The following is a 54,538-nucleotide window of genomic DNA, read 5'->3' on the forward strand; positions in this document are numbered from 1 at the left end:
TCGACATCCATGCCTCGGTCCGGCATCTTGACGTGCTCTATGACAAGCTCACGCTCACCGACAAGGCGATGCATGCCTATTCGTTGGGCAAGGAGCGGGTCGAGGACGTGATGGAGATGGTGCGCATCGCCGGTGGTCTGAGCGACGAGGAATTCGAATCGACCCCGCGCATGTATACCAACATCAACTCGACCTCGCCGCTCAAGCACGACCAGCCGATGATCGACGGCTGCCTGCGGCTGGCGCGGCGCGGGCAGGCCATCGTGGTCACGCCCTTCACCCTGGCCGGAGCGATGGCGCCGGTGACGATGGCCGGCGCGGTGGCACAGTCTATCGCCGAGGCGCTCAGCGCGATTGCCCTGTTCCAGTATGTGCGCCCCGGCATCCCCTGCGTGATCGGCACTTTCACCTCGAACGTGGACATGAAATCCGGCGCGCCCGCTTTCGGAACACCGGAATACATGCGCTCGACCCAGATGACCGGCCAGATGGCGCGGTTCTACGGCCTGCCGATGCGGTCCTCGGGCGTCTGCGCGGCCAACGTGCCGGACGGGCAGGCGGTCTGGGAGACGTCGAACTCGCTCTGGGCGGCGGTGCAGTCGGGAACCAACATCGTCTATCACGCCGCCGGCTGGCTGGAGGGCGGGCTGATCGCCAGCCCCGAGAAATTCATCATGGATTGCGAGATCCTGCAGCAGATACAGCGTTACATGCAGCCCGAAGTGACCTCGACCGCGCCCGACGCCATCGCGCTCGACGCCATCGCCGAGGTCGGGCACCAAGGGCATTTCTTCGGCATCCAGCACACGCAGGACCGCTATACCAGTGCCTTCTACCAGCCGTTCCTGAGCGACTGGAAGAACTACGAGGCGTGGGAGAGCGTCGGCGGCATCTGGACCGCAGAGCGCGCGCATCACCTGTTCAAGCAGATCATCGCATCCTTCGAGGCGCCGCCGATGGACCCGGCAATCCGCGAGGAACTGGCGGCCTTCGTCGTCCGCCGCAAGGAAGAGGGCGGCGCGCCGACCGACTTCTGATCCCGGGCGCTCTGGCCTTGGCCGCGGTGCGGCATTAGACTGGATCCGGGCAGAAACAGGATCCAAAACATGACCCGAACGGGACAGGACGCGCCGATCCGCCTGCGCCTGGCGCTTGGCGGGCTGGGCGCGCTGGCCGGCCTGGCGCTGTGGGCGCTGGGCGAGGCAAAGGGAAACCCGCAGCTGCCGCCGATGCTCTGGCTGCTGTCACTGGCCGGCCTGGGCAGTTTCGCCGCCGTGGCGCTGGCTCTGTCGGGGCCGCTTCGGTTTGCTGTGGCTCTGCTGGGCGGCGTGGCGGTCGCGGTGCCGGCGGCGTTGCTCCTGGGCTGGGCCGGGCTGCGATTCGACGCCGCCGACGAGGTGGCCGGGCGGCCGGAGTTGCTCACCGTCTGGATGCTGATGCTGTTTCTCGTCACGCCCTTCGTTCTGGTGCGCTTGCGGGGCAGGGAGCCCGTGACCGACCACGCCGCGCTGTTCGAGGCGGCATGGAACCTGACCGTCCGCTATGGCCTTGCCTGGCTGTTCATCGGGCTGTTCTGGCTGGTGCTGCTCCTGTCGGCGGGATTGCTGGAACTGGTCGGGGTCGACGCGATCGAGCGGATCCTGCGCAGCGACCGGCTGCGTTTCGTGCTCAGCGGCGGGGTGCTGGGCCTGGCGCTGGCCGTGATGCACGAGTTGCGAAAACGTATCTCTCCCGATCTTGCGCTGCGGCTGCTCAGGCTGTTGCTGCCCGTGCTGCTGACGGTTCTGCTGGTGTTCCTCGTGGCGCTTCCCTTCCGTGGCCTGACCGGTCTGTTCGGCGGCGTGTCGCCGGCGGCAACGCTGATGGGGACCGTGGCGGCGGCGATCACGCTGGTTTCGGCGGCGCTCGACCGGGACGAGGCCAATGCGGTCGCCACGAGCGGGTTGCGCGGCGCGACCCGGGTGCTGGCGGTGATCCTGCCTGTGCCGGCCGCTCTCGCGGTCTGGGCGATCGCGCTGCGCGTCCACGCCCATGGCTGGACGCCGGATCGCCTGCTGGCGGCCCTGGCGGCGGGGGTTCTGCTGGCCTATGCGCTCAGCTACGCGGCCTGCGCCTTGTCGGGGCGGCGCTGGACGGGTCGGATCCGGACCTGCAACGTGGCCCTGGCCGGGGTCTCGATCCTGCTGGCCGCGCTGTGGCTGACCCCGGCGCTGGACGCGTTCCGCATCTCGGCCGCCAGTCAACTGGCCCGCCACCAGACGGGTGGGACCGATGGCACGGATTTGCCGCTCTGGCACATGGCGCATGACTGGGGCCGCGCGGGCCGTGCCGGACTGGACCGGCTGGCGACCGGGGCCGACCTCGCATTGGCCAAGCGTATTGCCGAGGCCCGCAACACGCCCAGTCGCAGCAGCTATGAGTCCGCGGCCGAAGATGACAGCGTGCAACAGGATGCGGCGGAACTGGTCGAGGTGATGCCGGTGCGTCCGCAGGGCGCATCGTTTGCAGGGCGGGATCTCGACCAGGTGCCGCCCTTCTATGTCCGCCAATGGCTGGACGGTTGCCGCCGCCAATTGTCCGACGGGCGGCCAGGCTGCGTGCTTGTGCGGGGGAATTTCCGCCCTGGGATCCCGGCCGCGCAACAGGCGATGGTCCTGTTCCTCGATTCGGGGCAGAGGGTGCGGGCGACCTATCTGCGCCACCGACCGGACGGCGATCCCGACCTGCGTGCGGTCTTCGACCCGCAGGAAGGCTCGGTGCCCGACCTGCCGGCGGGGGCACTCGCGCAGGTTCTCGATGGCGAGTCCGATGTCGTGCCCTCGGGCGTGCGGGCGCTGGGTGTCGGTGGCGCCGTGCTGATGCCGGGGTTCTAACTACAATTCGACTGATCCCGGCCCCGGTTGGTGTTTTGTTAACGGATGCCGGAGAAGTCTTGGGCGACTGGAATACGGGTCCCGAAATGCACGGTTTGATCAACAAGGCGATTCAATCCTTTGTTTGCTCCAGCTATGGGCGCAACCGGTGGCACCGCGCGGCCGAGAAAGCGCAGCTCGGGTTTGTCGAGTTCGAGGCGATGCTGGTCTATGACGATACTGTGTCCGAGCGGATCCTGCGCGCCTTGTGCCACGAGCTTGGCCGCCCGCCCGAGGAGCTTCTGGAAGACCTGGGGACCTATCTTGTCTCGCACCCCGATACCGAGGCGTTGCGCCGCCTGCTGCGCTTCGGAGGGGTCAGCTATGTCGAATTCCTGCATTCCCTCGACGACCTGCCCGACCGGGCGCGGCTGGCGGTGTCCGACCTTGTACTTCCGGCGCTGGAGCTGCACGAACACAGCCAGACCCGGTTCACGCTGACCTGCGCGCCTGGCCTGGCGGGCTTCGGGTACGTGATGATGGGCATCCTGCGGGCGATGGCCGACGATTACGGTGCGCTGGTGATGCTCGAGCATTTGGAGGCGCCCGGAAAGTGCGAACGGATCACCGTCACCCTTGTCGAATCGGCCTTTGCCGAGGGGCGCCGGTTCGAACTGGGGGCGCGTGCGTCTTGATCGGCCGGGACGAGCTTGGCGACCTGCTGGCGCGATTGTGCCCGATGTACCTGCTGCTCGACCCCGAGGGCGCGATCCTGAGGCAGGGGCCGACCCTGCGCAAGCTGCGGCCGGGCCGCAGCCTGGCCGGCCAGCGCCTTTTCGCGGTCTTCGATCTGCAGCGTCCGCGCTCGGTGACGACGATGGCGTCCTTGATGCAGGCCGCCGAGGGCAAGCTGCGCCTGCGGTTTCGCGATCCGCCGCACACCGCGTTCAAGGGCGCCGTCGCGCCGTTGCCCGGTGGGGCCGGCGCGATCGTCAATCTGTCCTTCGGCATTTCGATCCTCGATGCGGTGCGGGATCACGACCTGACCAGCGCCGATTTCTCCGGCACCGATCTGGCCATCGAACTGCTCTACCTGGTCGAGGCGAAATCGGCTGCGATGGCGGCGTCGCGGTCGCTGAACCTGCGGCTGCAAGGGGCCCGGATCGCGGCCGAGGAACAGGCCTTCACCGACACGCTGACCGGCCTCAAGAACCGGCGCGCGATGGATCATGTGCTCGACCGGCTGCTGGCCGCCGAAGCGGGGTTCGCGGTGATGCAGCTCGACCTGGACTATTTCAAGACCGTGAATGACACGCTGGGTCACGCAGCCGGCGATCATGTCCTGCAGCACGTGGCGCGGATCATGATCGAGGAGACGCGCGAGAAGGACACGATCGTCCGGGCCGGCGGCGACGAATTCGTCCTGATCTTTCACGATGTCGAGGACCGGCGGCGCCTGGAACGGATTGCGCGCCGGCTGATCGCGCGGCTGGAAGAACCGATTACCTTCGGCGAAGAGACCTGCCGGATCTCGGCCAGTGCCGGGACCGTCCTGTCTTCGCAATTGCCCGCCCGGCAAGCGTCGCGCCTGTTGCAGGCGGCGGATCAGGCGCTGTATCAGGCCAAGCGGTCCGGTCGGGCCTGCCATCGGTTCTACGACCTCGCGATGGAGGATGGCGGGTGCGACGGCGGAACCGCATCCCGGGAGCCCGAGGGTTGAAGTTCCGACGGACCGAAGCCGTCCGGCCGGAACATGGCGTGAGGGCAGCGGCCGGACCCTTCGACCGTTGCACGCGCCCACACTTCGGACGGTCCTGTCCATGGCGAAATCATGCGGGGCGCGGCACCTCGCGGCCATGCGACTTGCAACCCGAGACGGGCGCGGCCTAACCTTCTGGCAGTGAACCAAAATGCGCAGGCCGCATCCGACGCCAACAGGCGGAGGGACGGCCGCACATCCCCGGGGGCCGGATGCGTCTGATCATAGCCTTGCTTGCGGTGGCGCTGATTGCGCTGACCGGCGCGTCGGCCGCCCTTGTGCTTCAGGCCTGCGGCGTCCGGTTGCCGTTCACCGGGCGGGTGATCTCGTTCTGCGAACCTCCGGGCAGGGCGGCCGAGCGCGCCGCGCTGACCGCCGCCGACCGCGAAGGCGCCGGACTGGTGGCGCGGGTGACGCAGTTGGAGAGCGATCTGGCGCTTCTGCAATGCAAGGCCGATCCGCCACCACCCCCGCCACCGCCCCCCCCGCCTAGACCCGCCACGCCAAGCGGGCTGGCGCCGGATGCGTTCGACAGCGGCGACATCTCGGTGATGGAGGGGTGCTGGCAATTGTCATCGAACTACGCCGTGCGCGAGATAAATACCGGCGAGATCACTCATTTCCGCAACTGGCGCATCTGTTTCGACGCGGATGGCAACGGCACGCAGGTCATGCGCTCGACCAACGGTGTCCGCTGCGAAGGCGGGATCTCGGGCCGGATGCCGGGCAACGGCCGGCTGAGCATGCGTGAGCCGGGCAACCTGCGCTGCGACAACGGCTCGTCGATCTTCCGGCGGGACATCACCTGCCGCATCGGCGATGACGGGCTGGCCCGCTGCGACACCTATCAACCCGAAACCAACGGCCGCAGCTCCGCCACGCTGCGCCGGGCGAGGAGGTAGCCCATGGCCGAGCAATTCCTGTCCAAGATTCGCGTGGACCAGCAGGATTTCGTCGAGGCCGGGGGCCGCGCGGTCCTGGAACGGCACGACGAGCTGCGGGCCATGCTGTCCGACCGGGCCGGACCCGAGACCGCCGCGCTGTTCGCCGAGCCGCTGATCAGCCGCGGCAACGACACCGCCCCGCCCAGCATCGCGTGGTATGCCGACGGCTCCGAGGCGCCGCGCCCGTTCTCGGCGCTGAGCGGGGCCGAACGGGACCGGGCCGAGGCCTGGCTGCGCGACCACCTGCGCCCGCTGCGCGCGCTGGCCGAGGATCCCGAGACCGCCGACCTGGCCTGGGGTCTGCTCAGCACCTATGGGCAGGACGACGTGATGATGCTGGGCGAGCGGCCGGTCGTGGTCAACTGGGGCCTTCTGCCCGGCGGACGCGGGGCCAGCGTCGCCAGCCGCCCGGCGCATTTCGAAGCCGGGCTGGGCCGCTTTCTTGAGCCGCCCGCACGTGTTCGCCCGCAGGCCGCGCCGCATGTGACGCCGGCCTCGGCGACGGCCGTCACCCCTTTAGCCGAGCCCCGGCGGCTGCGCCCGGTGGCCTGGGTACCGCTGATCCTGTTGCTGCTGTTGTGCGGTGGCGTTCTGCTGTGGTTGTTGCAGCCCGGCACCCGCCTGTTCCCGCCCGACGCGCCGAAGCTGAGCGAGGCCGACCTGCTTCAGGCCCAGATCGCCAGGAACGCCAGCCTGCGGGACCGGGCCGAGGCGCTCGAGGCGGATCTTGCCGGCGCGGTCTGCCGGGCAGACGGGGTGCTGATCCTGCCCGGCGGGCTGACGCCGGACGGGCTGACCCCGCCGCCCGAGGGCACCGGCTTTCCAGCCCGGGCCGCGGCGGCGCCGAACGCGGTGCTGCCGACGCAGGCGGGCCGGGTGCTGGTCCCCGATCCCGACGCGCCCGACAGTCCGCAGAGCCTGCTGGAGCATATCGCCGCGCGGACGGTGCTGATCCTCGCCGGGAACGGTTCTGGCGGGTTCGCCGGATCGGGTCTGGTGGTGGGGCCGGGCCTGGTCGTCACCAACCAGCATGTGGTGTCCGAGGCCCGAGATGGGCCTATCCTGGTGGCTGGCGGCGCCCTTGGCGCACCAGTGGAGGCAACCGTGCTCAAGGTGCAGGGGCCGCTGGCCGAAACCGGGGCGGATTTCGCGCTGCTCGAACTGCCGGTGACGGACCTGCCCGCATTTGCGCTGCATAGGGCCGGCGCGCCACTCACCCTGACCAACGTGATCGCGGCGGGCTATCCTGGCGACGTGTTGGAGGTCGATGGCGGGTTCGCGGCGCTGCAGGCGGGCGATGCGGGCGCGGTTCCGGCGCTGACCCTGACCGACGGGATCGTCAACACCGAGCAGCGCATGGGCGAGGGCACCGATCTGCTGATGCATTCGGCGCCGCTCAGCAGCGGCAATTCAGGCGGCCCGCTGGTGGATATGTGCGGCCGCGTCGTCGGTGTGAACAGCTTTGTCCGCAAGGGACCGATGCAGAATCGCGGGTTTGCGCTGGCGGTGTCGGACCTGCTGGCCTTCCTGGAAGGGACGCAGGCGGATCCCGTGATCACGCCGGATGCCTGCGCCCCGGTGGTGCGGCCTTACGGCGCCTCGGTGGAGCCGGGATGATGCGCGCATGAGCTCGGTGCTGGCCACGACCACGTCCGAAGGGCTGCAGCCGCTCGGCAGTGCGGCGCAGCGATCCTATGAGCTGGTGAGCGGCGCGCTGCGCGACCGTCTGGGCGAGGCGCATGCCCGGCTTCTGGCCGAACCGGTGGCGGCAGAGCATGGCGACCGCATCGACTGGCACGCGCCGGTCCCCGGCCGGGCGGTGCCGGTTGACGGCCTGTCGCCCCACGACCGCGCGGCGCTGGGCGCGCGGCTTTCGACGCTGACGGCGGAGATCCTGGCCGAGGCCGGGCGCCTGCGCGCCGATGGCTCGGCCGAGGCACGGCGGCTGGCCGAGGTGCTGGCCAACGCGGTCGAGGTTCCCTCGGACGCCTATATTCATGCGCTGCAGACAGACGCGGGCTGGCAGCCGGTTCTAGTGCATTGGGCGTGGCGCGGCGACGCCGGGCAGAGCGTGCGCGGGGCGTTGAGCGGCCGCATGCCGGCCCGCGGTGCGCAGGCGGCCTCCGGACCGGTGGTCACGGTCTGGGACAACCCGGCCTGGCTTTGGCTGATCTGGCTGGGCTGGTTCCTGCTGGCCGCACTACTTGCGCTGATCCTGTGGCTGATGCTGCATCCCTGCGGGCTGGCGCCGCTTGGCCCCGATTATTGCCGGGCCGAACCGCAGGCGATTGCCGCGGTCCATACCGAGCAGGATGTGTTGCAGGACCGGGTGTCGGCCCTGCAGCGCGAGATCGCGCTGGCCAACCGCAGCTGCCAACCGACCGTGCCGGTGGCCCCGGCTCGGGACACCGCTGATCCGCCTGCGATCCCTGTGCCCGAGCGCAAGGGCGCGCTGCCGCCTGTCGACCCGCCAACATTGCTGCGCTTGGCAGGGCTGGCGCAGGCACTCTACACTCGGGTAAGCCCTTGGACGTCATCAGATTAGGGAACGTGATGCAAAGCTCTGAACAACTGGCCCGGCTGGTCGATTGGCGGGACGAGGTGACGCTGGTGCCCTATTCCGGGGTGCAGATCCTCGATTTCGGGTTCAGGCTGGATACGCTCGAGATCCGCAATGCGCGGTTCGTCGAACGGTTGACCGGTGGGGACGACGCGCAGGAGGAATGGTCGCTGGTGCCGTTCACCGGCGATACCGAGACCGACGAGGCGATCGAACAAGGCGCGCGGGACGACGACGATGCCTATTCGGTGCGGCCCATCGCGGCGCTTGAGCCGTTCCTGTCGAAATGGGTGCCGGTGCCGGTCTTGCGGATCAAGACCGATCGCGGCCCGGGCGGGGACGAGCGGTTCGACGCCGGCCCCTCGACCTGGGCGCGGATGCGGGTGGTGGAGCTTGATGGCCCGGATCCCGACACCGGCGACAGCCATCGGGTGCAGCTGGCCATCGACACTGCGCTCATCGCCTCGCAGCCCGGCGCATACCTGGCGCCCGAGCCGGCGGATTCCGAGAAATCCCGCGAGTTTCGCCTGGTTTCCGACCCGGCCCGCATGGACTGGTTCCTGCGGCGCCCCGTGGCGGGCGAGGATGGAGAGACTTTGGATTTGCAGAAATGGGTGTCCGACTGGCTGGAAGAGATGTTCCTTGCCTACAAACGTGCAGGACGACCCGGCCGCCGGATCACCGCCGAGACCCTGCCGCACAAGTTCGAGCACTGGGCGCGCTACCTGGCCTTCCTGCGGGTGATCGACCAGGCGGTTTCGGTGCCGAAGCTGCGGCTGGCCAATACCGTCAGCGAACGCGACCGGCTGGCCCCGGTCGAGGCCGAGCTGGTGCTGGACGTGGGCAACTCGCGCACCTGCGGCATCCTGATCGAGCGCTTTCCCGGCGAGACGCGGCTGGATCTGGCGCGGTCCTTCCCGCTGGAGATCCGCGATCTTTCGCGGCCGGAACTGCTGCATTCCGGCCTGTTCGACAGCCGGGTTGAGTTCTCGGAGTTCCGTATGGGCGACGAACGCTTTGCCAGCCGGTCGGGGCGGCGCAATGCCTTCGTGTGGCCCAGCTTCGTGCGCACCGGCCCCGAGGCGCTGCGGCTGGTTGCGGGCGAGGAGGGGACCGAGACCGCCTCGGGCCTGTCCAGCCCCAAACGCTATCTCTGGGATGACCAGCCGTTGCAGCAGGACTGGCGTTTCCATCATCACTCCGATCCCAACACCTTGCCGAAATCCTTGCGTGCGGGCATGCGGTTCCTCAACGAGACGGGCGATGTTCTGGAACAGGTCGAGGCCGACGAGCGCGCCCGCCTGCGGCCGCGCGGCACCGCCTCGAAAACCCCGGCGATCCGGCCCCGTTTCGCGCGCGCGTCGCTGTTCGGGTTCATGCTGGCCGAGATCATCGCCCATGCCCTGATCCAGGTGAACGCACCGGCCAACCGCGCCCGCCGGCCGCAATCGGACCTGCCGCGCCGGCTGGACCGGATCATCCTGACGCTGCCCACCGCGACCACCGCGCAGGAACAGGCGATCATCCGGTCCAAGGCGCAGGGCGCGCTGAAACTGGTCTGGGCACTGACCGGGCTGGGCGGCGGCGACAGCGCCATCTCGCGCCCGCCCGAGTTGATCGTCGAGTGGGACGAGGCCAGCTGCACGCAGCTGGTCTGGCTCTATTCGGAGCTGACGCAGAAATTCGACGGCCGGATCGACCGCTTCCTCGACCTCAAGGGGCGCCCGCGACCGCGCAGCCCGGGCGCGGATGCGACATCCTCGCTGCGCCTGGCCACCATCGACATCGGTGGCGGCACCACCGACCTGATGATCACCACCTATTGGGGCGAGGCGGGCCGCGTCCTGCATCCCAAGCAGACCTTCCGCGAAGGCTTCCGGGTGGCCGGCGATGAGCTTTTGCAGCGTGTCATCGCCTCGGTGGTTCTGCCGGGGCTGGAGACCGCGATCGGGGCTGCCGGCGGGCGCTATGCCGCCGAGAAGATCCGCGAGCTCTTTACCGGCGATGTCGGCGGGCTGGATCAGCAGAGCGTGCAGAAACGCCGGCAATTCGCGCTGCGGGTGCTGATGCCGGTGGCGGTGCGGATCCTGGAGATCTGCGAGACCGCCGCCGACGACGCGCCGCTGAACGTGGCGCTGGCCGATGTGCTGCCGCTGTGCGAAGAGGACCGGGCCGCGCTTCCGCAGGCGCTTACCGCCTATCTGGAGGATCCCGCCCGCGCGTTGGGCGCCGAGGATTTCGCCCTGCGCGACGTGGTGCTGGAGTTCGGCCGCGAGGAGGTCGACGCCATTGCCCGCGAGGTCCTGCAGAAGGCGCTGGGCAACATGGCCGAGGTGATCGCGCATCTGGGCGTCGATGTCGTGCTGCTGACCGGGCGGCCCTCGCGCCTGCCGGCGGTGCGCGCGATCCTGCAGGAACTTCTGGTGGTTCCGCCGCACCGCATCGTGCCCATGCATGCCTACCGTACCGGGCGCTGGTATCCGTTCCGCGACCCGGTGACCCAGCGCATCGGTGATCCCAAGTCCACCGTCGCTGTGGGCGGCATGCTCATCGCGCTGAGCGACTCGCGCATTCCCAATTTCAAGGTGATGACCGGTGCTTTCCGGATGCAGTCCACCGCGCGCTTCATCGGAGAGATGGACAGTTCCGGCCAGATCCTGGCCGACCGGGTGCTGTTCACCGACGCTGCCGAGGATGGGGCCGCGATCCCCGATGACGAGGCCAGCGTGACCATGTACACGCCCATCCATCTCGGCGCGCGCCAGCTTCCGCTGGAGCGCTGGACCACGACGCCGCTCTACCGGCTGGATTTCGCAACCCGCTCGGCACAATCCCGCGCGCCGCTGCGGGTCACGTTCGAGCGGACCGGATTCGATGATGACGCCGACCTGGAAACGTCCGAGACGGTGCTGCGGCGCGAGGCCATGCGCGAGGCATTTTCGGTCTCGGAGGTCGAGGATGCCGAAGGCGACGGGTTGAAGCCGTCGGAAGTGCTGCTGCGCTTGCATACCCTCGGGTTTGACGATGAATATTGGATTGATACCGGGCTGTTCCGGCTCTGATAGGTGGTGACGCGTGCAGGCACAGGATAAACTGGCAAGCGATTGCGCAACGCTGGAGGCCCAGAGCGGCGAGGCGCTGGCCTGGGTCGAGGACCCCGAGAACGCCGACCTGGTGGGGGCCGAGACCCGGTCTTTGGTGCGGCTTCTGCGCCGGGTGCGCCGCCGGGCAAGGCGGCTGGGCCAGGCGGCCCGCACACGCATGTCGGTCAGCGTGTTCGGCCCCAGCCAGGCGGGCAAGTCCTTCCTCGTCTCGGTTCTGGCCCGACCCGAGTCCGGCCCGCTGGTGGCCGATTTCGATGCGCCCGAGGGGCAGCTGGACTATATCCGCCAGATCAATCCCGAAGGCGAGGGCGAAAGCACCGGCTTGGTGACGCGGTTCACGATGGTCAAGCAGGCGACGCCCGAGGGCTTCCCGGTGCGCCTGACCCTGCTGGGCGAGGCGGATATCGCGCGCACCCTGGTCAATTCCTTCTTCATGGATGGCGACCGGTCCGAACCGGTGCCCGAACCGGACGAGATCGCCGCCCATCTCGATACGTTCCGCGCCCGGGCCGGCGCGGCCCGTCCCGGTCTGGAACCCGACGACGTTCTGGAGATCGGCGAATATGTCGAGGCCGGGTTCGGGCGCGAGGCCTATGCCGCGGCACTCAGGCCGTTCTGGGACGAGGCGGCGCAGATCGCGCCCGGCTTGTCGGCCGAGGATCGGGCGGCGTTCTTCGCGCTTCTCTGGGGCGGGCATCGGCCGTTCTCGGAGCTCTACGCGCGGCTGGCCGCCGCGCTTGCCGAACTGGGCCACGCCGGCGAAGTGTTTGCCGGGCTCGACGCGTTGGTGCCGCGCGACAGCTCGATCATCGACGTCAAGACGCTGTCGGGCGGGGCCGATGGCACGCCGCTCACGGTCAGCACGCCGGATGGGCGGCAGGCCGCGTTGCCGCGCTCGGTGATTTGCGGGCTGGCCGCCGAGCTTGTGCTGCCGATGCGGGACCTGCCGTCGCAGATATTCACCGAGACCGATCTCCTGGACTTTCCCGGCGCCCGCAACCGGTTCGAACAGGACCTGGGCAAGGCGTTCGAGGCGGGCGGCGCGCTGCTGCCCGAATTGCTGCTGCGGGGCAAGGTCGCCTATCTCTTCGACCGCTATGTCGAAATGCAGGAAATCACCTCGATGCTGCTGTGCATTCCCGACAGCAACATGGAAACCGTCGATCTGCCGGGGCTGGTCCAGACCTGGATCGCGCGCACGCATGGTGCGACGGCCGAGCAGCGGGCGCAGGCCGACTGCGTGCTGTTCCTCGTGCTCACCAAGCTGGACAAGCACCTCTCGGACAGCGCCGCCGAAGGCGGCGACCAGACCCGGTTCGACCGCCGGATGCAGGCCTCGCTGCTGGAGAAGTTCGGCAAGGGCAGCGACGCTTGGGTCTCGGAGTGGCGCCCGGGGCAGCCGTTCGACAATTGCTATTGGCTGCGCAACCCGAATTTCTATGTCGAGGGGCTGATCGACTATGACGAGGCCCGGCGCGAAACGCGGATCCGGCCCGAAAAACAAGAGCGTCTGGCCGAGCTGCGCGAAGGTTGCCTGCACTCGGACGCGGTGCAGCGCCATTTCGCGGATCCGGCCGCAGCCTGGGACGCGGCGCTGACCCTGAATGACGGCGGGGTGAGCTATCTTCTGCAAAGCCTTGAAAAGAAGTGCAAACCGGATAGCAAGCTCAATCAGATCCAGGGGCAGCTGGATGGGTTGATTGCCAATGTCACGCAGGCAATGGCACCGTTTCATGTCTCGGACGATGTGGAACGACGCATCGCCGAGAAACAGGAGGCGGCGGCCCGGGTCATCGACGATCTGGAACAGGCCTTGGGCCGGCACAGGTTCGGCGCGCTGCTGGGCGCGCTGATGGTGGACCAGGACGAGATCGCCGCCCGTATCGGCCGGGTGCCCAGCTCGGTGCGGATCACCAACGCGGTCAGCGCCGCCGCGGATGGCGCACCGGCGGGCCTGCAGCGCCCGGATCGTCCGGCGCGGCCCCGTCCGGGCAATGACGAGGCCGGCACGCGCACGCGGACCCTGGAGCAGTTCCAGGCCGATACGGCGCTGGAGGCGTGGATCGAGGCGATCAAGACCTTCCGGGACGATACCGCGCGGCGGCGGGCCTGCGGGCTGGAGGAGTCCAGCGGTCTCGACCTGGTGGCCGAGTTGATCCACGCGGTGCGCCGCACGCGGCTCGGGCCGCGACTGGCCACGCAGCTGGCGGATGTGAATTTCGGCCTCACGGTCGAGCAGCAGGCGCAGCCGGCCGCGATCCTGGGGGCCGAGGCGATCAACAGTTTCGTCTGGACCCTTGGCATGGACGAGATGCCGGAAGGCGACCGCCCACAGGTGCGCACGGCCGATGGCGGGCACCGGCCGATCTTTGCGCGCAATGGCGCCCATGACACCGTGGCCGACCTGCCGGAACGTCCGCGGCCGGTGGCCGAAGAGGTCTGGACCGATTGGGTGTTCGCGCTGGACGCCCTGTTCGTGGCCAACGCCAAGGACGGGCTTGGGGGGCAGCTGAACCTCGAGCAGAACCTGCGGCTGGGCCGGATCCTGGATGCGCTGGGCGGATCGGACGGATGAGCCTGTCGGTCCATCCGGACCCCCGCACCGAAGGCGGCGGATACGGGTATCTGAAGATGCCCGGTGGATCCTGGCCCGATCAGGTCAAGGTGGCGGTGCAGGATGCCTATTCGGGTCGCTGGCTGGCGCCGACGGCGGACGGCGCGTCGGATTGGCGGCCCGAGCATCACGCCTTCGGTCCCTACAATGTGCATCGGCACCGTGACTCGGATTGGGTGAGGATCGGGCCGGAAATAATTGATTCGATAGAGGAATACACGCCGCTGTCGATTCAGGTGGAGGATGTTGCGCATGTGATGACCTGGCCCGACACGGTGCCGCCGCGCCTGCGTTCGGCTCGGTCCGGTGGGTTGCAGACGATCGTGAAACCGCGCCGGGATGCGACGGAAGACACCGTGGTCGCGCCGCCACCGCCGCCCGTCGCCGGGACCGAGGATACGGCGCAGCCTGACCCGGTGCCGGACCCCACGCCGGCGCGCAAGGCACGGATCTGGCCGATTCTCGTTTTGCTGCTGATCGGAGCCGGAGCCGCCGCGTGGTATCTGGCGGTCGAGCCACACGTCCGAACGGCGCCCAACGCTCCGGCGGTGGAACCGGTGGCCAGCAGCGGTGAGTGCGCGCTTGACGGGCTGCGCGGGCGTGGCGGGTTCGCCGAGCAGATGGCGGCGGTGCGGGCCTGCGGCTCGGCGGTTTCGCCTGACACCGCGCTGCGGCTGGTCGAGGACGCGGCGGCCACCGAGAACCCGCAGGCGCTGCTGCTGTTCGGAACGCTCTATGATGGCGACCGGCTGGATGCGGCGATCGAGACCGGCGTCGGGCTGAGCTTTGCCGACGATCCGGCCCGCGCGGTCGAGTACTACGCGCGCGCGGTCGAGGCGGGTTCGGCCGAGGCGGCGGAGCAGGTCGGCCGGATCTGTGCGCGTTTGCAGGACTCGGGCCTGACGCTCGAGAAAGGGGCATATGATGATTACTGCCGCTAGGGCCGCTCTGGTCGGGTTCGCCCTGGCCCTTGCGCTGCCGCCGGGCCAGGTTGCGGCGAATGACCGCCCCCTGCTGGTCGAGGACCGCAAGACGGTGTTTCAGCGCGTGCTGACCCGGCCCGGCGCTGTGCGGCACGCCGCACCAGAGGGGCAGGCCACGCGCCAGTTCCCGGCGTTCCAGCCGCTCTATGTCTATGCCGAGCGGGATGGATGGCTGCAGGTTGGTCCGTCTTCGAGTGCGGGGCCGGAGGGCTGGGTGCGGTCGGACCAGACGGTCGCCTGGAAGCAGAACATCGTCGGCGCGTTCACCAACGCGGCCGGTCGCGAGCGGCAGTTCCTGTTCCGCAGCGAAGACGACCTGCGCGCGCTGATGGAGCACGAGGCGCTGCAGGCGAAGCAGGCGCAACTGCTCGAACAGGCGCGGAACGGCACCTTGCCGGCCGAAAGCGGGATCGTCGCCGTGGAACCCGGGGAGTACGTCAACATCGTCGAGCGGCTTTACCTGATGCCGATCCTCGATTTTGCACAGGACCTGCACCCGCTGACCTATGAGGACAACCTGCTGATGGAAGTGGCCTCGGTGCCGCTGAACGAGGACGGGGCGCAGGCCGGGATGATCGCCGACAGTTTCGACGCCGGCATCGTCTTTGTCTTCGACACCACCATGTCGATGGATCCCTATATCGAGCGCACGCAGCGCGCGGTGCAGAAAATCGTCGAAGAGATCCGCGGCACCGAGATCGGCCGGCGCGTCGAATTCGGCGTGGTCGCCTTTCGCGACAATGCGGATGCCGCGCCGGGGCTGGAATACCGCACGAAAACGCTCCTGCCGCTGGAGCGTCGTGCCGATGCCGCGGCCGTGGTCGCGACAATCCGCGCCGCCACCGACGTGGCGCGCGCCAACTCGCCCGGCTTCAACGAGGACAGTCTGGCCGGGGTCGAGGACGCGGTGGAACTGACCGACTGGGAGGCCGGGGGCCGTGACCCGTTCGATGCGCGGATCGTGGTGCTGATCACCGATGCCGGCCCGAAGGATCCGCGCGACCCGAATGCGCGGTCGCAGATCGGGCCGGCCGAACTGCAACGCGCGGCGCAGGACAAGGGCGTGGCAATCATGACCCTGCACCTGCAGACCCCCGCCGGAGGTGCCGCGCAGCACGCTTGGGCCGAGCGCCAGTACCGCGCCCTCTCGCGCTTCAACGACCAGACCTATTACTATGGAATCCCTGACGGATCTCCGGCCGGGTTCGAGACCACCGTGACCCGGCTCGTGACCGCTCTGACCGACATTATCCGCGTCGCGCGGGACGAGCAGCCGGTGCTTGCGCCTGCCGAGATGGGCGGCGTTGCCGATCTGGGGCTGGCAATGCGGCTGGCCTATCTGGGCCGCCTGCGCGACACGCAGGCGCCGGACGTGATCCGCGGCTGGGTGTCGGAAAAGGCGGTCGAGGATCCCGCGCGCCTGGCCATCGAGCCGCGCCTGCTGGTGACGCGCAACGAGATGGCGACGATGGCCGATCTGCTGTCGGAACTGCTGGAACTGGGCGAGCGCAGCCGCAACGCCGAGGATGCCGCCGGGTTCTTCGGCCAGGTCCGGGCCGTGGTGTCGCGGATGGCGCAAAACCCCGATCGTCTTCTGAACCCCGACACCGACACGCTGGGCGGGGCGCTCGAATTCCTGCAGGATCTGCCCTATGAGAGCCAGCTGATGCTGACCACCGAGGCGCGCTGGCAGCAAAGCGCCATGATCCGCCGCCAGATCCTGGACGGGATGCGCCAGAAGCTGGTGCAATACCGCAAGTGGCTGCTGGATCCGGATGTCTGGACACCGCTCTACGACGCCGCGCCGGATGGCGAGCATGTCTTTGCCATGCCCTTCGACGTGTTGCCCTGAGCCGATGGGCGCGGGGCTGTGCATCCGGAACGGGCGGGTCTCGCTGGGCGTACGGGGGCGCGGGTTCGAGGTGCAGGTCGCGGAGTTGGAGATCGCGCCGGGGCATGCGGTGGCGCTGACCGGTGAGAGCGGTTCTGGCAAGACCCTGGTGCTGGAGCTTCTGGGCCTGTTGCGCGCGCCGGGGCCGGGCATGGCCTATACCTGCGCCGGTCAGGATCTGGCCGGGCTCTGGGCTGCGGGTCCGCGCAGCGCGGCGCTGGCCCGGTCCCGCGGCCGTGTGTTCGGCTTCGTGCCGCAGACCGGCGGGCTGGTGCCGTTCCTGACCGTCGCCGACAACATCGCCCTGCCGCAGCGCCTGACCGGGCGCGTCGACACCGGCTGGTGCGCCACCCTGATCGACCGGCTGGGGCTGGATGGCACGGCGGGGCTATACCCTGGTGACCTGTCCATCGGTCAGCGGCAGCGCACGGCGATTGCGCGGGCGCTGGCGCATCGCCCGCCCGTGGTGATCGCCGACGAGCCGACCGCTGCGCTGGACCCGGCGCGGGCCGACGCGGTGCTGGCGCTGTTGCTGGAGACCGCGCAGGAGGGCGGCAGCACGCTCATCCTGTCGAGCCATGACACGCCGCGGCTGGAGCGGCTGGGCATCGACCGGCTGAGCCTGCACGTCACGCCGGGCGAACCGCCCGTCAGCCGCCTGCAGGCCGGCCGATGCTGATCGTGTCGCTGGCCCTGCGTGACCTGATGCGCGAGCGGTTCTTCCTGCTGTGCAACATCGCCGTGATGGTCGGGATTCTCGTGCCGCTGCTGCTGCTGATCGGGGTCAAGAACGGAGTCTATTCGGCGCTGATCGGCGAGATGCTCAGCGACCCCGCAAGCCGGCAGATCGACACCGTGGGCAACGCCACGCTGGAGGCCGGCCAAATCGCGCCGCTTCGCGACTGGCCCGAGATCGCGTTTCTCACCCCCAAGGTGCGCGGACAGTTCGACTATATGAATGTCCGGGCCGAGGGCGGACGGCGCATGCGGCCTGCGGTGATGATCCCCTCGGGGGAAGGGGATCCGACGCTGCCGCCCGGCGTGGCGCTGGGCCAGACGCAGGTGGCGCTGAGCGCCCGGCTTGCGGAGCACCTCTCGGTCGGCGCGGGCGACGCCCTGCAGCTGGTCAGCCAGGCCGAGGACCGGCCGCGTCAGCTGGTCCTGCCGGTCACGGTGGCCGCGGTCCTGTCGGCAACGGCGATGGAGGGCCATGCCGTCCTGCTGCCCTTCGAACTCCTGGACCTGATCGAGGCGTTTTATGAATCCTATGCCATGCCGGAGCATGGCATCGCCGCGGGGCGGGATCTGGCGCTGCGCAGCCCGTCCTATGAGGGCATACGCGCCTATGTGCACCGTCTCGACCAGTTGGCGCCGGTGCAGGCCCGCATCGAAGAGGCGCTGGGGATTGCGACCAGCGCCCGCAGCCGGGAGGTCGAGGCGCTGCTTGGACTGGGGCGCAACCTGACGCTGGCGCTGGGCCTGACGGCCGGGCTGGCGGCCTTGGGGCTGGGGGCCGCGCTCGCACTGGGGTTCTGGTCGGACGTGGTGCGCAAGCGGGCGACGCTGGCCGGCATCGCGTTGCTGGGGTTGCCCGGTCGCCGCCTGGCCATTTTCCCGGTGGTGCAGGCACTGGTCACCGCGTTGGCCGGGCTGATCCTGAGCTTTGCGCTCTATGCGGTGGCCGCGCGGATCGCCGGTAGGCTGTTCGGTGACGGGTTGCCGGGGGATGCGGCGCTGACCATCATCCCGCCGGCGCAGGGTGCGGCGCTGGTCCTGGGCGTTGTGGTGCTGGCGGTTGGAGCCTCGGGCCTGGCGGCCTGGGTGGCGCTGCGGCTCGACCCCGCGACGGTGCTGAGGGAGGCCGGCTGATGCGCAATCTCGTGCTGCTGCTGATCGGATTGGCCGGCCCTGCTCTGGCGCAGGTGCCGGACTGGCCGGTGGAGCAGTATGACCCGGCCGGCGCGGAGGCGCCGGCGGACCTGGTTCTGCCGATGCCCTGCGGCGGCGGCATGGCCTTCCAAAAGGTGTCGGTTCCGATGGACGCCACGGACCCGCTGGCGGATCGGCGGATCCGGCTGGGACAGTCCGGTGAAGAAACCGGCTATTCCGACTATCTGCGCACGACCTTCCTGAGCGGCCCGTTCAGCGACGAGCCCGAGGCGCGGCACTACTATATCGCCCGCTACGAACTGACGCGCGGCCAATACCGGGCGCTGCAGGGCGATTGCGATCCGCCCGAGCGTGCTGACCGGATCGCCCGCGGCGGGCTGAGCTGGCACGATGCGGTGACGCTGGCGCGGAACTATACCGGCTGGCTTTACTCCAACGCGCCCGAGGCGCTGCCGCGCGCCGGCGAGACGCCGGGGTTTGTCCGTCTGCCCACCGGTGACGAATGGGAATATGCCGCGCGGGGTGGCGCGCGCGCCGATCCCGCCGGATTTGCCGCGCCGCGCTACTTCGTGGACGGAGAGTTGCGCGACCATGCGCTGTTTCACGGCGGCGGCGGGCGTGGGCGGCTGGGGCCGGTCGGTCTGCGCCTGCCCAATCCGCTGGGCCTGTTCGACGTCTATGGCAATGCCGAGGAACTGGTGCTGGACCCGTTCCGCATCAATGCGCTGGGCCGCCCGCACGGGCAGGCCGGCGGAGTGGTCACGCGGGGCGGCTCGGTGCTGTCATCCGCAGCAGAGATCGGCAGCGCGCGGCGCACGGAGTATCCGCCTTATGCGCCCGAGACCGGACGCCCGTTGCGCGGTGACACGTTCGGATTGCGTCTGGTGATCGGCGCGCATTTGGCCACGTCCGAGGCCCGGCTGGGCGCGATCCGCGACCGCTGGCAGGACCTGGCCCGCGCCGATCCCGTCGACGAGAGCGACCCCGAGGCCACGCTGGCCGCGCTGATCGAGGCCGAGCCGGATCCCCGGCGGCAGGCTGCGCTGGCCGCATTGCAGCTGGAATTGCGCCGCAATCGGGACCGCGTACAGACGGCCCTGCAGCAATCGGCGCGGGCCACATTGCTGGCCGGCGCGGCCTTCGTGCAGACGCTGTCGCGCAACGCCCGCGCGATCGAGGGCAAGGCGGCGAGCATCCGCCTGCTGGTCGAGCTGCAGCGCGCTGGCGACGACAGCCCGATGCTGCGCCGCCAGTTGGCCGCGCATGTCACCGAGATCGAGGCGATGCGGGATCAGCAGCGTGTGCAGCTGACCTCGTACAGGGCGGCGCTCGATGCGCTGGTCGGGGACGTGCCGCCCGAGGACCGCGTGCGGGCCGCGCGGGTGCTGGAGGAGGAGCTGTCCCTGTCGCGGCAGGTCGACCTGGGCGGCGCCTTGCGACGGTTTGTTGCAGATCTGGAAACCTATGCCGAGTCACCGGACATGCCGGCGGACATATTGCTGGAAACCGCGCTGGACTGAGCGGGAAATGGCCGGAAGGTCGGCAATGTTGAGCCGCAACGCGCGCGAAGGCCGCTTGCGCAGGGGCGCCGGAGGTGTTCACAATACGGCGCGCTGAGCGTCCTGAACGGCTGCGGCGCTTGACAAAAGACGGGCCGTTTGCTGGGCTGAAGCACCGATTGTGTTTAGTGTTCCGGTGAACTGCCGCCGCCGGGCCATGCTGGAATGCGGCGCCGGAATTCCGCGAGGTTATCGAAAATGAACAGCAAACATATTTGCGCCACCGTGGTGGCTGCCAGTCTTATCCTCATTCCCGCCGAACGGGCCAAGGCCAACGAGGGCGCCGCACTTCTGGGCGGGGCGATCCTGGGCGGGATCATCGTCAACGAAGTTCACAAGAACAAGCAGCGCCAGCGTACGACCACCGTCCGGCGCAGCACGCGCTCGTCGGGGATTTCCTCGGCGCAGCGTCAGCAGAACCGCGACGTTCAGACCGCGCTGAACTATTTCGGCTACAATGTCGGTGCCGTCGACGGTTCTCTGGGCCGCAAGAGCCGGGCGGGCATTTCGCGCTACCAGGCCGAGATGGGCTATACCATCGACGGGTATCTCGACGAGCATGAGCGGGCGTTCCTGATCAACTCGCATCAGCGCGCGCTAGCCAGCGCCCATGTGGCGCCCTACAACCAGATCCTGGCCTCGCAGGGGCAGGCGGGTCTGCTGCGGACCTACCGCAACGAACAGCTGGGCATCGCCACGCCGCAGCCGGCGCAGCCGCCGCAGGTGCAGCAGGCGACCGCGCCCGCGCCGCTTCCGGCGCCCGCACCGGCGCCGCAGGCCTCGGTTCCTGCGCGGGCCGAGACCGGCGCACTGCCCGATTTCACCTTCGGCCAGACCGCACGGTCGGCCAACGAGCATTGCAACCAGGTCAACGTGCTGACCGCGGCGAATGGCGGGCTGGCCACGGCCGGCAACATCTCGCAGCCCGATTTCGCGCTGAACGAGCAATTCTGCCTGGCGCGCATCCAGGCGATGGCCGAAAGCTCGCGCATCGAGGCGACGATCACCAACATGACCGCCGAGCAGATCCAGCAGCAATGCAAGGGCCTGGCCCAGGCCGTTGCGCCGCAGATGAAAGGCATCGAGGGCGCCAGCGCGGGGCAGGTGATCTCCAAGACCTCGGGCTTCTTGCAGAATTCCGGCCAGCCGATGGCGCAGCTGGTCTCCGGCGGCAAGGTCTGCCTGGGCGTGGGCTATCGCACCGATGACGCGCAGATGGCGTTGGCCTCGGGTGTGCTGCTGACCGCCGCCGGGCAGTTGGGCTATGGCGAGGTGGTTAGCCACCACCTGCGCGAGGGTTTCGGCGCGGCCAAGGCCACCGGCCAGCAGGCGACCGAATGGATGCGCCTGGCGCTGAACGCGGCGCAGAACGGCACGCCGGTTCTGGGCCAGACCGCGGACCGGCTGGCGGTGCTGTCGGCCGCCGTCGATGGCGCGGGCACGGGCACCGCCGCGTTGCCGGCCTTCCCGGCGCCGTCGGGCAACTGAGCCCCGGAAAAAGAAACCGCCCGTCCGGATGCCGGACGGGCGGAGTTCTGTCCCTCGGTCAGACTGTTTTTCTGAATTCTGTCTGCCTGCGCGTTAGAAGCGCTTTGGGCCGCAGTATTCCTCGTGCGGCCCGGAGGGTCAACGCGATCGCGGATCGCCCGGGCGGGGCTGTCACCTAATTGCCGCAGGCTGGGCCTGCGGACCGACAGCCTCGGTCAGCCGTTGTGCGATCAGCGACGGGATCTCGGGCAGTTCGCCCAGGACCGGCAGCCTGAGACCTGCAAACCCGGCCGCGTCCAGCGCCTGCGGCACGTCTTCGGAGGCATGTCCACCGGGACGGGCAAAGACCGGCAGGCAGATGGCCTGCGAACCCATCGGGCGGGCCATGTCCTCGATCGTGGGTGCCTCTTCGACAAATCCAACGCCAATGTCGCCGACACCCAGGATCGCCCGCACTTCTTCGGCGAAGTCCAGCGCCACCCGCGCGGGGTTGCGGCTGCGGCCGGAGCCGTGCGCGGCCAGCAGGTATTCGGTGTCCTCCACGCGCCAGCCTTTCGCGGTGCTGGCCGCTCGCAGCGCGTCCGCGGCGAGGGCGGGCAGGCCGGGATCGGTGCCCAGCGGGTCGAGCAAACGGGCCGCGTGGCCCGCCATGCGTCCGGGCAGGGCGTCGGTCACGAACCAGCCCTTGGCCATGAAGAGCGGGTAGACCACGCCATCCGTGCGCAGCCGGCCCAGCGCCGCCTCGAACGATCCCTTCGCGGCCAGCGTGGCGCTGCCGATGTCCAACCCATCGGCCTGCGCGCTGACCCGCGCGGCGAACGCCGCCAATGCCGCCTCGGCCGGTTCGGGGTCGGACGGTTGGCCGTGGGCCACGATCAGCGCGTCTGTCATCGGTCTCTCCACTGTCTTCAACGGCATAGATGAAGCCCCGTGCGGCGCTGTCAATGCCGGATCCGGGTCACCCCAACAGCGTCAGCCACAGCCAGACCGTCAGGATCGACCCGCCGGTGGCCAGCAGCACCGACGAGGCCGCGACCCGCTTGGCGCGTCCATACATGCTGGCGAAGATATAGGCGTTGAACCCCGGCGCCATCGCGGCGTTAAGCACGCCCGAGCGGAACAGGTCCTGCGGCAGCTTGCTGGCGGTGCCGAACAGCCAGACCAGCGACGGGTGCAGCAGGAGCGACACCGCGCAGACATAGCCGATGGTACGCAGATCGCCCTCGGGGCGGTATTGCACCAGAACCCCGCCCAGGGCGAAAAGCGCGCCGGGCAGCGCGGCCCGGGTGATCAGCGACAGAGCATCGTCCAGAACGCCGGGCAGGGCCAGGCCGGTGAAATTGAACACGAAGCCCAGCCCGATGCCCAGGATAAGTGCATTGCGGAACATCGCCGTCAGCACCGACCTGGCCAGCCGGAGCCCGCCATTGCCGCGGTTGCGGACGATTTCCATAACGGTGATGCCGATGCCGTAGCAGAACGGGGAATGGAAGGCGATGATCGCGTAATTGCCGGTCAGGTTGTCCGTCCCATAGGCGCGCTCGGTGATGGGCAAGCCCAGCAGCACCGAGTTCGAGAACAGGCAGCAGAAGCCGATGGCGACGCAATCCTCCCAGTCGCGGGCAAAGATCAGCCGCGCGCCGGCCATGCCGGCGACAAAGCTCAAGGCCGCGGCGCTGTAGAAGCTGGCCAACAGGCGGGGATCGAAACTGGCGCCCAGGTCCAGCGTCGCGATGGCGCGGAACAGCAGGCAGGGGATCGCGAAATTCTGCGTGAACCGCATCAGCCCGTCGATATGGCCGAAGGTGAAAAAGCCCGAGCGGGTGGCGGTAAAGCCCGCGCCGATCACCAGGAAGACCGGCAGGATGACGTCGATCAGGCTCTGCAGCATCGGACAGGGCGCCCCTGCGGGTCTATTTGCAGCAAAGGGACGTCGGCGGCCGGTCTCACAGCTTGGTCCGGATCACCATGCCGTCATGGGCGGGGGTTATGTGATTGGGCGTTTCGGCATCGACGGTGGCATAGTCGAGGTCGATATGCATGTTGGTCAGCACCGCGCGGCGAGGCCGGGCGCGGGCGATCCATTCCAGCGACCGGTCGAGATGGGCATGGGTCGGGTGCGGCTTGCGGCGCAGCGCGTCGAGGATCCAGCAGTCGAGATCCTGCAGGGCCTCCCAGGCGGTGTCGGGAATCTCGGCGACGTCGGGCAGATAGGCCAGGTCCGCCATGCGGAACCCCAGCGCGTCGATGTTGCCGTGGTTGACCTCGAACGGCTGGAACGGGATCGGTCCGCCCGGCCCGTCGATCCGGAACGGGCCGTCGATGGTCTTGAGGTCGAGGATCGGCGGATAGGCCGACCCTTCGGGCTGCACGAAGGCATAGCCGAAGCGTCCGAGCAGGGCGTTCTGGGTGTCGCCATCGGCCCAGACCGGCACGCGGTTGCGCATGTTGAAGACGATCATTCGCAGATCGTCGATGCCGTGCACGTGATCGGCGTGAAAATGCGTGTAGATCACCGCATCGAGACGCCCGGTGCCGGTGTCCAGCAACTGGTCGCGCATGTCGGGCGAGGTGTCCACCAGCACCGAGGTCGTGCCATCGGGGCCGTCGCGCTCCACCAGGATCGAACAGCGCCGGCGCCGGTTGCGGGGGTTTTCGGGGTCGCAGTCGCCCCAGATCCCGCCAAGTCGCGGCACCCCTCCGGATGACCCGCATCCGAGGATCGTGACACGCAGTTCGTCACTCATGCAGCGGCCCGATAGGCGGCGGCCTTGGCGAAGAGCCGGTCGAAGTTCGCCTGCGTCCGCGCCGCGAAATCGGCATAGTCCAGGCCGAACAGCTCGGCCCCGACGCGGGCGGTGTGGGCGGTATAGGCGGGCTCGTTGCGTTTGCCGCGATGCGGCGGCGGGGCGAGGTAGGGGGCGTCGGTTTCGACCAGGATCCGCTCGACGGGGGCGGCGGCGAAGATGTCGCGCAACTCCCGGCTTTTGGGAAAGGCGGCGATCCCGGACATCGACAGGTAGAACCCCAGCTCGAGCGCCACCCGGGCCAGTTCCGCGCCCGACGAGAAGCAGTGCATCACGCAGGCATAGGGCGCGTTGGCGTGCTCCTCGGCCAGGATGCGTGCCATGTCCTCGTCCGCGGCGCGGGCATGGATGATCAGTGGCAGGCCGCTGCGCTGCGCCGCTTCGATATGGATGCGCAGCGACTGCTGTTGCCGCTCGGCGCTGTCGGAGGTGTAGTGGTAGTCCAGCCCGGTTTCGCCGATGCCCACGAATTTGGGGTGATCCGCCAGGGCCAGCAGGTCGTCGACCTGCGCCATCGGTTCCTCGGCGGCGCTCATCGGGTGGGTGCCGGCGGCATAGAAAACCGGTTCGTGCGCCTCGGCAATGGCGCGCACCGCGGGCTCGTTGCGCAGGCGGGTGCAGATGGTGACCATGCGGGTCACGCCGGCCTCAGTCGCGCGGGTGATGATCCCGTCCAGCTGCCCCTCGAAATCGGGAAAGTCGAGATGGCAATGGCTGTCGGTGATCTGCGGGGGGGTCTTGTCGTCGCTCATCTGCTCTTGCCGGCGGTGTCCTGTATCTTGAAGACCGTATCTAGGACAAGGGCGGCGGGGTCAAGGTTGACCGCCTGGCCGTGACGGGCACGGGCGGTGATGGTGGCAGCGGTTTCCGCCCAGGCCCGGCCACGTCGCGGATCGGGCGACAGCCGCGCGAGGATCTCGGCCTCGCCCGGTGCGGCCTCGGGAGCAGGAGGCTGCCCGGCGGCGCCGGTGCGTGCCAGGCGTGCAAGCGCGGTGTCGATCAGCATGAGCAGCAGGTCGAACCGCTCGCCGGCATTGCGCTGGGCTGCGGCCTCGGCCAGCGCCAGCGCGCGTTGGCGGTCGAGACGGGGCAGCGAGGCGAGGATGGCGATGAGTTCGGCATAGAGGCGCGTGCCGTCAAGCGCCAGCAACCGCAGGGCGGCCCCGACCGAGCCCGCGGCCAGAGCGGTCAGATGCGCGGTATCCGCCGGCAGGTCGGCCCCGGCCTGATCCAGCGCGGCCTGCATATCGTGCGGGCCCAACGGGTTCAGCCGCAGGATGCGGCAGCGCGAGCGGATCGTCGGCAACAGGCGCGACGGCTGGTGCGAGACCAGCAGCAGCGTGGTGCGGGCCGGCGGTTCCTCGAGCATCTTGAGCAGCGCATTGGCGGCGCTGGTGTTCATCTGGTCGGCGCTGTCGACGATCACCACCCGGCGGCCGCCGTCGGCGGCGGAGAGGCCGAAGAACTTGCCCAGGCGGCGGATGTCCTCGACGACGATCTCGTCGGGCATCCGTCCGGTCTTGTCGTTCACCGTGCGTGTGACCGAGGTCAGCCCCGGCTCGGCCCCGGCCAGGATGCGCCGGGACACCGGGTGTTCGGGGTCGATGTCCAGCGTTGCGGGCGGCTCGGGGGCGCCGAACAGCCCGTCCTCCTCGGCAGGTGGCGTGGCCAGAAGGAACCGGGCAATGCGCCAGGCCAGCGTGGCCTTGCCGACACCTTCGGGGCCGGTCAGCAGCCATCCGTGGTGCAGCCGGTCCGAGCCGTAGGCGGCCAGGAAATCGCCTTCGGCCCGGGCCTGGCCGAACAGGCGGGCGGCGTCGCGCGGATGCGGGGCGCCCGGCGCCTGATCCGGTGGCGGCGGGGCGTCGCTCATGGCCCGGCCTGTTGCAGCGCCCCGGACACGAGGGCGGCGACATCTCCGGCCACGCTGTCGATGTCGCGGGTGCCGTCGACGATGCGGAAGCGGTCGGCGAATTCCTCGGCCAGCGACAGGAAGCCCTGGCGCATCCGGTGTTGCAGGGCGGGGCCGAAATCCTCGAACCGTTCCTCGCGGCCCTGCCGGCCGCGGGCGCGCGAGAGGCCCACATCCGGATCCATGTCGATCAGCAGCGTCAGGTCCGGCTCGCGCCCGATCATCAGCGCGTGCAACTGGTCGACCAGCGCGCGCAGGTCGCCACGCGACAGGCCCTGGTACATCCGTGTGCTGTCGGCGAAGCGGTCGCAGATCACGACCTTGCCGGCCGCCAGGGCCGGTGCGATGGTGCGCTCCAGGTGGTCGCGGCGCGCGGCGGTGAAGAGCAGGATCTCGGTCTCGGCGGACCAGCGGTCGGGGTCGCCTTCAAGCACCAGGCGCCGGATCTCCTCGGCACCGGGCGAACCGCCGGGCTCGCGCGTCAGCACCACCTCATGTCCCCGCGCCTGCAGGTGCTCGGCCAGCATCCGGGCCTGGGTCGATTTGCCGGAACCGTCAATGCCTTCGAAGGTCAGGAACAGACCCTGGCGCGTCACGAGGCCTCCGCCGGGGCATTGATGAACTTGTCGAACAACAGGTTGGCGGCGGTCTTCATGCGCACCACGAACCCACCCAGCGGGACGTCCTCGGCGGCCACCAGCGGGCGGCGGATCTCGGGCAGGCCCTCGGGCTTGAGCACAAGTTCGGCCAGTTGGTCGCCGGTCTTGACGGGTGCGTTGATCGGCCCCTCATAGACGACCTCGGCCTCCACCGTCTTGTCGTTGAGCGCCGGCAGAAGCACGTTCAAAGGCGCCGGCGGGACCAGACCGACCGTTCGCTGCGCGCCCATCCAGACCTCTGCCTGAACCACGGGGGCGTCCGGCGTGGCGACCGTCTTTTCGACGAAATGCCGAAACGACCAGTTGACGATGGCCTGCGCCTCTTCGGAGCGGGCGGCCTGGCTGTCGAGGCCGGTCAGAACGAAGACCACGCGCCGGTCGCCCTGCTTGGCGGATCCCACCAGCCCGTAGCCGGCCTCCTGCGTGTGCCCGGTCTTGAGACCGTCGGCGCCGATGCCGAGGCCCAGCAGCGGGTTGCGGTTGAACCGGTTGGCAGGCGAGCGATCCTTGTAGTCATATTCCTTCTGCGCGAAGTAGCCGTAATATTCCGGGAACTCCTCGATCAGGTGTTCGGCCAGGATGCCCAGATCGCGCACGCTCATGCGCTGATAGGGGTGCGGCCAGCCCGAGGCGTTCGAGAAGGTCGAGTTCTGCATACCCAGCTGCTTGGCCATCTCGGTCATCTGCCGGGCAAAGGCGTCCTCGCTACCGGCAAGGCCCTCGGCGACCACGACGGTCGCGTCGTTGCCCGAGGACACGATGATGCCCTGGATCAGTTCCTCGGCGGTGGGCCGGTCCTGCTCGTTGAGGAACATGGTCGATCCGCCCATGCTGCGCGCGCGCGAGGACACGGTGAACGGTTCGTCCAGCGCCACGCGCCCGTCGCGCAGGGCGTCGAACAGCATGTAGAGCGTCATCAGCTTGGACATCGAGGCCGGCGGCAGCGGCTCGTCGGGGTTCTTGGCCAGCAGCACGGTTCCGGTGCCGGCATCGACGACATAGGCGGCGCCTGCGGTGGTTTCGAAGGCCAGCACCGGCGTCGCGCCCAGCAGCATGCCAAGGGCGAGGGCGGTAGAGCGGAGAGAAGCGAACACCTTGGTCCTCCTCAGTTGGTCACGGCATAGGCGTCAGAGAATCCGGCCTGCTTGACCTTGGCCAGCAGGTCGGACCGTTCGGACTTGGTTTGGGCCGGCCCGACGACGACGCGCCAGAAGGTCTTGCCGCTGGCCGATTGCTCTCGGACGGTGGCTTCCATGCCTTCGTTGCGCATCTGGCCGGCGGTGCGGTCCGCGTTTTCCTCGACGCTGAAGATGCCGATCTGGATATAGGGTTTGGAGAGCGACGAGGTGGGCTTCGGCGCAGGCGCGGACGGTGCGGGGTCGGCGGGGGCTGCGGCCTCGATCGCGGCGGCGGCGCCGTCGATCGGGTCAAGCGCGGTTTCGGTGATCTCGCCGCCCGAGGCGGCCCCGCCAGCCAGGTCTGCCGTGTCTTCGGCGGCGGGTTCCGGCGTCACCACCTCCTTGCGCAGGGCGGTCACGTTCAACTCGACCGGTGCGCCGGCCAGCATGCCCAACTCTGCCGCGGCGTCCGACGAGGCCTGAATGCGGGGTCCCGGGATCTCGCGCTCACGCCGGAAAAGGGCGCCCACCACCGACTTGCCGTTCGTGGTGTTGCGGATCATCACACGCTCGGGATCGGTCACGTCGGGATGCGCCACCCAGACACCGCCCAGCGAGGGCCGACCGTCCCAGAGACCCGCCTCGGTCACCTGAAAGACCTCGGGCGCCTCGACATCGCGTTCGATCACCTCGCCTTGCGCTGTCTCGGTGACGGTGTCCTCGGTCTTGTCGCCGGCTTGCAGAAAGGCCGGGCCCTGGCCCTCTTCGCAGCCCGCCAGCAGCCCGATGGCCAGCGTCAGCGCCGCCAGGTGAAGGGGCGGTCTGCGGTTTGCCGTGGTCCGATCCATGTCTTTGTCCCTTGCCTGTTCCGGAGCCGCTTTGCGCCGTTCCGTTTGCCGGTTTTCCGGTCTTTCCCTCGCAGGCGGCCGATGCGCAGCCGCCGTTGCGCGCGATCATAACGCGCCGACTTGGCCAATGAAAGCCTGCAGCGCGCGGCTCGGCAAGTTTTCCCCTTTGGACTTGCCAGCCCGGCGCCAACCGCCTAGACCGGCGGCGCTCCGGAGAGGCTGCGGAACCGGCGGCCGCGCTGTCCGGAGCGCCAAAGCCGGAAGCGTGGCAGAGTGGTCGATTGCACTGGTCTTGAAAACCAGCGAACCGAGAGGTTCCGTGGGTTCGAATCCCACCGCTTCCGCCACCGACCCTTGTCTCATTTCCCCATACAGGAACGGTGTCGATTTTCCCCCATATTCCCGGTGCTTGCGGCGATGTGTGCGGCACTGAGACGCTGTGCCGTCGGCGATCTGGTGCAATGTCCGTGTATGGACGCCCCGGGGTTGCAAGCGGCTTCGTTGACTTTGGCAACAGCACTGCGGTCGAGTTCCTTCGTGTATCCGGCCTCTGGTTGCGACCTTCAACGTCGCGGGCCCTCATGGTGAGTTCGAGGAACAGGTCCAAAACGAGAGGCCGTAGTGCAAGCTACTCGGGACATTACTGGTTTTCCCATTCCTGATCTCGTCGACGCTTTGCCTTGACTACCGTTCAGAACCGCCGCACCCCAGCCTACCTTCGCGCTCAGGCGCCACCCCTTGGTTTGGCGCTTGCCCGTGATCAGGCGGTTCGAGACATAGTAACGGAACCGTTTGCCGTGCCGGTTGGTGTGGGATGGTGTCAGGCGTTCGCCGGTTTCGTACCGGAGTTTGCCCAGAAGCGGAGCGGATGTATCGGTCCCGGCGGAAGAACTCCTGGGTCCGACCTGACCCCGGCGCCGTGCACTGGCGCATTGCAGTTTCTCTTGCACCCGGTCCCACAGCGCGTCGTCGATGATGGCGGCATGCGTTCCCGGCCACGTCTTGTCGCGGTGCTCGATGAGCCCGCGGTAGACCGGGTTGTCGGCCACGCGAACCTCGCCGTACGCGCCGCCCTAGGCGCGGGTGGGCTGACGATGATCGCCGGCGGCTGGATCACCGATTTGATCGGCGTGGGCCTCGCGATCGCCTTGGTTCTGATCCAGAAAGGCGTCTACAAATCCAGGGGCACCTCAATCTAAGCCAAACCGCTCTTCGGCGGACCGGAGGCGGTGCTGGCCTATCTCAGCCGATACACCCACCGCGTCGCGATCTCGAACCACCGCCTCGTCAGCGCGGATGCCGACACCGTGGCCTTCCAGTGGAAGGACTACCGGATCAAGCGCGGGGACCGGATGAAGGTCATACGTCTGTCCACGTCCGAGTTCATCCGCCGGTTCCTCAGCCATGTCCTGCCGTCCGGCTTCCATCGCATCCGCCACGCAGGCTTCCTGGCCAACGGCATCCATCGCAACAGGATCGAGAAGATCAGATGTCTAATCGATACAGAGCCAAAGCCCGCTCGGACGACCGGCGAAGACGAGCACGCCGATGCGTCCGAGCGAGACCCGCGCAAGACATGCCTGAAATGTGGTGGCGCGATGATCGTCATCGAAACCTTCACCCGCGGCCAAACCCCGAGATCGCGCGCACCGCCATGGGAGGACGCCGCATGATCCATCCGTCACACCCGGCCCTGCGATCTCGAGGCGTCGGGTCCGTCAGTGCGGCCATCCCACTGAGACCTCCACTGCAACGGGCTCAGAGCGGCGAAACAAGGCACGAGAGACGCAATCGGCCTGCAGAAATCGACGGGCTGACCGTCCCAGACGAAAAAGGCCGCGAAGATCGACGCATCGACTGCCCAAGACCTGAGCCACAATCCCCATAACACTGGAACCCGCCCGCACTTTCCTCCTTGTCAAGTTTATTGCCGCTGCAGCTCACGCTGACAGCAGCCACAAACCTTAGACTAAGCGAAACCTCTGTGCGGTTGCGCCAGCGGCCGCTTTTGTGCTGACAGCCTCAAAAATATGTCCTCCTACAACTTGTAAAATTCGGCTCCAGCGTATTGTCGTTTGCGGCCCAGGTGTTCAAATTGTTGCCGCACCTTGGCTAGCTCGCGGAGGCAATCGACTTGCTGGGATCGTAGAACGGCATTGGAACTACGGAGCACTCGCGCATTTCGGTCAACTTGTTGACAGTCAATTTTTTGCCTACGGATGCAAATTCGGAGTTTACCATCGCCAGCGCGATATTCTTTTTCAACCTCGGAGAGTAGATTGCGGAGGTGACGGTGCCGACCTTTCTATGCCCCTCCATGATCGGCCAAAAGAAATCATTGGATCCAGTGAATGGATCGCCTTCGATTTCAAGGCCAACGAGCTGTTGGGATACACCCTGTTCCTCGATCCGTTTCAGGGCTGACTTGCTGACGAAATCCGCCTCCATGTCCAGATCGACCAGCCGCCCCAAGTTCAATTCAAAGGGGTTATTGGCGAGGTTCATATCGGCATGGTACGACAGCATGCCCGCTTCGATCCGACGAATGCTGGACGTATGACCTGGTTTCAGACCCAGCGGAGAACCGACGGCCATGATGTGCTCCCAAAGCCTGTCACCATGGATGCCGTCGCGCAGATAAATTTCGTAACCAAGCTCGCTCGACCATCCGGTGCGCGAAATGATCAGCGGGACGCAATCCCAGTCAAGTTCGGTGAACCAGAAATACTTCAACGCCGTCGGGCCATCGCCAAAGGCCGCCCGCAGAATCTCCCGCGACTTGGGGCCCTGCAACTGCAAAGGTGAAACGTCGGGTTCCGTAATCTCGACATTCATGCCGGAATTCACGGCAACGCCGCGCGCCCAGAGCAGCACATCGCTGTCGGCGGTGGACAGCCAGAACTTGTCCTCGGCGAGTTTCAGCAATATCGGATCGTTAATGATCCCGCCGTCCTGATCGGTGATCAGCACGTATTTGCATTGTCCGACGGCGCATTTCGACAGATCACGGCACGTCAGATACTGGGTGAACCTGGCTGCGTCCGGACCCTTGATCTGTACCTGCCGTTCGACCGAAACATCACAAAGAATAGCGTCATTCACGAGGTTCCAGAAATTCTGGTGGGGGTCGCCGAAATCGCGCGGGATGTACATGTGGTTGTAGACAGAGAACCCCTTGGCCCCCCACCGCAAGGCAGCATCGGAGAAGGGAGATTTACGGACCTGCGTGCCGAAACTGAATTGAGCAAAGTCGAGTTCATGGGCCATGTCGTGGTTCCAGTCAAAAGCGGATGGTCAGCGGTGATCGCGGACCCGCTCGCGGAGTTCATTTTTCCGGATTTTCCCGGTGGAGGTTTTCGGCAGCTCGCCTAAGATTTCTTTCTTCGGTCGCTTGAATCCGGCCAGAACCGCGCGGGCGTAATCTAACAAGTCGCCCTCCGTTGCGTCACCGGAGAGTTCGACAAAGGCACAGGGAACCTCCCCCCATTTTTCATCCGGCATAGCGACGACCGCCACGAGGCTGACAGCGGAGTGTAAATAGAGCGCCTTTTCCACTTCGATGGAGGAGATGTTCTCGCCGCCCGAAATGATGATGTCCTTTGATCGATCGCGGATCTCGATGTAGCCTTCGGCATGCTGTACCGCGATGTCGCCGGACCAGAACCAGCCGTTCTTGAAGGCCTTCGCAGTCTCCTCCGGCGCCTTCAGATAACCTTTCATCACGATGTTGCTGCGAAACGCGATCTCGCCCAGTGTGGTGCCATCCCATCGCACAGGCGTGCCAGTATCCGGGTCCAGCACAAGCACATCTTCTTCCAATTCGTAGGCCACGCCCTGGCGCGCTTTAAGATTCGCCCGCTCCTGAAGCGGCAACGCCGCCCAGTCCGGTTTTTCCGCGCAGACGACAGCGGGACCGTAGACCTCGGTCAGCCCGTAAACATGCGTGATGGATATCCCCATCGCTTCCATCTTATTGATCACACTGGCGGGCGGCGGCGCGGCGGCGGTCATCATTTTGATTTTCTGTGGGAAATCCCGCTTTTGCTCGGCGGCGACAATCATCGACATGATGATCGGCGCGCCGCATAGGTGGGTGACGCCGTGATCTGCGAAGGCATCGTAAATTGCATCCGCCCTTGGCGCGCGCAAGAAGACATGGCAGCCGGCAAGCAGGGTGATCGTCCAAGGAAAGCACCAGCCGTCGCAGCGAAACAGCGGCAGCGTCCAGACGTGGACCGGATGGTGCGGCATTTCCCAAGTGACCACGTTGTTGACCGCATTGGTCCAGGCGCCGCGATGGGAATAGACGACACCCTTGGGCCGGCCCGTGGTGCCCGAGGTATAGTTCAGCGCGAGTGCATCCCACTCGTCCTCGGGAAGGGTATAGGCGAAATCCGGGTCGCCTTCCGCCAGAAGGTCATCGTACGTGAACGCGCCGATCCTTTCGCCGCCCGGGCCTTCGCTGTCTTCGATATCGACGATCAGCAGATCCAACCCGGCTTGCGCAACCGCCTCCGCCGCGATTGCTGAAAACTCCGTGTCGACCAGCAGCACGTTGGCATCGCCGTGAGCGAGGATATAGGCAATCGTGTCCGCGTCGAGACGGGTATTGTTGGCATTAAGGACCGCATCCAGCATGGGGATCGCCAGCGCGCACTCAAACGCTTCTGGGATATTCGGGGCGAGTAGGGCAACGGTGTCGCCCTTGCTGATGCCGCGCGCAGCCAGAGCGGACGCAAGCCGTTTGCACCTCATCGCGACCTCGCCCCAAGAGCGCCGGATGCGGCCGTGGATCTGCGCGGGCAGTTCGGGATGCACACGTTCCACTCTTTTTAGGATCGAGACGGGCGAGAGGGCCGCGTGGTTGGCCGCGGTCCGCGCAAGCTCCGGGCCTTCGAAGGTCATTCTCCGGTCCAGTCCGGCATCGGCGCCTTGCGGATGAAGGCCCCGATGCCGGCTTCGGTGTCCTTCGCCATCATGTTTTCCGCCATGGTGCGGCCTGCGAAGGCATAGGCCTCCTCCAGCGGCATCTCGAGCTGTTCGTAGAAGGCCCGCTTGCCGATCTTGACCGCTGCGGGCGCTTTGTCTGCGATGATGCGCGCGAGGTCCATCGCCGTGGCCTCCAGATCCTCCAGCGGCACGACCCGGTTGAGCAGACCCATTTCGGCGACGTGGGCGGCGGGCAGAAACTCCCCCAGCAGCAACATTTCCATTGCCAGCTTGCGCGGCACATTGCGACTCAGCGCGACCATCGGCGTGGAGCAGAACAACCCGATATTGACGCCCGAGGTCGCAAAGCGCGCATCATCGGCGGCCACCGCCAGATCACAGGAAGCGACAAGTTGGCAGCCGGCGGCGGTGGCGATGCCCTTCACTTCGGCGATCACGGGCTGCGGCAGGTGCACCACGCGTAGCATCATGGCGGAGCACTTGGCAAAGAGGTCCTGGAAATACTGAAAGCCGCCGTCCGCGTCCGCTCGCCGTTCGGTCATCTCCTTGAGATTGTGACCGGCGCAGAAGTGATCGCCACCACTGCGCAGGATCACGGCCTTGACGCTGCGATCCCCGGCGATCCGGTCGAAGGTGCCCGATAGCGCGGACAGCATGTCTTCGGACAGCGCGTTGATCGACCGCGGCGCATTGAGCGTCAGGATGGCAACGCCGTCATTGTCGGCGCGCAATATCAGATCGTCGCTTGATGTGTCACTGTCGTAGGCCATGGCACCTTCCCTTCTCAAATCGCTTCAGACCAGCGTGCCGCCGGCCTTTGTCCAGGACCCAACGCCGCCCGTCAGGTTGACCACGGGCAATAGACCCATGTTTATCGCCGATTTCGCGGCCATGGCCGTGCGTCCGCCCGAGGCGCAGTAGAAGACATAGGTCTTGTCCTGGTTGAATTCCGGCTTGTGCGCCGGGCTCTCCGGATCGATGTGAAATTCCATCATGCCGCGCGAGGACCGAACCGCTCCCTCGATCACACCGGTCTTGGCCTGCTCGGTGCCGTCGCGCAGGTCGACGAAGACGTGATCGGGCGACCCGGCCAGTTCCAACGCCTCTTCGGCGCTGATCGCGGCCATCGCTTCGTTCACGATTTCCACGGCGCTTTTCGCGATGATCTGTGGCATGTCAGTCTCCTGTGCGGCGATGGGCGTCTAAATCACAAGGTCGAGGCGCGGTTTCCAGAATGGGCGGAACAGCTCGATCTTGGGGCAGCGGTTCATCACCACCTTGAGGCCTGCATCTTCCGCCAGTTTCGCGGCGCGGTCGTCGTAGACCCCGATCTGACCCCAGATCACCTTGGCCCCGATCGCGATGGCTTTTTCGGTGATCGCGTAAAATTCTTCCTTGGGGCGGAATACCTCGACCATGTCCACCGGGCGATCGATCTCTTCGAGCGAATGCACAACGGGGATGCCCCGGATCTCGGTCAGGGCCGGGTTCGGGTTCACCGGGATCATGTCGTATCCGGTCTCGTGCAACACGCGCAGTACGCCGTAGCTGAATTTCGTCTTGTCGGCACTGGCCCCGACCATGGCGATGGTTTTCACCGATTTCAGAATATCCGCGAGATACTTCTGGTCGTAATCATAGAGTTCATCCAGCGCTTCAACAGGCATGGCTCAGACCTCCTTTTCTGCTTGCTCTGCCGCCGCGCCGCGTGAGGGCTGCGGCGTCGCGATGTCCGCCTTCAACTCATGCGGCGCCAGCGGGTCGAGGAAGGGATTGCGATAAAGCCTGTCGTGGCTTTCGACGCCGATCTCCAGCGTGCAGTCCGTCACGGCACGCGCGACGCACAACAGGACATAACCCTGACTGATCTGCCGGTTGTTCAGCGCGACCTGGCGGCGTTGGTCGACCTGGCCCGCGGTCAGTTTCGCCGCACAAGTGATGCAGCCGCCATACTTGCAGCCGTAGGGTAGATCGACACCTTGTTCGCGCAAGCTCTCCAACAGCGGACGCCGAGCGTCAACGCTGTAGGTCGCGCCATCGCGGTTGGCGATAGTTATGGTGCGCGTTTCGCTCACAGCCAGATATCGCTCGTGCAGTCGCCGCCGGGATAACGGGTTTCATGGCAACGGCTGGGGCCGTTGGGTTCCTTGCCGAAGTCCACGATGAAATTCTCGTTGATCTTCATGCCGCCGTTTTCCACGTCACAGTCGATCAGGACCATCACGCCGCCCTGTGTGCGGATCTCGGGGTAGAACTGGTTGTCCCAGGTGGAAAACAGCGAGGTCGTGACGTAAAGGCGCTTGCCGTCCAGCGACAGCTGGAACATCTGCGGACCGCCTGCAATCTTGACGCCGTTTACCTCTGGCGCCTTGCCGAGAAGCCCGCCCATGAAGACCTGCCCGGTCAGTTTGGGGTTGTGCGGATCGCTGATATCGTACTGGCGCATGTCACCGTGCAGCCAGTTGTTCAGATAGAGGTACCTGTCGTCCATCGACACGAGGATCGCCGACATGACACCTGGCACGGGAATGGGCCATTCGGGATGCGGCTCGTTTTCCACGTCGATCACCTTTTCCCACTCCCACTTGCCCGCGCCGGACTTCCAGAAGTGAATCACGTTGGTGCTGAGCGCGGCACCGCAGAACCCGTGCGTGCTGTCGGGATTATGCAGGAATTTCACCTCCAGCGGGATCAGCCCGTCCTCGCCCAGATACATGCTCTCGACCGGTTCGCGCTTCTCGAAATCCCAGATGTGTAGGCGGCGGCCGTATTTCAGGTGACCGACCTCTTCGAGGTCGAAGCCCGGCATGAACGTGTTGGGGGCCGCCCATTCGGACGAGACCATCACGTTGTGGCGAGGCTGGTACCAGAAATCATAGCCAAAGGGGATGTCGCCCATCGAGTTCTCCCAGCGCCCGACGATCTCGAACTCCTTGTTGAGATGCAGATAGCCGCCGGGCGCCTCGCCCTGCGCGTCGCCAAGAAAGGAGATGATGATTTCGGAGCCGAGGCAATGCACCGTGTGCGGCCCGCTGAGATTGGTCCTGGACTTGATTTCGGCCCCGTCGATGATCTTGTGCAGGCGCGGCGCGTGCGGGTCGGTCGCTGTGTCGATGATGTGGATGTTGTTTGACCGCACCCCCGGCACAAGCAGGTACTTGCGCGACATGCCCGCATCGTCGTGGCAGGAGGAACAGGCGTTCCAGCCCATGTGGTGCAACTCGTCGCCGATGCCGGGCATTTCCAGCCTGTGGATGACTTGGGAATAGGTCGGGCTGTCGGGGTCCGCATCCACCGTCGCCAGGTAGTCGGGCTTCTGAATACCCGTCCCGGTGTAGATCGCGATCGTGTAGAGCAGCTTTTCGCGCGGGGCCTTGATCGCCTCCGCCGGGCTGGCATAGCCCGGCCCGCAACATGTGCCGTCCATCATCACATCCTCCCTTGCGATAAGCCCACGATTCTCGTAATTCGATAAAAAGATTCTCACAAGGCAAAAACATGCATCTGGAACGGCTCACCAGCATTCTCGAAATCGTGGGGCAGAAAGGCGCGGTCACGGTGTCGGAGATCTGCACACATGCGGACCTGCCGAAACCCACGGCTTACAGACTGGTGCAGGATCTCGTTTCGGTCGGACTGCTGGAGCCGCTCGCGCGCGGGCAGTTCTCGGTAGGCTCGCGCCTGAAGCAAATCACCCATGGCGGTCTTTCGGATTCCGGTCTGCTGGACGTGATCGCGCCGGCCCTGGCCCGCGCCGCCACCAATCACGGGGCGGCGTTCTTTCTGTCGCGTCTCCGGGCGGGGCGCGTTGAAATCATCCATGTGGCTACGCCGGACAACGGTGTGTCCTACCTGCATCCCGGCGTCGGCAAGCGGCCGCTGCATGCCTGCTCTTGCTCCAAGGTCATAGCCGCGTACTCTCCGGAGCTTCTGTCGCGCAGCGCGCTGACGGGGGAGCTTCGCAGGTATACAGACAACACGATCACCTCCCTTCGGGATCTCGAGTCGGAGTTCGAGGTGATCCGGGCGCAAGGATACGCCGAATGCATCGAGGAGCTTGAACGCGGCATCTGTTCCGTCGCGACCACCCTGGGCGTCAACGGACCCGGCGCCACGCTGTCGATCGGCGTCACGGCGTCTGCACGCGTCTTGACGCATGCGCGGCGTAAGCTGATCGGCGAGACGCTCCGAACGATGGCGCGCGATCTGTCCGGAACATTGGGCTGGCGCGAGGCTGACGCGGACCGGAAAACCGGATAGGATCGGGCGACGCAACACCCGGTTATCGCACGTGCAAGGGCGCTGCGCATCCCCGGAGCGGGCAGGGCACAAGACGTGGAGATTTGAAATGGCAGACGCGATGCTCGGCACCTTTTTCGCCATCGATGTCCGGTCCGAACACCGGCAAGCCTTCCTGGATGCAAGCATTTTTGCAGCGCAGAGCTTCATCAGTGAAGAGCGCGAAGTTTTCCATTTTCAGATCATGGTTGATGCCGTCGACCCGAACCGGTTCTATTTTTACAACGTGTTCCGAGATGAAGCCGCTGTTCAGGCACATGAGGAGACGTCGGTCTTCAAGACTTGGTGGCAGAAAGTTCAACCCATGCTGGCGAGCGAAACAGAAACAATTGCGAAGATGCACACGCTGTTCCCCAGCGCAAAGGGATTCGAAGCTCAAAAAATGGGCCTGCTGCAATGGTAAATCCTATTGATGCATTTTCGATTAATCGCTTGAATACCGATTTTGCAAAGTTTGGTGGACGATAACGCGAAGGGGATTTCGACCAAAGCGGACAAGTCCTTTCTTCGCAGCATTCGTGACTTTTGGACTCGTGGACTAAGCCGCTCTCGCGGCAAAGGCGCTTGTTGCTGATGTAGCGCGCCAATCCAGGAGTGCGCGTGCTTTGCGCTTAATTCGGAATCCCTGCATTTCTGAGGCTAGACAGCCAGAGTCTTCGGTTCTTAGGATGGTTTTTCGATCCGGCGAACTGCCGCTGCATGGCCGTAATCGAGAGGTTCGGATTTAGGTCCAGCGCAGCCTCGACGGCTGATTTCGCCTCTTCCGCGCGTTCCAACTCGATCAGGTTAGCTGCGCGCAAGAGATGGTGAAATGTTTGCCAGGTTTTGCTGGTGGCCACCGTGCCGAGTTGTCGTGCCGCCTCCAGGGCTTCTTCATGCCGACCAAGGTGAAACAGGATGTGGCCCTTGTAGAAATACATGTTTTGAAGCATCGGGTCACGGGGACTGAGCCTTAACGCCATGTCGATTTGCGGAAGCGCATCTTCCTGCATGCGGAACCAGTCGTAGGTGTGCGCAAGTTCGAGCCTAATGCGTGCGTCGTTGGGGTTTAGCATCACCGCGCGTTCGAGGTTCGCAATGGCTGGCTCGGCGTCACCAGTGAAACGATAGATATACCCGAGTGCAGCGTGGGCCTGCGCGTCCCTATCATCCAACGAAATCGCGCGCCTGGCGGCTTCGGTCGCGGCCACTAGCGTTTCTTGAGGTGTGTCGCTCCACTGAAAGAAGAAAATTGTACCTAGAGTGCGGGCCTTCAGACTGTATGCCGCCGCAAAATCCGGGTCCCGTGCAATCGCCTTTTCCGCAAACTCGATCGCGTCGATCTGAGCCTCCTTGGAAAATACCGTCTGCCGGGCGCGCCCCCGAAGATAAAGGTCCCAGGCGTCAAGATCGTCGGTTGGCTTTCCAAGCACGTCCGAGACATCCGCCTGATAGATTTCCGGAAGCAGTCGACCGGCGATTGCCTGGCTGATTTCGTCCTGGACTTCAAAAATGTCGATCAATTCCCGCTCGAAGGCTTCTGCCCATATCGTTTCGTTGGCTATGACTTCCACAAGCTCGCCACTGACCCGAACCTTGTTGCCGGCACGACGAATGCTTCCGCGAACGACATATCCGACGCCCAGGTCGCGGGCAATTTCGAGGGGTGTTGCCGTTTCTTCCACGTAGGAAAACACCGTCGCGCTGGAGACCACGAAGAGCTCGCGGTTGCGCGACAGATGGGTGGTCAGGTCATCGGTCAATCCGTCGGCGAAGTAACGCGCCGAAGCGTCCTCGCTCAGGTCATCAAATCGCGTCACAGCAATCGAAGGCTTGTTGGTGTCCAGGCCGTCAGGACCATCACCGGAAAGCAGCAGCCAGACCGAAAGAATTCCTGTCGCGGCCAGAAACGCGGCAACTGCCCAGCGCCTTGAGGGCTTTGGTTTCGCCTGTTCCAACGGCTCGACCGTCGAAACCGGCGCGACGAACTGAAACCCCCGTTTTGGAAAGGTCTTGATGAAGCGGGACGCAGTTGCAGTATCGTCCAGGGCTTTCCGAACAGACCGGATACGCGTGTTCAATGCCGCGTCAGTGATCGCATTCCCGTTCCAGATTTCCTCGATGATGTCCTCCTTGCTTACAATCCCTTCCCGGCGGCGGACGAGGAATTCAAGCAATTGAAGCGCCTGCGGTTCCAGAGGCACCGGATCGCCACGGCGGGTCAGACCTCGCGCAGAATCAAGCTGGAATTCGAAGAATTTGTACATAAGGCAACCTATGGCCGGACGATCTCGCGGTTCAACGAGCGATCCTGATTATTATCTAAATGTCAGGGAAAGTCATTTTCCGATCAAGCTTGGCGTCGGCAGCCGACCTATTCGTGGTGTCCGGGGCAAGTGCTCCAACATGCAAACTGTCAAAGCGAGGAGGCTGACATGACACAATTTACACGCGCCGCCGCTGCTGCTGTGGCCATTTCCCTGGCAGGAAGCGCCGCCATGGCGGAAACCGAATTGGAGGCTGCGCTGAAGAGCGGTGGAGAGAGGCTCAAGTCTGACGAGATCGCGGAGCTTTTGATCGGCAATATCGTCACGGCCAAATCGGGTGAGAAGATGTTCAGGTTCTTCTATGACCCGGCCAATATCCTGAAAGGAGAACTGACCAATGGCGGTTGGAGCGGGACGGGGGCCTATGCCATCACCGACACCGACCAGGTTTGTGTCTCGATGGCCGCCGACAAGGGCCGCTATCGTTGCCTGAGCGCTGTGCGCACGGGCGATACTGTCCAGAAGTTCAATGCCGACGGCAAGATGACCTTCGAGCTTCTTGACTTCGAACCATCGACGGGGCTTTGAATTCGATTATTGCTGCCCTCGTCCTGGACAGTGCCAATCGCAGTGGCTCCTCCTGGGATTCTGGACCAACGCACGTGAGAACTTCCGCCGGTTGGTCGGCTCGGGACGTCGTCCCGAGCCGATGTAGATTGGCAATCTATTTGTTGAATCAGGACACCTGTGAATATCACTATAATCGCTCCCACTGTGATCTGGGCTTGATAAGAGCGTTCTCCGCTTGTGAGGAGTTGTCCGGAACGCTTGTCTCCAAGGTCCGCAGCGCCTTCTTGAGGCTTGCCGCCGCTTCTGTTCGGTCTATTTCTGACGGTCACGTCCGCCAAGGTGGTGTATTTTTTCGGGTGTCCTGAGGGCATGATCAGGCGGCCTGGGTTTGATGCTGATAAAGGGGTCGGTCTCCTCTGCGTCGATTTCCGCGAAGGCCTCGACCATCATGTAGCGGCTTGGCGTCTGCCACTCGTCGTTCTGCTTGAACAGCACCGCGCCGATCAGGCGGGTGATGGAGGCCTCGTTCGGGAAGATCCCCACCACGTCCGCGCGGCGCTTCACCTCCTTGTTCAGGCGCTCGATCGGGTTGGTCGAGTGCAGCTTCGTGCGGTGCTGGCGTGGGAATCCCATATCTGTGGCGGGCCGTTGATCACGAGGGCGAGGTTATGGAGAGCTTTGCAACCAAGACCCGGGATAAGAAGGCGGCGTTGAAAGTCTTTAAGAAAGCAGTGCGTCAGCACCGTCAGCCCGAATTGAATGTGACTGACAGGCTCCGGTCCTGCGGGGCGGCCCTGCGCGAAATCGGTGCCGCCCATCGCCAGGAAGCAGGCCGATGGATGAACGATCGGGTTGAGACCTTGCACCTGCCGTTCCGACGACGGGAACGGGCGATGCTGCGTTTCAGGCGCATGTGAAGCTTGCAGAAATTCGCCGCCGTCCACGCCTCGATCTTCCACCACTTCAATTTGGAGCGCAGCCTCATCAGTCGTCCAACTTCAAGCTGAACCGCGCCGCTGCTCTGGCCGGGTGGCGCGGCCTTTGCATTGAATAAGGGACAGCCATCCTGTCCTTGTAGAGACTGGATCAAATTTTTTACACCACCATCGTTCGCCTTCTGCATCGCCATGACCGTGGCAATTATCGTCACTATCGCGTCTCAACTCAGGCTTCAGGTCAGTTCGCCCCATTCTTCTGTTGGTGGCGTGTTTGCTGTCGGCTTCCTGCGTGACTACATCTATTCATGCTATGCGCGGACGCCCTTAGCGGTCATCAGTACCGGGTTTTGAAAGGAAAATACGTCGGATGTTCCGTGGGCCGATTGCATTAGTGGCGGCCCTGGAAATGGCGAAGACGACCAGAAGAAGGGCGAGCCATAGTTGGACCACCAGAAACATCGGCCAATCGATCGTCGCGACATCCGCCTTTGCAGTGAAAAGGAACCCGCGGCTTCCAGTTGCCGCCGAGAGCAGCCGTTCAGCCAGATGAAGAACGATGGTCATTGCGAAGTATATCAGTGCCGACCAGAGCGCACCGTAGATGAGTGGATGTCCGATGAACCGATTGGTGAAAGGAAGCCTGTCAGCCAGAAGAAACGCCTTTCCGACCAGCAGCGCCCCGATGGTTGCTGAAATATGCGAGACCGCGCTGAGTTCATGATCGTCCGACAGGAGGGCAACGGTCAGGACGATGAGATTGAAGCAGACGAAGAAGAAAAGGGTCGGGGCAAGCATCTGCCTGATCTCGTGACGAAGAAACGAGACAACGCGGTTTACCATTATGTCGGTTCTCCAAGGGGCAGGCGGATCCAACGGCGTCAAGCGGAGCGCAAAGGCGTGGCTTCGCGGTATTCCTCACCGACCGTTACCGTATAATTGTTATTGTATAGATTGTCTCGGGTCCAAGCCGATTACGCGTTTGGAGGCCGAGCCGTCGGGTTGCCGGGCGCGGAGGTGAACGAGGGGTCTGATTGGACTTGTTGCGCGCACCTACAGCGACGAACGGGCAAGTACACACAATCCGGTTGCTCCGGAACGCCGCCTAGCTTCCCTTCTTTGGAAAACTGAACGCGGGCAGGCTGTCCAGCGCGTCCTTCAGCGCATCGCCCCAGTCCTTGGAGACAGACTGGAAATACCGGTCCTCCATCCCGATCCGCCCATGCGGCCCTATCCGGAGGCTGTCAGCCTCGTAGCAGTGGTAATCGAAGGGCGCACCGACGGTCAGATTGGCCTTGAGCGTGGAATCGAAGCTGACCAGCAGCAGTTTGATCGCGTCTTCGAAAGCCATCGCCGGATCATAGGCCCGCACCAGGATCGGCCGGCCGTATTTCATCTCGCCGATCTGAAAGAACGGGGTGTCCTCTCCGGCCTCGATGAAGTTGCCTTCGGGATAGATCATGAACAGACGCGGCGGGCTGCCGGCGATCTGTCCGCCGACGATCAGGGTCGCGCCGAACGGGCTGTCCGACCTCTGACCCTCATCGCCGTGCTGTTCGATCACCTCACGCATCGTCTCGGCGATCGTGCGGGCGACCTGGAACATCGACGGCGAGGCCAGAACCGTGGGCACCCGCTCGCTCGGCGATTTGCTGCGTTCGTCCAGCAGGCTCACCACCGCTTGCGTGGTGGCGAGGTTGCCGGCCGACATCAGGGTGATCACCCGCTCGCCGGGCGCCTCCCAGACCGTCATCTTGCGGAAGGTCGAGATATTGTCCAACCCGGCATTTGTCCTTGTGTCGGACATGAAGACCAGGCCCTTGTCCAGAACCATCCCCACGCAATAGGTCATCGCTCGGTCCTTATTGCTGCGCTACGTCGATCCGGACCTCGAGAGACTCCCCGGTGCCTCCGACACGGGTTCCCGATACCGGAGATGCGTCGGCATAGTCCAGCCCGGTTGCGACGCGGACATAGCGCGAATCCGGCGAGATTCCGTTCGAGACGTCGAACCCGACCCAACCCAGCCCGTCGACATGCGCCTCGGCCCAGGCATGCATGGCGTCCTGCGCGGTCTGGTCGTCCAGCATCAGGTAGCCCGAGACATAGCGCGCGGGAAAGCCGAGTTCGCGGGCGCAGACCAGAAACACATGGCTGTGATCCTGGCAGACGCCGCGTCCGGCTGCGATGGCATCTTCGGCGTCCCAGCCAGTATGCGACACGCCAATCTCGTAGGCGATGGACTCGCGGATCCCCGACACCAGCGCGTGCAGCCCGTCCAATGTCGGCTCGGCGCCGATCCGCCGCAACAGGGCGCGCGCGCCCGCACCGGCGCGCGTGAGGGGGGTGTCCTTTTGGTAGAGCCACAGCGGCGCCGGGCCGCGATGCGGGCCGACGATCCCGGCGGTATCGGTCAGCTCGACTTCGCCTTCGCTGATCACGTCCATCTCTGTCGCGCCGGGGGCAAAGCTGATCAGCTCGGTCGCATTGTTGTGGTGGTCCTCGAAACTCAGCTCCTTGCGGCCGTTTTCAACCCGGGTCTGCCAGCCGATGACGGCCTGCTGGTTCGACGATTTCGGCGTCTTGCGCAATTGCAGAAGTCCGAAATTCACCGGGGTTTCGAACCGGTAGCGCGTACTGTGCTGGATTTTCAGTCGCATGTCACCGTCACTCGTAGAACCTGAAGTCGATTTCGATCTGGCGGGCGATCCGCGCCAGGTGGGCGAGGACCGTCTCGATGAATTCGTGCAGGCCGAAATCGAACACCGCGCCGATGTCCTGCGACAGGCACTCGGCCAGCAACGCGTCCACCAGATCGAGCGAGGGCAGAGGGTCGGGAATGTCCTGCTGAAGGTGCAGAAGGTTCTCGCGCACGGTCTCGGCGCAGAAGGCCAGGCTGCGCGGCATCCGCTTGTTGAGGATCAGGAACTCGGCGATCTCCAGCGGCCCGCCGGCGGCACCGTATTCCAGCCGGAACCCGCCACGGGCCGAGACCGAGCGCAGGATCGTCTCCCATTGCACGTTGTCAATCGAGGTGCCGACCGCCCCCGCCGAGGGCAGCAGCACATAGTATTTCACGTCCAGGATCCGGGCTGTGCTGTCGGCACGTTCCAGGAACGTCCCGATCCGGGCGAAATTGAAGATCTCGGTCCGCATCATGGTGCCAAGGGTCATGCCGCGCACCAGCGCGGCATGCTGGCGGATCGTTCTGAGCGTTTCGGGAAGGTCGCGTTCCGACACTTTCCTGGCCAGGATCCGGCGCGCGGTCATGTAGGTGGCATTGGTGGCCTCCCAGACCTCGCCGGTCAGCGCGGTGCGCACCAGCCGCGCGTTCTGGCGGGCCGCCTCGATGCAGGACAGGACCGACGAGGCGTTGGCCCCGGACCGCAGCAGCCAATCCACCGCCTCGTCTCTGGTCACCGGATTGCCCTCGGCCTCGGCCTCGAAGTCGGTCAGCGCGCCCGCCGATTGCAGGACCGAGACCCATTCATCGTCGCCTGCGTCAAGCCGGGTCAATGCGATCCGCTGACCGGTCTCGATCAGGCGCGCGGTGTTCTCGGCCCGCTCGAAGTAGCGATACATCCAGAACAGGCCGTTGGCGGTCTTGCCCAGCATACCCGTCAGTCCTCTTGCACCCAGGTGTCCTTGGTGCCCCCGCCCTGGGACGAATTGACCACCAGAGACCCCTTCTTGAGCGCGACACGGGTGAGGCCCCCCGGCGTCACCTTGATGCCCTCGGGGCTGACCAGCACGTAGGGCCGCAGATCGACATGCCGCGGCGCCAGCCCCTGCCGGGAAAAGATCGGAACCGTCGACAGGCTGAGTGTGGGTTGGGCGATGTAATTGCCGGGCCGCGCCTTCAGTTTCTTGCGGAAGGCGGCGATGTCCCGCTTTGTGGCGGTCGGGCCGATCAGCATCCCGTAGCCACCCGACCCGTGCACTTCCTTGACCACCAGATCTTCGAGATTGTCCAGGACATGGACCAGGCCGTCGGGATCGGAACAGCGCCAGGTCGGAACGTTCTGCAGCAGCGGGCGCTCGCCGGTATAGAATTCGACGATGTCGGGCATGTAGGCATAGATCGCCTTGTCGTCGGCGATGCCGGTGCCGGGCGCGTTGGCGATGGTGATGTTGCCCGCGCGATAGACATCCATGATCCCCGGAACGCCAAGCTGACTGTCGGGATTGAAGTTCAGCGGGTCGAGGAATTCGTCGTCCACCCGGCGATACAGCACGTCGACCGGCTGATAGCCGCGGGTGGTGCGCATGGCGACGCGCCCGTCCACCACGCGCAGATCATGCCCCTCGACCAGCTCGACCCCCATCTGGTCCGCCAGGAAGGCGTGTTCGAAATAGGCCGAGTTGTAGATGCCCGGCGTCAGCACCGCCAGGACCGGCTTGTCGCCGGCGCAGGCGGGGGCACAGGCGGCCAGCGAACGGCACAGGTCGGTGGGATAGTTCTGCACCGGGCGCACGCGGTTGCGGGCAAAGAGCTCGGGAAACATCTGCAGCATGGTTTCGCGGTTTTCCAGCATGTAGCTGACGCCCGACGGTGTGCGCGCATTGTCCTCTAGCACGAAAAAATCGCCCGGGCCGGTGCGCACCAGGTCGATGCCGACGATGTGGGTGTAGATGCCACCCGGCGGCTCGACGCCGATCATATGCGGCAGAAAGGCGTCATTGCCGCTGATCATGTCCTGGGGAATGCGGCCGGCCCGCACGATTTCCTGCCGGTGATAGATGTCGTAGAGAAATGCGTTGATCGCGCGGACGCGCTGTTCGATGCCGCGCGACAGCCGCGACCATTCCGGTCCCGAGATGATGCGCGGGATGATATCGAAGGGGATCAGCCGCTCTTCGGCCTCGGCCCGCCCGTAGACGTTGAAGGTGATGCCGGTCAGTCGGAACAGCTCCTCCGCCTCGCGCTGCTTGGCCCGCAGCCGCGCCGGATCCTCTTCGCTGAACCAGTCGTGGAACTGTCGGTAGGGCTGGCGCAGCCGCGCATCGTGGCCCCACATCTCATCGAAATACGGCGTGTTCTCCATGTCGCAGCCTTTCACGTCCATCGACACGACCACGCCGAGCGGATCACATCAAGGAAAACGATGGATACCACATTCGACTTGTGCGCGTTGCTCAAAAATGGGGCAGGTGGCTAGGAATGCAGGGAACAGGCCAATCAGCACTGCAAAGGGCAATGGCAAACGACAATACGCTTTGCTGACGGATATTGAAGGCGAAGCACTATTCTTTGGAAAAATGGCTAGACCCGGGCCATGAAACGGAGTTGACAAATTTAAGTTGGCGTTTTTCCGGTTCGATGGACGGTTTCGGGCTTATAGATTCCAGCCCTTCGGCAGCAGTCTTTTCGTAGTAAACCGGGGACTTGTGGCCCAATACCGAAAATCGGCGCGAGGGTGCTGCCAAACACCGGACCTGTCACGCCTTTTTGCCGCCCCCGGTTCTCATTTACACGGCCTGCGCCTCGAAGGCCAAGGGGCTTTTCCAGCTTGGGGCTGAGTGCCGTCGGCGTGGATTGTAGAAGCCATTGATGTATTCGAAGATGGCCAGTCCGGCGTCGCGGCGCGTCGACCACGACCGCTGCCACAACAACTCGGCCTTGATCGTCTTGAAGAAGATCTCAACGGCCGCATTGTCGTAACAGTTTCCCGTGCCGCTCATCGACACTTGGAAGCCGCGCTGGCGCAGGATCTTCTGGTAGTCGTGAGAACAGTATTGGCTGCCGCGGTCCGTGTGATGGATGCAACCCTTCGATGGTTGCCGCAACGCAATGGCCATGTTCAACGCCCGGATCGCCAGGTCGCGCTTCATCCGGTTGCTGACGGCCCAGCCGATCACGCGCCGGGAGTGCAGGTCGAGGATGACCGCAAGGTAGAGCCAGCCTTCCTGCGTCCACACATAGCTGATGTCACCCGCCCATTTGCGGTTCGACCGGGCTGCCGAGAAGTCCCGGTTCAGTAGGTTAAGGGACAGCAAGCCTGTCCTTCGTGAGGCTGGTTCGCATTCGGCTGACACAACCCAATTTTTACAGCACCGGCCAGACACGGCGCCAGGAGTCGTACCACTACTCCCAATCGGATCACATTTCGCTATACTGACAAGCGGAGGTTCGAAATGGGCGGCGGACTCGACGAGTGGCTAGAGATTCATGGTTTTGTGGAGTACCGACGCGCGCTCGAAGAGCATGATATCCGCTTCATAGATCTTCCGCTTCTGACCGAGGAAGACCTGAAGGAGCTTGGACTACCAATCGGTCCACGTCGTCGTTTCTTAGCAGCCATCAAGACGATGTCAGCGGATCTTCAGGTAGCGCAAGCGTCTCGTTTTGGGGGGCCAGCGTCAAAACAACCCGAAATTCGCCATCTAACCCTGATGTTTGTTGACCTGGTAGGTTCCACGCAGCTCTCTGACGAGCTGGATATTGAGACGTACCGGGATCTTGTACACGAATACCAAACCATCTGTTCAAACGCCGTGCGGCGACACCATGGGCATCTCGCCCAATTTCAAGGCGACGGCGTCATCGCCTATTTCGGGTATCCCTCGGCCGAGGAGGATGATGCCGAACGTGCAGTTTTGACTGGCCTCGAGATATGCACCGTCATAAGCCACCTCTCGGCGCCTGGCCGCGAACCGATAAAAGTCCGTATTGGGATTGCGACCGGAGACATCGTGATCGACCTGCGCGAAGGCCACAACGCACTTGCCCTTGGCGAGGCCCCCAATCTGGCATCCCGTATTCAGGCGGTAACCCAACCTGGCACGGTCGCCGTAAGCGACGATACCAAAGCGCTCTTGGGGGCGAATTTCGAATGCGAAATGAATGGAGATTATGAATTCAAAGGATTCTCGGACCCGGTTCGCATATGGACTGTCCGCGATGCCAGCGTACCGGAGTTGCGCTTTGAGTCCAGACGAAGGGGCAAGACAACACCTATTGTCGGACGCGAAGGCGAATTGCTCTTGATGGAGAGCCGTTGGCACAGCACCCTGCGCAATAGTTCGCAATTCATAGCTCTTTGCGGCGAGGCGGGAATTGGAAAGTCCAGGCTGGCCGAAGAGCTGAGTGCGAGAATTCCGCGTGAGGACAGGCTAAAACTGAGTTTCCAATGCCTGCCGAACCATGGTGGAAGCGCCTTCCACCCGGTGATAGCGGCCGTCAATCACGCAGCTCGAATTACTCGAACGGACGATACCGATGAGCGACTGAGAAAGCTAAGGCGTTTGTTGTCCGCGTGGACAGATAAATCTGATACCGCATTTCCCGTTTTTGCACGATTGCTTTCGATCCCGTTGTCACCAGAACCTGAGCACCAGGAAGTCCCGCCAGAGCAATTGAAAGAGCAGTTTCAGGATGTAATGGTCGGCATCCTGCGCGAATTGGCTACGAAAAAGCCTTTGCTAATTCTGTTTGAGGATTTGCATTGGGTTGACCCATCAACTGAAGATCTGATTGACTTATTTATTGAAGTTTTGAGAGATACACCTGTCCTAATAATTTGCACGTTTCGCCCCAGCTACCAACCGCGTTGGCAGGGGCTGGCACGCGTGACTTCACTGACGATATCCCGTCTCGAAGACCGACATTCGCGCCAGATTGTCCACAGTATGAACGAGCAACAGAGCATCCCGCCGGAATTGGAAGCTCAGATAATTGCCAAAACAGATGGCGTTCCGCTTTTTCTCGAGGAGATGACGCGGATGATTCATCAACGCCTGGATGCAGCACACACGAGAGCCACGTTTGGCAATGCACTGGCCTTGCCGGAAACGCTCAAGGACCTGCTCCGTGCCCGGATTGACAATCTGGCCACACCGCACGATTTCGTTTCTGTGTGTGCGGCTATTGGTCGATCGATCATTCCCGCGATGCTCCCGGCAGTAACTGGTAAATCTGCAGAAACAATAAAGCGGCTGCTCGATCACTTGACAGAGGCGCAGATACTGACCCGCCGCCCTGTAGGCGACGGCACGAGCTATCACTTTCGGCATGCTCTGATCCAGGAAGCCGCCTACGAACTGATGTTGCCGAGTCGTGCTCGCAAGCTGCATCAACGCATCGCAGAGACCATTGTGAATGATTTCCCGGATTTAGCGGCGCGAATGCCGGAACAACTGGCGCACCACTACAGCTTGTCGAACATGCCCGAAAATGCTCGCGACGCTTGGCGGGAAGCGGCCGAACATGCCGCGCGCCAGTTCGCGACGGAGGAGACGATTAACCATTTGCGCGCAGCGCTGGCGGAAAACGCCAAGGTCGGCGATGTGGCGGCAAGGGATGTCCAGGAACTTGCGATACGGCGCCTCTTGAACGTCGCTCTCAACACACATGCTTTCGGCTCACAAGAAATTCGTGAGAACCGCGATCGGCTACACCAACTGCTCGACAAGACAAGTGCCAGCGTACAAGACAAGTTTCTCGCAAAAGTCGTGCAATATGGCACCCAGCTGATGCTTGGCGAGATCGACAACGGGCTCAAGATTTGCCGGGAAATGCAGGAAATTGCTGGCTTGACAAGCGATCCGACAATGGCAGCCATTTCCGCACACAGCATGGGCATGACACGGTTCATGTCAGCCTCATTCGACGATGCCATTAGCTGTTTCGACGAAGCGCTCCGGCTACGCGAATACATCGCGCCGGACGATATTTTTGCATTCTACGCCGCCGACATACGCCCCGTTGATATTGCAATGAAGGCTTGGGCGGTGGTTTGCCGATCTGGTGAACACCCGGAACTGGAAGGATTATTGGCAGCGGTCGGCGAAGAACCGCATGATTTCTCGCATTGCTATGCGCTCAGTATTCTTGCCGCTACGCACCAGGTTGCCGGTGATGTCGAAGCAGTGATGGATCTATGCGCCAAGGCGCAGGAAATCAGCGACAAGAGGAAATTCCAGTACTGGAGCGCTTGGAATGCGATCTTGCACGGCTGGGCCATCGCCCGCTCGGGCGATCCGTCAGCTGGGATTTCCGAACTATCCCGTGGGATCGAGGACTATCTTGCAACGGGGTCAACGCAAATGACGCTGTACGCGCGCACATTGCTTGCGGATGCCTGGCGCGCTGCCGGCGATTTCGAGACTGGCCTTGCCACGATCGAAGCCGTTCGCGAGGACCCGCTGTCAAGATCAATACGGTACCAGTCCGTCCTGACGGAATCCGTCGAAGCCGCTCTCATCGCGGCCAAGAGCTCTTACAAGTGACATGGGTTTCACTTGCCGTTGAATCAGGGCCACAACGCCCGAATTCATATGGTTGTAGGATGCGCCGCGACGGGCTCCCAGTCCGCGGCTACCAAGAATCGACATTCTGGTGTAAGCTATCGACATATTTTTCCTATTGCGTACGAGTTGATTCTCCGAACTCTAATATGAAAGGGGGACAGCATGTCTCGCCGCGCAGACATTTTTGCATTGGGTATTGGGATCTTTTTTTCGACTGGTGTTTTTACTTCGGTCAATGCCCAGGACGTGTCCGATTTGTCTTTCCTTGAGAATGGATTAGCAGTCAGCCTCGATGGTCTCGAAAAAGTTGAGAGTTTCGTTTCTTACACTATCCAGGCAGACGAAGGCCGCTCTCAGCTCAGTTTCGACAGCCTAGGACAGGAGGTTCTGGAACTTGAACTGAATTACAGGAGCGAGGACTTCCTCGAGGTGGTCACCGAAGCCTTTCCCCCAGAGGACGTGGAAGACAATCGAGCACCGAAGGGTCTGGAAGCTGTCGCGTCAGCGGTGCATGACGGTGGAATGCAAGCACTCGCAGCCGAAGAAACGATCGCCTTCATCCAGGGTGCCGCCAAATGCGCAGCTAGCGGCGGGGAACTCCTGCCCAAGGACGGCGACGGCAATCCGCGTCCGCGGCTCGTGCGCAGTGAAATGGATTTGCATTTCAACGTTGGCGCAATGCCGAATGGGTCGAATTTTGGGAGAGGCCAGTTTGATGTCAGTTCGATCAAGGTGCTGATGTGCGTGGTTTCTTCTACCCCGGCGGACAGCTTCCCGATTATCGTGGATCGACGGTGGGTCATCAACGTGGGCGATGGCGCGTTGATTGCAAGAACGCAGCAACGGTATCCGCCTGATGATGCTGATGCTCCGATCTACCCGTTCCGGCTTTCGGCGCAGGGCAACGACATCCAGCTGGTTTCCTACTACGTTTCAGGCGTTCGCCAACCCTACACCGATCCACTCTATGAGACATCCCCCAACTCATGCATCGACATCTTCTTCACTATCGTGCCGGTGTCAGACCAACCGATCATGATCTCGAGGCCGGGTGATCTGGTGTTCTGTGCTGGCGGCGCGTGCGGGAATAGACCTCCCAAACTTGACGCTACACATTGAGTCTGGACAGCTTTCGCCTTTGCGACTTTGGCGGTTCGGACCATGTCTGGGCTCGGTCAGCGAAGGCTTGCCTGAGGCAGGCAGGATGGTTGCGTGGGCCTTGCCAGAAGGAACCCGGTTGAGGCGGGCAGGGCGGCCTCGTAGCCTTCGACTATGTCTGAACGCGACCCGTTCAAATACTTCGACAGCAGCCTGGAAGTCATTCGCCTGGCGGCAAGGATGTAACGTAAGCGCTCAGCCGGCGCCCTATGCGGCGAGGCTTGACGCGGGTGCGAATGTCCAGGGCATGAGGTCGTCGAAACGGCTCTTGGGGTGGCCGCCGAGCAGGGCGCGCAACGTGTTGGTCAGATAGCTGACCGGGTCGATATCGTTCATCTTTCAGTTGGCGATGAGGCTGGCGAGCATCGCCCAGTTCTCGGCGCCGACCGTAAGCGCCTCGGCGATCCCCTACGCGGCGCGGCTTGACGCGGCCGCAAAGTTCCAGGGCATGAGATCGTCGATGCGGCTTCTGGGATGACCGTCGAGCAAGGCGCGCAGCGTGTCGGAGAGGTAACTGACCGGATCGACGTCGCACATCTTGCAGTTCGCAATCAGGCTGGCGAGCAATGCCCAGTTCTCAGCGCCAACCTCGTGCCCGGCGAAGAGGGCGTTTTTTCGGGTCAGAGCTATCTTTCTGATCTGGTTCTCGACCGGGTTGGTGTCCATCTCCAGACGGCCGTCTTCAAGGAACCGCGTCAGGCCTGGCCAACGCGCCAGAGTGTAGCGGATGTCCTCGGCCAGCTTTGACGAACGCGGAATGCGCGACAGTTGCGCCTCGAGCCAAGGGCGGAAGGCGGCAATGATCGGCGCGGAGAGTTCGCGCCGGGCGGCAAGCCGGGCGTCGGCGGGCAGGCCGCGCACGGATTTCTCGATTGCATAGAGCTCTGCGATCTGGCGCAGGGCTGCCTCGGCAATCGGCGAGCCGTCCTTTTCGAGCCGTTTCACGAACCGCCGACGCGCATGCGTCCAGCAATGAACGAGCGTCCATGGGCCCTCGGGCCGGTCGATCCTGGTGAGTTTGTCATAGGCTTCATAGCCGTCGCATTGCACGAACCGCCCGCGATAGCCCTCGAGGAAACGGAGGGCATGCACGGCGCCGCGGCCGGGCGCGTAGTGGAACATCACCACGGGAGGGTCGGCGCCGCCGTGGCCCCGGTCATCGGAGACAATGGCCCAGAAGTAGCCGGTTTTCGTTTTTCGCCGCCCGGGATCGAGCACCGGCGCGCGGGTTTCATCCATGAACACCCGGTCTGCGCGTTTCAGCCGCTCCTTCAGGTGGTCTGCGATGGGGCGCAGGTGGAAACAGGCGCGTCCCACCCAGTTGCCGAGCGTCGCCCGGTCCAGCGTGATCCCCTGCCGGGTATAGATTTCGGCCTGGCGGTAAAACGGGAGGTGGTCGCCGAACTTGGCCACCATGACCTGCGCGATCAGCGCCTCGGTAGGCAGCCCGCCGGGCACGACATGTTCCGGGGCATGGGCCTGAACCACCGCGCCGGAACAGCGCCGGCAGGCATATCTGGGACGCCGAGTGACCAGCACACGGAGCTGGGCAGGCACCACGTCCAGCCGTTCGGAGACATCTTCGCCGATCCTGGCCATTTCGCCGCAACCGCAGGGGCAGAGCGTTGTTTCGGGTTCGATGACCCGTTCGATCCGGGGCAGGTGTTCCGGAAGATGGCCGCGGTTGCGGTTCGGCGTGCCGCTCTCGGCAGCACCTCGTCCCTTGAGCGCGCGCCGCGCCTTCTCCTGCGCCGCGTCCAGCACGCCCTGCGCCAGCTCCACATCTTCGAGCGGCAGATTGAACTGCTCCGGATCGAGCTTTTCGGATCTCCGCCCGAACCTCTCCCGCCGCAACTCGCTGACGATGCTCTCCAGCCGCTTCTGGGCCTCGACCGCATCCACGAGCGCCGCCTCGGTCTCGGCGAGGCGGGCTTTCAAAAGCGCGTTCTCTTCGGCTAGGGCGGTGTCGGTCATGGCTGCGATCAAGCACACGGGCGGGATCACCACCACCGACAAATCATCGCCGAGTCACTCTGCCGCAGCTACCCCGCCAGTTCCGGCCGGCGCACACGTTCGGGGCGGACAAGCCGCCAGTCGAGGCCTTCGAACAGCGCCGAGAACTGCGCGGGCGACATCTTCATCA

Annotated in this window: 45 protein-coding genes, 1 tRNA gene and 4 pseudogenes (1 of these 50 cut by a window edge); 24 read left to right on the forward strand and 26 right to left on the reverse strand. The window is 64.8% G+C overall.

The window, feature by feature from the left end; genetic code table 11:
- From BMX57_RS04660 to BMX57_RS04730, 15 genes are all read left to right on the forward strand, one after another.
- A protein-coding gene (locus tag BMX57_RS04660) for a trimethylamine methyltransferase family protein (protein ID WP_092362963.1) crosses the window boundary here: on the forward strand, positions 1–1,037 show its 3' portion. The gene continues 535 nt to the left of window position 1, outside the view; the window shows 1,037 of its 1,572 coding nt (coding positions 536–1,572); the start codon falls outside the window, past its left edge; its stop codon occupies positions 1,035–1,037.
- A 69-nt stretch (positions 1,038–1,106) separates the two neighbouring features.
- Complete coding sequence (locus tag BMX57_RS04665; protein ID WP_092362964.1) at positions 1,107–2,873, forward strand: DUF4153 domain-containing protein; 1,767 nt, start codon at positions 1,107–1,109, stop codon at positions 2,871–2,873.
- Between the two features lie 86 nt (positions 2,874–2,959).
- Positions 2,960–3,547, forward strand: a complete 588-nt coding sequence (locus BMX57_RS04670) for a heme NO-binding domain-containing protein (protein ID WP_092362965.1) — start codon at positions 2,960–2,962, stop codon at positions 3,545–3,547.
- Positions 3,544–4,572, forward strand: a complete 1,029-nt coding sequence (locus BMX57_RS04675; RefSeq protein ID WP_092362966.1) for a GGDEF domain-containing protein — start codon at positions 3,544–3,546, stop codon at positions 4,570–4,572. Before BMX57_RS04670 ends, BMX57_RS04675 begins: the two co-directional genes overlap by 4 nt.
- Positions 4,573–4,823: 251 nt before the next feature.
- Complete coding sequence (locus BMX57_RS04680; RefSeq protein WP_092362967.1) at positions 4,824–5,513, forward strand: hypothetical protein; 690 nt, start codon at positions 4,824–4,826, stop codon at positions 5,511–5,513.
- Positions 5,514–5,516: 3 nt separating this feature from the next.
- Positions 5,517–7,172, forward strand: coding sequence for a S1 family peptidase (locus BMX57_RS04685; protein ID WP_092362969.1), 1,656 nt, complete (start codon positions 5,517–5,519; stop codon positions 7,170–7,172).
- 7 nt (positions 7,173–7,179) lie between these two features.
- Positions 7,180–8,100, forward strand: a complete 921-nt coding sequence (locus BMX57_RS04690; protein WP_092362970.1) for a hypothetical protein — start codon at positions 7,180–7,182, stop codon at positions 8,098–8,100.
- 8 nt (positions 8,101–8,108) lie between these two features.
- Positions 8,109–11,177: a virulence factor SrfB gene (locus BMX57_RS04695; protein ID WP_092362972.1), complete on the forward strand. Its 3,069-nt coding sequence runs from the start codon at positions 8,109–8,111 to the stop codon at positions 11,175–11,177.
- A 13-nt stretch (positions 11,178–11,190) separates the two neighbouring features.
- Positions 11,191–13,794 carry a virulence factor SrfC family protein gene (locus BMX57_RS04700; protein WP_092362974.1) on the forward strand — a complete coding sequence of 868 codons (2,604 nt, stop codon included), beginning with the start codon at positions 11,191–11,193 and terminating at the stop codon, positions 13,792–13,794.
- Positions 13,791–14,774, forward strand: a complete 984-nt coding sequence (locus tag BMX57_RS04705) for an SEL1-like repeat protein (RefSeq protein WP_092362976.1) — start codon at positions 13,791–13,793, stop codon at positions 14,772–14,774. The genes BMX57_RS04700 and BMX57_RS04705 overlap by 4 nt, the downstream gene beginning before the upstream one ends.
- On the forward strand, positions 14,758–16,668 hold the full coding sequence (locus BMX57_RS04710) for a vWA domain-containing protein (protein WP_092363115.1): 1,911 nt from the start codon (positions 14,758–14,760) through the stop codon (positions 16,666–16,668). The genes BMX57_RS04705 and BMX57_RS04710 overlap by 17 nt, the downstream gene beginning before the upstream one ends.
- Before the next feature lie 4 nt (positions 16,669–16,672).
- On the forward strand, positions 16,673–17,386 hold the full coding sequence (locus BMX57_RS04715; RefSeq protein ID WP_092362978.1) for an ABC transporter ATP-binding protein: 714 nt from the start codon (positions 16,673–16,675) through the stop codon (positions 17,384–17,386).
- Entirely contained in the window at positions 17,380–18,576 is a 1,197-nt protein-coding gene (locus BMX57_RS04720; RefSeq protein WP_092362980.1) for an ABC transporter permease family protein, read from the forward strand. Before BMX57_RS04715 ends, BMX57_RS04720 begins: the two co-directional genes overlap by 7 nt.
- Entirely contained in the window at positions 18,576–20,117 is a 1,542-nt protein-coding gene (locus BMX57_RS04725) for a formylglycine-generating enzyme family protein (protein WP_092362982.1), read from the forward strand. Before BMX57_RS04720 ends, BMX57_RS04725 begins: the two co-directional genes overlap by 1 nt.
- A 237-nt stretch (positions 20,118–20,354) precedes the next feature.
- Positions 20,355–21,644 (forward strand): peptidoglycan-binding domain-containing protein, encoded by a 1,290-nt coding sequence (locus BMX57_RS04730; RefSeq protein WP_177175380.1) that lies wholly within the window; start codon positions 20,355–20,357, stop codon positions 21,642–21,644.
- A 171-nt stretch (positions 21,645–21,815) separates the two neighbouring features.
- On the opposite strand, the gene BMX57_RS04735 is transcribed toward BMX57_RS04730, so the two are convergent.
- The 8 genes from BMX57_RS04735 to BMX57_RS04770 form a co-directional block, all read right to left on the reverse strand.
- On the reverse strand, positions 21,816–22,535 hold the full coding sequence (locus BMX57_RS04735) for a sirohydrochlorin chelatase (RefSeq protein ID WP_092362986.1): 720 nt from the start codon (positions 22,533–22,535) through the stop codon (positions 21,816–21,818).
- 67 nt (positions 22,536–22,602) lie between these two features.
- The gene (locus BMX57_RS04740; RefSeq protein ID WP_092362988.1) at positions 22,603–23,535 is read right to left on the reverse strand and encodes an AEC family transporter; all 933 of its coding nucleotides are present in this window, start codon (positions 23,533–23,535) and stop codon (positions 22,603–22,605) included.
- A gap of 55 nt (positions 23,536–23,590) precedes the next feature.
- Positions 23,591–24,391, reverse strand: a complete 801-nt coding sequence (locus BMX57_RS04745; protein WP_092362990.1) for an MBL fold metallo-hydrolase — start codon at positions 24,389–24,391, stop codon at positions 23,591–23,593.
- On the reverse strand, positions 24,388–25,203 hold the full coding sequence (locus tag BMX57_RS04750) for a TatD family hydrolase (protein WP_092362992.1): 816 nt from the start codon (positions 25,201–25,203) through the stop codon (positions 24,388–24,390). The genes BMX57_RS04745 and BMX57_RS04750 overlap by 4 nt, the downstream gene beginning before the upstream one ends.
- Positions 25,200–26,324, reverse strand: coding sequence for a DNA polymerase III subunit delta' (locus BMX57_RS04755; protein ID WP_092362994.1), 1,125 nt, complete (start codon positions 26,322–26,324; stop codon positions 25,200–25,202). Before BMX57_RS04755 ends, BMX57_RS04750 begins: the two co-directional genes overlap by 4 nt.
- On the reverse strand, positions 26,321–26,959 hold the full coding sequence (gene tmk / locus BMX57_RS04760; protein ID WP_092362996.1) for a dTMP kinase: 639 nt from the start codon (positions 26,957–26,959) through the stop codon (positions 26,321–26,323). The genes BMX57_RS04755 and tmk overlap by 4 nt, the downstream gene beginning before the upstream one ends.
- Positions 26,956–28,077, reverse strand: a complete 1,122-nt coding sequence (locus BMX57_RS04765; RefSeq protein ID WP_092362998.1) for a D-alanyl-D-alanine carboxypeptidase family protein — start codon at positions 28,075–28,077, stop codon at positions 26,956–26,958. Before BMX57_RS04765 ends, tmk begins: the two co-directional genes overlap by 4 nt.
- Positions 28,078–28,127: 50 nt before the next feature.
- On the reverse strand, positions 28,128–28,988 hold the full coding sequence (locus BMX57_RS04770) for an SPOR domain-containing protein (RefSeq protein WP_092363000.1): 861 nt from the start codon (positions 28,986–28,988) through the stop codon (positions 28,128–28,130).
- 259 nt (positions 28,989–29,247) lie between these two features.
- Between BMX57_RS04770 and BMX57_RS04775 the strand changes: the two genes are divergently transcribed.
- Positions 29,248–29,335, forward strand: a tRNA-Ser gene (locus BMX57_RS04775).
- A gap of 216 nt (positions 29,336–29,551) precedes the next feature.
- Here BMX57_RS04775 and BMX57_RS21050 read toward each other — a convergent pair.
- On the reverse strand, positions 29,552–30,037 hold the full coding sequence (locus BMX57_RS21050) for a recombinase family protein (protein WP_342341974.1): 486 nt from the start codon (positions 30,035–30,037) through the stop codon (positions 29,552–29,554).
- Here BMX57_RS21050 and BMX57_RS04780 point away from each other — a divergent pair.
- Positions 29,921–30,187: a hypothetical protein gene (locus BMX57_RS04780; RefSeq protein WP_177175381.1), complete on the forward strand. Its 267-nt coding sequence runs from the start codon at positions 29,921–29,923 to the stop codon at positions 30,185–30,187. The two genes, BMX57_RS21050 and BMX57_RS04780, sit on opposite strands and share 117 nt — an antisense overlap.
- Positions 30,188–30,661: pseudogene (locus tag BMX57_RS04785) on the forward strand (transposase); the annotation flags it as partial.
- Between the two features lie 439 nt (positions 30,662–31,100).
- On the opposite strand, the gene BMX57_RS04790 reads toward BMX57_RS04785, so the two are convergent.
- Genes BMX57_RS04790 through BMX57_RS04820 form a run of 7 tightly spaced genes read right to left on the reverse strand, consistent with a single transcriptional unit; the run spans position 31,101 to position 37,368 of the window.
- Positions 31,101–32,255: a glycine cleavage T C-terminal barrel domain-containing protein gene (locus BMX57_RS04790; protein WP_092363004.1), complete on the reverse strand. Its 1,155-nt coding sequence runs from the start codon at positions 32,253–32,255 to the stop codon at positions 31,101–31,103.
- Between the two features lie 27 nt (positions 32,256–32,282).
- Positions 32,283–33,893, reverse strand: a complete 1,611-nt coding sequence (locus BMX57_RS04795; protein ID WP_092363006.1) for an AMP-binding protein — start codon at positions 33,891–33,893, stop codon at positions 32,283–32,285.
- Complete coding sequence (locus BMX57_RS04800) at positions 33,890–34,708, reverse strand: enoyl-CoA hydratase (RefSeq protein ID WP_092363007.1); 819 nt, start codon at positions 34,706–34,708, stop codon at positions 33,890–33,892. The genes BMX57_RS04795 and BMX57_RS04800 overlap by 4 nt, the downstream gene beginning before the upstream one ends.
- A gap of 24 nt (positions 34,709–34,732) precedes the next feature.
- A complete protein-coding gene (locus BMX57_RS04805; protein ID WP_092363009.1) occupies positions 34,733–35,113 on the reverse strand; it encodes a rhodanese-like domain-containing protein in 381 nt (126 codons plus the stop codon).
- 27 nt (positions 35,114–35,140) lie between these two features.
- Positions 35,141–35,605 carry a CoA-binding protein gene (locus BMX57_RS04810; RefSeq protein ID WP_092363011.1) on the reverse strand — a complete coding sequence of 155 codons (465 nt, stop codon included), beginning with the start codon at positions 35,603–35,605 and terminating at the stop codon, positions 35,141–35,143.
- Between the two features lie 3 nt (positions 35,606–35,608).
- A complete protein-coding gene (locus tag BMX57_RS04815) occupies positions 35,609–36,013 on the reverse strand; it encodes a 2Fe-2S iron-sulfur cluster-binding protein (protein WP_092363013.1) in 405 nt (134 codons plus the stop codon).
- Positions 36,010–37,368: a selenium-binding family protein gene (locus BMX57_RS04820; protein WP_092363014.1), complete on the reverse strand. Its 1,359-nt coding sequence runs from the start codon at positions 37,366–37,368 to the stop codon at positions 36,010–36,012. Before BMX57_RS04820 ends, BMX57_RS04815 begins: the two co-directional genes overlap by 4 nt.
- A gap of 68 nt (positions 37,369–37,436) precedes the next feature.
- Here BMX57_RS04820 and BMX57_RS04825 point away from each other — a divergent pair, with 68 nt between their 5' ends.
- A complete protein-coding gene (locus tag BMX57_RS04825; RefSeq protein ID WP_092363016.1) occupies positions 37,437–38,198 on the forward strand; it encodes an IclR family transcriptional regulator in 762 nt (253 codons plus the stop codon).
- A gap of 88 nt (positions 38,199–38,286) precedes the next feature.
- On the forward strand, positions 38,287–38,640 hold the full coding sequence (locus BMX57_RS04830) for a putative quinol monooxygenase (RefSeq protein WP_092363017.1): 354 nt from the start codon (positions 38,287–38,289) through the stop codon (positions 38,638–38,640).
- 208 nt (positions 38,641–38,848) lie between these two features.
- On the opposite strand, the gene BMX57_RS04835 is transcribed toward BMX57_RS04830, so the two are convergent.
- Positions 38,849–40,483 (reverse strand): winged helix-turn-helix domain-containing tetratricopeptide repeat protein, encoded by a 1,635-nt coding sequence (locus tag BMX57_RS04835; RefSeq protein ID WP_092363019.1) that lies wholly within the window; start codon positions 40,481–40,483, stop codon positions 38,849–38,851.
- 168 nt (positions 40,484–40,651) lie between these two features.
- On the opposite strand from BMX57_RS04835, the gene BMX57_RS04840 reads away from it, so the two are divergent.
- On the forward strand, positions 40,652–41,071 hold the full coding sequence (locus BMX57_RS04840; protein ID WP_143057879.1) for a hypothetical protein: 420 nt from the start codon (positions 40,652–40,654) through the stop codon (positions 41,069–41,071).
- A 384-nt stretch (positions 41,072–41,455) separates the two neighbouring features.
- Here BMX57_RS04840 and BMX57_RS20850 read toward each other — a convergent pair.
- Positions 41,456–41,683 (reverse strand): annotated as a pseudogene (locus BMX57_RS20850) (transposase); the annotation flags it as partial.
- A gap of 2 nt (positions 41,684–41,685) precedes the next feature.
- On the opposite strand from BMX57_RS20850, the pseudogene BMX57_RS20855 reads away from it, so the two are divergent.
- Positions 41,686–42,107 (forward strand): annotated as a pseudogene (locus BMX57_RS20855) (DDE-type integrase/transposase/recombinase); the annotation flags it as partial.
- A 208-nt stretch (positions 42,108–42,315) separates the two neighbouring features.
- Here the strand turns inward: BMX57_RS20855 and BMX57_RS04860 are convergent.
- From BMX57_RS04860 to BMX57_RS04885, 6 genes and pseudogenes are all read right to left on the reverse strand, one after another.
- The gene (locus tag BMX57_RS04860) at positions 42,316–42,786 is read right to left on the reverse strand and encodes a hypothetical protein (protein WP_177175382.1); all 471 of its coding nucleotides are present in this window, start codon (positions 42,784–42,786) and stop codon (positions 42,316–42,318) included.
- A 307-nt stretch (positions 42,787–43,093) separates the two neighbouring features.
- A complete protein-coding gene (locus BMX57_RS04865; protein ID WP_177175383.1) occupies positions 43,094–43,840 on the reverse strand; it encodes a proteasome-type protease in 747 nt (248 codons plus the stop codon).
- Between the two features lie 10 nt (positions 43,841–43,850).
- Positions 43,851–44,648 carry a transglutaminase family protein gene (locus tag BMX57_RS04870; protein WP_092363028.1) on the reverse strand — a complete coding sequence of 266 codons (798 nt, stop codon included), beginning with the start codon at positions 44,646–44,648 and terminating at the stop codon, positions 43,851–43,853.
- 7 nt (positions 44,649–44,655) lie between these two features.
- A complete protein-coding gene (locus tag BMX57_RS04875; protein WP_092363030.1) occupies positions 44,656–45,603 on the reverse strand; it encodes an alpha-E domain-containing protein in 948 nt (315 codons plus the stop codon).
- Between the two features lie 5 nt (positions 45,604–45,608).
- Positions 45,609–47,033: a circularly permuted type 2 ATP-grasp protein gene (locus tag BMX57_RS04880; protein WP_092363032.1), complete on the reverse strand. Its 1,425-nt coding sequence runs from the start codon at positions 47,031–47,033 to the stop codon at positions 45,609–45,611.
- Positions 47,034–47,457: 424 nt separating this feature from the next.
- Positions 47,458–47,976, reverse strand: a pseudogene (locus tag BMX57_RS04885) (IS3 family transposase); the annotation flags it as partial.
- 147 nt (positions 47,977–48,123) lie between these two features.
- Here BMX57_RS04885 and BMX57_RS04890 point away from each other — a divergent pair.
- Together BMX57_RS04890 and BMX57_RS04895 are read left to right on the forward strand one after the other, a co-directional pair.
- On the forward strand, positions 48,124–51,216 hold the full coding sequence (locus tag BMX57_RS04890) for an adenylate/guanylate cyclase domain-containing protein (RefSeq protein ID WP_092363034.1): 3,093 nt from the start codon (positions 48,124–48,126) through the stop codon (positions 51,214–51,216).
- A 183-nt stretch (positions 51,217–51,399) separates the two neighbouring features.
- Positions 51,400–52,356, forward strand: coding sequence for a hypothetical protein (locus BMX57_RS04895; RefSeq protein WP_092363036.1), 957 nt, complete (start codon positions 51,400–51,402; stop codon positions 52,354–52,356).
- A gap of 246 nt (positions 52,357–52,602) precedes the next feature.
- Here the strand turns inward: BMX57_RS04895 and BMX57_RS04900 are convergent, their stop codons facing one another.
- Both BMX57_RS04900 and tnpC read right to left on the reverse strand, forming a co-directional pair.
- The gene (locus tag BMX57_RS04900) at positions 52,603–52,731 is read right to left on the reverse strand and encodes a transposase domain-containing protein (protein ID WP_092363038.1); all 129 of its coding nucleotides are present in this window, start codon (positions 52,729–52,731) and stop codon (positions 52,603–52,605) included.
- Between the two features lie 72 nt (positions 52,732–52,803).
- On the reverse strand, positions 52,804–54,369 hold the full coding sequence (gene tnpC, locus BMX57_RS04905) for an IS66 family transposase (protein ID WP_092363119.1): 1,566 nt from the start codon (positions 54,367–54,369) through the stop codon (positions 52,804–52,806).
- Between the last annotated feature and the right edge of the window lie 169 nt (positions 54,370–54,538).

This window comes from Cribrihabitans marinus, assembly GCF_900109035.1.
GTDB classification, from domain to species: Bacteria; Pseudomonadota; Alphaproteobacteria; order Rhodobacterales; family Rhodobacteraceae; genus Cribrihabitans; species Cribrihabitans marinus.

Bases quoted from the DNA above. Each gene is read 5' to 3' on its own strand.
- BMX57_RS04665 (WP_092362964.1), top strand. From the start codon at position 1,107: ATGACCCGAACGGGACAGGACGCGCCGATCCGCCTGCGCCTGGCGCTT.
- BMX57_RS04830 (WP_092363017.1), top strand. From the start codon at position 38,287: ATGGCAGACGCGATGCTCGGCACCTTTTTCGCCATCGATGTCCGGTCC.
- BMX57_RS04745 (WP_092362990.1), bottom strand. From the start codon at position 24,391: ATGAGTGACGAACTGCGTGTCACGATCCTCGGATGCGGGTCATCCGGA.
- BMX57_RS04710 (WP_092363115.1), top strand. From the start codon at position 14,758: ATGATTACTGCCGCTAGGGCCGCTCTGGTCGGGTTCGCCCTGGCCCTT.
- BMX57_RS04740 (WP_092362988.1), bottom strand. From the start codon at position 23,535: ATGCTGCAGAGCCTGATCGACGTCATCCTGCCGGTCTTCCTGGTGATC.
- BMX57_RS04860 (WP_177175382.1), bottom strand. From the start codon at position 42,786: ATGCTTGCCCCGACCCTTTTCTTCTTCGTCTGCTTCAATCTCATCGTC.
- BMX57_RS04900 (WP_092363038.1), bottom strand. From the start codon at position 52,731: ATGAACGATATCGACCCGGTCAGCTATCTGACCAACACGTTGCGCGCC.
- BMX57_RS04670 (WP_092362965.1), top strand. From the start codon at position 2,960: ATGCACGGTTTGATCAACAAGGCGATTCAATCCTTTGTTTGCTCCAGC.
- BMX57_RS04880 (WP_092363032.1), bottom strand. From the start codon at position 47,033: ATGGAGAACACGCCGTATTTCGATGAGATGTGGGGCCACGATGCGCGG.
- BMX57_RS04715 (WP_092362978.1), top strand. From the start codon at position 16,673: ATGGGCGCGGGGCTGTGCATCCGGAACGGGCGGGTCTCGCTGGGCGTA.
- BMX57_RS04865 (WP_177175383.1), bottom strand. From the start codon at position 43,840: ATGACCTATTGCGTGGGGATGGTTCTGGACAAGGGCCTGGTCTTCATG.
- BMX57_RS04820 (WP_092363014.1), bottom strand. From the start codon at position 37,368: ATGATGGACGGCACATGTTGCGGGCCGGGCTATGCCAGCCCGGCGGAG.
- BMX57_RS04895 (WP_092363036.1), top strand. From the start codon at position 51,400: ATGTCTCGCCGCGCAGACATTTTTGCATTGGGTATTGGGATCTTTTTT.
- tnpC (WP_092363119.1), bottom strand. From the start codon at position 54,369: ATGACCGACACCGCCCTAGCCGAAGAGAACGCGCTTTTGAAAGCCCGC.
- BMX57_RS04725 (WP_092362982.1), top strand. From the start codon at position 18,576: ATGCGCAATCTCGTGCTGCTGCTGATCGGATTGGCCGGCCCTGCTCTG.
- BMX57_RS04720 (WP_092362980.1), top strand. From the start codon at position 17,380: ATGCTGATCGTGTCGCTGGCCCTGCGTGACCTGATGCGCGAGCGGTTC.
- BMX57_RS04695 (WP_092362972.1), top strand. From the start codon at position 8,109: ATGCAAAGCTCTGAACAACTGGCCCGGCTGGTCGATTGGCGGGACGAG.
- BMX57_RS04735 (WP_092362986.1), bottom strand. From the start codon at position 22,535: ATGACAGACGCGCTGATCGTGGCCCACGGCCAACCGTCCGACCCCGAA.
- BMX57_RS04750 (WP_092362992.1), bottom strand. From the start codon at position 25,203: ATGAGCGACGACAAGACCCCCCCGCAGATCACCGACAGCCATTGCCAT.
- BMX57_RS04685 (WP_092362969.1), top strand. From the start codon at position 5,517: ATGGCCGAGCAATTCCTGTCCAAGATTCGCGTGGACCAGCAGGATTTC.
- BMX57_RS04770 (WP_092363000.1), bottom strand. From the start codon at position 28,988: ATGGATCGGACCACGGCAAACCGCAGACCGCCCCTTCACCTGGCGGCG.
- BMX57_RS04825 (WP_092363016.1), top strand. From the start codon at position 37,437: ATGCATCTGGAACGGCTCACCAGCATTCTCGAAATCGTGGGGCAGAAA.
- BMX57_RS04705 (WP_092362976.1), top strand. From the start codon at position 13,791: ATGAGCCTGTCGGTCCATCCGGACCCCCGCACCGAAGGCGGCGGATAC.
- BMX57_RS04890 (WP_092363034.1), top strand. From the start codon at position 48,124: ATGGGCGGCGGACTCGACGAGTGGCTAGAGATTCATGGTTTTGTGGAG.
- BMX57_RS04680 (WP_092362967.1), top strand. From the start codon at position 4,824: ATGCGTCTGATCATAGCCTTGCTTGCGGTGGCGCTGATTGCGCTGACC.
- BMX57_RS04795 (WP_092363006.1), bottom strand. From the start codon at position 33,893: ATGACCTTCGAAGGCCCGGAGCTTGCGCGGACCGCGGCCAACCACGCG.
- BMX57_RS04870 (WP_092363028.1), bottom strand. From the start codon at position 44,648: ATGCGACTGAAAATCCAGCACAGTACGCGCTACCGGTTCGAAACCCCG.
- BMX57_RS04875 (WP_092363030.1), bottom strand. From the start codon at position 45,603: ATGCTGGGCAAGACCGCCAACGGCCTGTTCTGGATGTATCGCTACTTC.
- BMX57_RS04810 (WP_092363011.1), bottom strand. From the start codon at position 35,605: ATGCCTGTTGAAGCGCTGGATGAACTCTATGATTACGACCAGAAGTAT.
- BMX57_RS04690 (WP_092362970.1), top strand. From the start codon at position 7,180: ATGAGCTCGGTGCTGGCCACGACCACGTCCGAAGGGCTGCAGCCGCTC.
- BMX57_RS04805 (WP_092363009.1), bottom strand. From the start codon at position 35,113: ATGCCACAGATCATCGCGAAAAGCGCCGTGGAAATCGTGAACGAAGCG.
- BMX57_RS04840 (WP_143057879.1), top strand. From the start codon at position 40,652: ATGACACAATTTACACGCGCCGCCGCTGCTGCTGTGGCCATTTCCCTG.
- BMX57_RS04755 (WP_092362994.1), bottom strand. From the start codon at position 26,324: ATGAGCGACGCCCCGCCGCCACCGGATCAGGCGCCGGGCGCCCCGCAT.
- BMX57_RS04835 (WP_092363019.1), bottom strand. From the start codon at position 40,483: ATGTACAAATTCTTCGAATTCCAGCTTGATTCTGCGCGAGGTCTGACC.
- BMX57_RS04765 (WP_092362998.1), bottom strand. From the start codon at position 28,077: ATGCTGCTGGGCGCGACGCCGGTGCTGGCCTTCGAAACCACCGCAGGC.
- BMX57_RS04790 (WP_092363004.1), bottom strand. From the start codon at position 32,255: ATGGCCCATGAACTCGACTTTGCTCAATTCAGTTTCGGCACGCAGGTC.
- BMX57_RS04730 (WP_177175380.1), top strand. From the start codon at position 20,355: ATGAACAGCAAACATATTTGCGCCACCGTGGTGGCTGCCAGTCTTATC.
- BMX57_RS04800 (WP_092363007.1), bottom strand. From the start codon at position 34,708: ATGGCCTACGACAGTGACACATCAAGCGACGATCTGATATTGCGCGCC.